51 protein-coding genes and 4 tRNA genes (1 of these 55 cut by a window edge) are annotated in these 56,032 nt (G+C 67.3%); 15 read left to right on the top strand and 40 right to left on the bottom strand.

Features of this window, described 5'->3' with window-relative positions; translation table 11 throughout:
* Positions 1–282: the 5' end (the start) of a uracil-DNA glycosylase family protein gene (locus HAV22_RS09680; protein ID WP_166858893.1), read on the bottom strand. It extends 480 nt beyond the left edge of the window; 282 of the gene's 762 nt are visible here — the first part of the coding sequence; it begins with the start codon at positions 280–282; the stop codon falls past the left edge of the window.
* Positions 283–435: 153 nt separating this feature from the next.
* On the opposite strand from HAV22_RS09680, the gene HAV22_RS09675 reads away from it, so the two are divergent.
* Positions 436–894, top strand: a complete 459-nt coding sequence (locus tag HAV22_RS09675; protein ID WP_166858892.1) for a CBS domain-containing protein — start codon at positions 436–438, stop codon at positions 892–894.
* A gap of 97 nt (positions 895–991) precedes the next feature.
* On the opposite strand, the gene maiA is transcribed toward HAV22_RS09675, so the two are convergent.
* Both maiA and HAV22_RS09665 read right to left on the bottom strand, forming a co-directional pair.
* Positions 992–1,636, bottom strand: a complete 645-nt coding sequence (gene maiA / locus HAV22_RS09670) for a maleylacetoacetate isomerase (RefSeq protein ID WP_166858891.1) — start codon at positions 1,634–1,636, stop codon at positions 992–994.
* A complete protein-coding gene (locus HAV22_RS09665) occupies positions 1,633–2,658 on the bottom strand; it encodes a fumarylacetoacetate hydrolase family protein (RefSeq protein WP_166858890.1) in 1,026 nt (341 codons plus the stop codon). The genes maiA and HAV22_RS09665 overlap by 4 nt, the downstream gene beginning before the upstream one ends.
* Before the next feature lie 94 nt (positions 2,659–2,752).
* Between HAV22_RS09665 and HAV22_RS31145 the strand changes: the two genes are divergently transcribed.
* The 3 genes from HAV22_RS31145 (at position 2,753) to HAV22_RS09645 (ending at position 5,138) form a co-directional block, all read left to right on the top strand.
* Positions 2,753–3,844, top strand: coding sequence for a LysR family transcriptional regulator (locus tag HAV22_RS31145; RefSeq protein ID WP_229421166.1), 1,092 nt, complete (start codon positions 2,753–2,755; stop codon positions 3,842–3,844).
* Between the two features lie 97 nt (positions 3,845–3,941).
* Complete coding sequence (locus tag HAV22_RS09650) at positions 3,942–4,514, top strand: gamma-glutamylcyclotransferase (RefSeq protein WP_166859123.1); 573 nt, start codon at positions 3,942–3,944, stop codon at positions 4,512–4,514.
* Positions 4,515–4,595: 81 nt separating this feature from the next.
* Entirely contained in the window at positions 4,596–5,138 is a 543-nt protein-coding gene (locus HAV22_RS09645) for an ankyrin repeat domain-containing protein (RefSeq protein WP_166858889.1), read from the top strand.
* 72 nt (positions 5,139–5,210) lie between these two features.
* On the opposite strand, the gene HAV22_RS09640 is transcribed toward HAV22_RS09645, so the two are convergent.
* Entirely contained in the window at positions 5,211–5,780 is a 570-nt protein-coding gene (locus HAV22_RS09640) for an RNA 2'-phosphotransferase (RefSeq protein ID WP_166858888.1), read from the bottom strand.
* 206 nt (positions 5,781–5,986) lie between these two features.
* On the opposite strand from HAV22_RS09640, the gene HAV22_RS09630 reads away from it, so the two are divergent.
* Positions 5,987–7,207, top strand: a complete 1,221-nt coding sequence (locus tag HAV22_RS09630; protein WP_166858887.1) for an acyltransferase family protein — start codon at positions 5,987–5,989, stop codon at positions 7,205–7,207.
* A 3-nt stretch (positions 7,208–7,210) separates the two neighbouring features.
* Here HAV22_RS09630 and HAV22_RS09625 read toward each other — a convergent pair whose 3' ends face one another.
* On the bottom strand, positions 7,211–7,921 hold the full coding sequence (locus tag HAV22_RS09625; protein WP_166858886.1) for a PadR family transcriptional regulator: 711 nt from the start codon (positions 7,919–7,921) through the stop codon (positions 7,211–7,213).
* 113 nt (positions 7,922–8,034) lie between these two features.
* On the opposite strand from HAV22_RS09625, the gene HAV22_RS09620 reads away from it, so the two are divergent.
* Positions 8,035–9,369 (top strand): deoxyguanosinetriphosphate triphosphohydrolase, encoded by a 1,335-nt coding sequence (locus tag HAV22_RS09620; RefSeq protein ID WP_166858885.1) that lies wholly within the window; start codon positions 8,035–8,037, stop codon positions 9,367–9,369.
* 25 nt (positions 9,370–9,394) lie between these two features.
* Here HAV22_RS09620 and HAV22_RS09615 read toward each other — a convergent pair whose 3' ends face one another.
* Positions 9,395–9,922 carry an AAA family ATPase gene (locus HAV22_RS09615; RefSeq protein ID WP_371869590.1) on the bottom strand — a complete coding sequence of 176 codons (528 nt, stop codon included), beginning with the start codon at positions 9,920–9,922 and terminating at the stop codon, positions 9,395–9,397.
* A 107-nt stretch (positions 9,923–10,029) separates the two neighbouring features.
* Between HAV22_RS09615 and HAV22_RS09610 the strand changes: the two genes are divergently transcribed.
* The gene (locus HAV22_RS09610) at positions 10,030–10,584 is read left to right on the top strand and encodes a GNAT family N-acetyltransferase (RefSeq protein ID WP_166858883.1); all 555 of its coding nucleotides are present in this window, start codon (positions 10,030–10,032) and stop codon (positions 10,582–10,584) included.
* Here HAV22_RS09610 and HAV22_RS09605 read toward each other — a convergent pair.
* The 7 genes from HAV22_RS09605 to HAV22_RS09575 form a co-directional block, all read right to left on the bottom strand.
* A complete protein-coding gene (locus HAV22_RS09605; RefSeq protein ID WP_166858882.1) occupies positions 10,581–11,735 on the bottom strand; it encodes a PA0069 family radical SAM protein in 1,155 nt (384 codons plus the stop codon). The two genes, HAV22_RS09610 and HAV22_RS09605, sit on opposite strands and share 4 nt — an antisense overlap.
* 93 nt (positions 11,736–11,828) lie before the next feature.
* Complete coding sequence (locus HAV22_RS09600) at positions 11,829–12,452, bottom strand: tRNA-uridine aminocarboxypropyltransferase (protein WP_166858881.1); 624 nt, start codon at positions 12,450–12,452, stop codon at positions 11,829–11,831.
* A 28-nt stretch (positions 12,453–12,480) separates the two neighbouring features.
* Positions 12,481–13,095 (bottom strand): NADPH-dependent FMN reductase, encoded by a 615-nt coding sequence (locus tag HAV22_RS09595; RefSeq protein WP_166858880.1) that lies wholly within the window; start codon positions 13,093–13,095, stop codon positions 12,481–12,483.
* Between the two features lie 28 nt (positions 13,096–13,123).
* Positions 13,124–14,512: an efflux transporter outer membrane subunit gene (locus HAV22_RS09590; protein ID WP_166858879.1), complete on the bottom strand. Its 1,389-nt coding sequence runs from the start codon at positions 14,510–14,512 to the stop codon at positions 13,124–13,126.
* Positions 14,509–15,837 carry an HlyD family secretion protein gene (locus tag HAV22_RS09585; RefSeq protein WP_166858878.1) on the bottom strand — a complete coding sequence of 443 codons (1,329 nt, stop codon included), beginning with the start codon at positions 15,835–15,837 and terminating at the stop codon, positions 14,509–14,511. Before HAV22_RS09585 ends, HAV22_RS09590 begins: the two co-directional genes overlap by 4 nt.
* A 15-nt stretch (positions 15,838–15,852) precedes the next feature.
* On the bottom strand, positions 15,853–17,586 hold the full coding sequence (locus HAV22_RS09580; RefSeq protein WP_166858877.1) for an MFS transporter: 1,734 nt from the start codon (positions 17,584–17,586) through the stop codon (positions 15,853–15,855).
* Positions 17,583–18,023, bottom strand: coding sequence for a MarR family winged helix-turn-helix transcriptional regulator (locus tag HAV22_RS09575; RefSeq protein ID WP_166858876.1), 441 nt, complete (start codon positions 18,021–18,023; stop codon positions 17,583–17,585). The genes HAV22_RS09580 and HAV22_RS09575 overlap by 4 nt, the downstream gene beginning before the upstream one ends.
* Before the next feature lie 204 nt (positions 18,024–18,227).
* Here HAV22_RS09575 and HAV22_RS09570 point away from each other — a divergent pair, with 204 nt between their 5' ends.
* Together HAV22_RS09570 and HAV22_RS09565 are read left to right on the top strand one after the other, a co-directional pair.
* On the top strand, positions 18,228–19,472 hold the full coding sequence (locus HAV22_RS09570; RefSeq protein ID WP_166858875.1) for a dienelactone hydrolase family protein: 1,245 nt from the start codon (positions 18,228–18,230) through the stop codon (positions 19,470–19,472).
* A gap of 246 nt (positions 19,473–19,718) precedes the next feature.
* Positions 19,719–20,918 carry a lipase family alpha/beta hydrolase gene (locus HAV22_RS09565; protein WP_166858874.1) on the top strand — a complete coding sequence of 400 codons (1,200 nt, stop codon included), beginning with the start codon at positions 19,719–19,721 and terminating at the stop codon, positions 20,916–20,918.
* A 9-nt stretch (positions 20,919–20,927) separates the two neighbouring features.
* On the opposite strand, the gene HAV22_RS09560 is transcribed toward HAV22_RS09565, so the two are convergent.
* The 4 genes from HAV22_RS09560 to HAV22_RS09545 all read right to left on the bottom strand — a co-directional run bounded on the left by HAV22_RS09560 (position 20,928) and on the right by HAV22_RS09545 (position 25,163).
* Positions 20,928–22,832, bottom strand: a complete 1,905-nt coding sequence (locus HAV22_RS09560) for a hybrid sensor histidine kinase/response regulator (protein WP_166858873.1) — start codon at positions 22,830–22,832, stop codon at positions 20,928–20,930.
* A gap of 194 nt (positions 22,833–23,026) precedes the next feature.
* On the bottom strand, positions 23,027–23,899 hold the full coding sequence (locus HAV22_RS09555) for a helix-turn-helix domain-containing protein (RefSeq protein WP_166858872.1): 873 nt from the start codon (positions 23,897–23,899) through the stop codon (positions 23,027–23,029).
* 28 nt (positions 23,900–23,927) lie between these two features.
* Positions 23,928–24,785, bottom strand: a complete 858-nt coding sequence (locus tag HAV22_RS09550) for an alpha/beta fold hydrolase (protein WP_166858871.1) — start codon at positions 24,783–24,785, stop codon at positions 23,928–23,930.
* 15 nt (positions 24,786–24,800) lie between these two features.
* Positions 24,801–25,163: a nuclear transport factor 2 family protein gene (locus HAV22_RS09545; protein WP_166858870.1), complete on the bottom strand. Its 363-nt coding sequence runs from the start codon at positions 25,161–25,163 to the stop codon at positions 24,801–24,803.
* 309 nt (positions 25,164–25,472) lie between these two features.
* On the opposite strand from HAV22_RS09545, the gene HAV22_RS09540 reads away from it, so the two are divergent.
* A complete protein-coding gene (locus HAV22_RS09540) occupies positions 25,473–27,713 on the top strand; it encodes an ATP-binding protein (protein WP_166858869.1) in 2,241 nt (746 codons plus the stop codon).
* 19 nt (positions 27,714–27,732) lie between these two features.
* Positions 27,733–28,191, top strand: a complete 459-nt coding sequence (locus HAV22_RS09535) for a response regulator (RefSeq protein WP_166858868.1) — start codon at positions 27,733–27,735, stop codon at positions 28,189–28,191.
* 611 nt (positions 28,192–28,802) lie between these two features.
* On the opposite strand, the gene HAV22_RS09530 is transcribed toward HAV22_RS09535, so the two are convergent.
* From HAV22_RS09530 to HAV22_RS09475, 12 genes are all read right to left on the bottom strand, one after another.
* Positions 28,803–30,428, bottom strand: a complete 1,626-nt coding sequence (locus HAV22_RS09530; RefSeq protein ID WP_166858867.1) for a response regulator — start codon at positions 30,426–30,428, stop codon at positions 28,803–28,805.
* A gap of 155 nt (positions 30,429–30,583) precedes the next feature.
* Positions 30,584–30,922, bottom strand: coding sequence for a hypothetical protein (locus tag HAV22_RS09525; RefSeq protein ID WP_166858866.1), 339 nt, complete (start codon positions 30,920–30,922; stop codon positions 30,584–30,586).
* A gap of 48 nt (positions 30,923–30,970) precedes the next feature.
* On the bottom strand, positions 30,971–32,929 hold the full coding sequence (locus HAV22_RS09520) for a beta-L-arabinofuranosidase domain-containing protein (protein WP_166858865.1): 1,959 nt from the start codon (positions 32,927–32,929) through the stop codon (positions 30,971–30,973).
* 106 nt (positions 32,930–33,035) lie between these two features.
* The gene (locus tag HAV22_RS09515) at positions 33,036–33,371 is read right to left on the bottom strand and encodes an HNH endonuclease signature motif containing protein (protein ID WP_166858864.1); all 336 of its coding nucleotides are present in this window, start codon (positions 33,369–33,371) and stop codon (positions 33,036–33,038) included.
* 42 nt (positions 33,372–33,413) lie between these two features.
* On the bottom strand, positions 33,414–34,508 hold the full coding sequence (locus HAV22_RS09510; RefSeq protein ID WP_166858863.1) for a tartrate dehydrogenase: 1,095 nt from the start codon (positions 34,506–34,508) through the stop codon (positions 33,414–33,416).
* 32 nt (positions 34,509–34,540) lie between these two features.
* Positions 34,541–35,926 carry an MFS transporter gene (locus HAV22_RS09505; RefSeq protein WP_166858862.1) on the bottom strand — a complete coding sequence of 462 codons (1,386 nt, stop codon included), beginning with the start codon at positions 35,924–35,926 and terminating at the stop codon, positions 34,541–34,543.
* 99 nt (positions 35,927–36,025) lie between these two features.
* Positions 36,026–37,243: a YeeE/YedE family protein gene (locus HAV22_RS09500; protein WP_166858861.1), complete on the bottom strand. Its 1,218-nt coding sequence runs from the start codon at positions 37,241–37,243 to the stop codon at positions 36,026–36,028.
* An 89-nt stretch (positions 37,244–37,332) separates the two neighbouring features.
* The gene (locus HAV22_RS09495) at positions 37,333–37,881 is read right to left on the bottom strand and encodes a hypothetical protein (protein ID WP_166858860.1); all 549 of its coding nucleotides are present in this window, start codon (positions 37,879–37,881) and stop codon (positions 37,333–37,335) included.
* Between the two features lie 73 nt (positions 37,882–37,954).
* A tRNA-Asn gene (locus HAV22_RS09490) sits at positions 37,955–38,030 on the bottom strand.
* Positions 38,031–38,052: 22 nt separating this feature from the next.
* Positions 38,053–39,153 carry an acyl-CoA dehydrogenase family protein gene (locus HAV22_RS09485; RefSeq protein ID WP_166858859.1) on the bottom strand — a complete coding sequence of 367 codons (1,101 nt, stop codon included), beginning with the start codon at positions 39,151–39,153 and terminating at the stop codon, positions 38,053–38,055.
* Entirely contained in the window at positions 39,146–40,315 is a 1,170-nt protein-coding gene (locus HAV22_RS09480; protein ID WP_166858858.1) for a serine hydrolase domain-containing protein, read from the bottom strand. Before HAV22_RS09480 ends, HAV22_RS09485 begins: the two co-directional genes overlap by 8 nt.
* Before the next feature lie 67 nt (positions 40,316–40,382).
* Positions 40,383–40,458, bottom strand: a tRNA-Asn gene (locus tag HAV22_RS09475).
* A 113-nt stretch (positions 40,459–40,571) separates the two neighbouring features.
* On the opposite strand from HAV22_RS09475, the gene purT reads away from it, so the two are divergent.
* Positions 40,572–41,783 carry a formate-dependent phosphoribosylglycinamide formyltransferase gene (gene purT, locus HAV22_RS09470; protein ID WP_166858857.1) on the top strand — a complete coding sequence of 404 codons (1,212 nt, stop codon included), beginning with the start codon at positions 40,572–40,574 and terminating at the stop codon, positions 41,781–41,783.
* A gap of 4 nt (positions 41,784–41,787) precedes the next feature.
* The gene (locus HAV22_RS09465) at positions 41,788–42,096 is read left to right on the top strand and encodes a hypothetical protein (RefSeq protein WP_166858856.1); all 309 of its coding nucleotides are present in this window, start codon (positions 41,788–41,790) and stop codon (positions 42,094–42,096) included.
* A 4-nt stretch (positions 42,097–42,100) separates the two neighbouring features.
* On the opposite strand, the gene HAV22_RS09460 is transcribed toward HAV22_RS09465, so the two are convergent.
* From HAV22_RS09460 to HAV22_RS09445, 4 genes are all read right to left on the bottom strand, one after another.
* The gene (locus HAV22_RS09460; RefSeq protein WP_166858855.1) at positions 42,101–44,293 is read right to left on the bottom strand and encodes a cellulase family glycosylhydrolase; all 2,193 of its coding nucleotides are present in this window, start codon (positions 44,291–44,293) and stop codon (positions 42,101–42,103) included.
* 185 nt (positions 44,294–44,478) lie between these two features.
* Positions 44,479–44,554, bottom strand: a tRNA-Asn gene (locus tag HAV22_RS09455).
* A gap of 84 nt (positions 44,555–44,638) precedes the next feature.
* Positions 44,639–44,714: transfer RNA gene (locus HAV22_RS09450), tRNA-Asn, on the bottom strand.
* Between the two features lie 46 nt (positions 44,715–44,760).
* Positions 44,761–45,972, bottom strand: coding sequence for an amino acid aminotransferase (locus tag HAV22_RS09445; protein WP_166858854.1), 1,212 nt, complete (start codon positions 45,970–45,972; stop codon positions 44,761–44,763).
* A gap of 107 nt (positions 45,973–46,079) precedes the next feature.
* On the opposite strand from HAV22_RS09445, the gene uvrB reads away from it, so the two are divergent.
* On the top strand, positions 46,080–48,176 hold the full coding sequence (gene uvrB, locus HAV22_RS09440) for an excinuclease ABC subunit UvrB (RefSeq protein ID WP_166858853.1): 2,097 nt from the start codon (positions 46,080–46,082) through the stop codon (positions 48,174–48,176).
* A 449-nt stretch (positions 48,177–48,625) separates the two neighbouring features.
* Complete coding sequence (locus HAV22_RS09435) at positions 48,626–48,997, top strand: aldo/keto reductase (RefSeq protein ID WP_371869587.1); 372 nt, start codon at positions 48,626–48,628, stop codon at positions 48,995–48,997.
* Here the strand turns inward: HAV22_RS09435 and HAV22_RS09430 are convergent, their stop codons facing one another.
* From HAV22_RS09430 to HAV22_RS09400, 7 genes are all read right to left on the bottom strand, one after another.
* Positions 48,998–49,546: a PEP-CTERM sorting domain-containing protein gene (locus HAV22_RS09430; protein ID WP_166858851.1), complete on the bottom strand. Its 549-nt coding sequence runs from the start codon at positions 49,544–49,546 to the stop codon at positions 48,998–49,000.
* 35 nt (positions 49,547–49,581) lie between these two features.
* Positions 49,582–51,471 carry a S53 family peptidase gene (locus HAV22_RS09425; protein WP_166858850.1) on the bottom strand — a complete coding sequence of 630 codons (1,890 nt, stop codon included), beginning with the start codon at positions 51,469–51,471 and terminating at the stop codon, positions 49,582–49,584.
* A 208-nt stretch (positions 51,472–51,679) separates the two neighbouring features.
* Positions 51,680–53,938, bottom strand: a complete 2,259-nt coding sequence (locus HAV22_RS09420) for an ATP-binding protein (RefSeq protein ID WP_166858848.1) — start codon at positions 53,936–53,938, stop codon at positions 51,680–51,682.
* Between the two features lie 88 nt (positions 53,939–54,026).
* Positions 54,027–54,527, bottom strand: coding sequence for a glycosyltransferase (locus tag HAV22_RS09415; protein WP_166858846.1), 501 nt, complete (start codon positions 54,525–54,527; stop codon positions 54,027–54,029).
* 18 nt (positions 54,528–54,545) lie between these two features.
* Positions 54,546–54,701, bottom strand: coding sequence for a hypothetical protein (locus tag HAV22_RS09410; RefSeq protein WP_166858844.1), 156 nt, complete (start codon positions 54,699–54,701; stop codon positions 54,546–54,548).
* Between the two features lie 16 nt (positions 54,702–54,717).
* Positions 54,718–55,170 carry an FKBP-type peptidyl-prolyl cis-trans isomerase gene (locus tag HAV22_RS09405; RefSeq protein WP_166858842.1) on the bottom strand — a complete coding sequence of 151 codons (453 nt, stop codon included), beginning with the start codon at positions 55,168–55,170 and terminating at the stop codon, positions 54,718–54,720.
* Between the two features lie 19 nt (positions 55,171–55,189).
* Positions 55,190–55,786: a MarC family protein gene (locus HAV22_RS09400; RefSeq protein WP_166858840.1), complete on the bottom strand. Its 597-nt coding sequence runs from the start codon at positions 55,784–55,786 to the stop codon at positions 55,190–55,192.
* Positions 55,787–56,032: the final 246 nt, after the last annotated feature.

The following is a 56,032-nucleotide window of genomic DNA, read 5'->3' as shown; positions in this document are numbered from 1 at the left end:
CGACCACAAGGGGCCGACCGCCCCATCCATGAAGCACACGCCCGTCGCGCTCCCCTCGCGCGGATACGGCCCCTCGCCCACGAGCACGTAACGCACTTGATCGAACGGCAGCGCGAACGCGGCGAACAGGCGGCCGCCCGTCGGCAGGTAGTGGTCGTCCGCCAGTTGCGGCAGGTAGTCCGGCGTCGCACGCATCATCGCGTCGAGACCGTTCATGAGATGGGGACGCCAGGAAGGATCGGCACGGTCCAGGGCAGCGGCGATGGGCGCGGGAATGGTCATGGTCTCGATGCGAGTCAAAAGGAGCAGATTGTAGCCGAGCCGGCTTCGCACAAGGCCTTTATGTACGGGCTGTTCCGCAAGTCAACGTAGCGTCCGGCCTGCGCGAATTCGTGCATCATGCAACGCCGTGTGAACGCAGCGAAGGAGGTTCAAATGCAGACCATTCAGGATATGATGACCCGCGACGTGCAAAGCATTTCGCCGCAGGAAACCGTGCAGCGCGCCGCGCAGATGATGGATGAGTTGAACGTGGGTTCGATCCCCGTGCTCGACGGCCACAGGCTCGTCGGCATGATCACCGACCGCGACATCACCGTGCGCTCGACGGCGGCCGGCGAGGCGCCGGGGCAGGCGCGCGTGGGCGACGTGATGAGCACCGACGTGCGCACGTGCGCGCCGAACCAGACGGTGGACGAGGTGCTGGGCCAGATGGGCGACGTGCAGATCCGCCGCGTGCCTGTCGTCGACGAGGCGTCGCATGAAGTGGTCGGCATCGTGTCGTTGGGCGATATGGCGGCCAAGCATTCGGCCGGCGTCGACCATACGCTGGAAGAGATCTCGACGCCGGCCGCGCCTGACCGCTCGACTACGGGGTCGCAGACGCGGCACTGACGCCTGACGCCGCCGCGTGGACGCATGCGTGGCGGCGTTCGTGCACTGTAGCGCCGGCCGCCGGCCGTCGACGTGGCTCACGTGGCGGCCGGGCTCTTTATTCCGCGTCCGGCTGGTTGGACGGATGCGCGGCCACGAAGGCCGGGATTTCCACGCAAGCCGCGTTGATGCGCGCGATGTTCGGATACGCGGCGATGTCGACGCCGTTGCGCTGCGCGTTGAACACCTGCGGCACGAGGAAGCAGTCGGCGATGGTCGGCAAATAGCCGTGACACAGCGGCCCCGCGCTGGGGTCGCGCGCGAGGTGCTTCTCCAGCACGTCGAGGCCGCCCACGATCCAGTGGCGGTACCACTGCGTCTTGACCTCTTCCGACAGCCCGAGGTCGTTGACGAGGTAACGCAGCACGCGCAGGTTGTTCACCGGATGGATGTCGCATGCGACGATCTGCGCGAGCTCGCGCACGCGCGCACGCCCGGCCGAGTCCTTCGGCATCAGCGGCACCTCCGGGTACTCGTCCTCCAGGTATTCGAGAATGGCCATCGACTGGGTCAGCGTGATGAAATCGTCCTGGAAGGTGGGGACGAGGCCGCTGGGGTTCATCTTGACGTAGTTTGCTTGCAACTGCTCGCCGCCACCACGCAAGAGGTGCACCGGGACCGCATCGTACTTCAGCCCTTTCAGGTTGAGCGCGATACGCACCCGGTATGCGGCCGAACTGCGGAAATAGGTATAGAGCTTCATTCCTTCCTCCCGTGATAATGTGCAACCTCCTGGTCGATGGCACCGAACAGGCTGGCGCCATCGGCATCGAGCATCTCGATACGGACAGTATCGCCGAAGCGCAGGAACGGTGTGGCGGGCGCGCCCTGCTCGATCGTTTCGTACATGCGCACCTCGGCCAGGCAGCAATAGCCCACGCCGCCGTTGGCGATGCTCGACCCGTGCAAACTGCCCTGCTTGTTCGACACCGTGCCGGAACCGATGATCGATCCGGCGCAGAGTTCGCGTGTCTTCGCGGCGTGCGCGATCAGTTGCGCGAAGCTGAACGTCATGTCGTCGCCCGCGTTCGGCCGGCCGAACGGCTGGTCGTTCAACGTGACGAGCAGCGGCAAGCGCAGCTTGCTGTCGCGCCATGCATCGCCGAGTTCGTCCGGTGTCACGGCCACCGGAGAGAACGCGCTTGCCGGCTTCGACTGGAAGAACCCGAAGCCCTTCTCCAGTTCCTTCGGAATCAGGTTGCGCAGCGACACGTCGTTGACGAGCATGACGAGGCGGATCGCCTGCGCCGCCTGCTCGACCGTCGCGCCCATCGGCACGTCGCCGGTGACGACCGCGACTTCCGCCTCCAGGTCGACGCCCCATTCCTCGGACAGCACGGCGATCGGGTCGCACGGGCCGACGAAGGAATCGGAACCGCCCTGGTACATCAGCGGATCGGTGTAGAACGACGGCGGCACCTGGGCGCCGCGCGCCTTGCGCACGAGTTCCACGTGGTTGATGTACGCGGAGCCGTCGGCCCACTGGTATGCACGCGGCAGCGGTGACGCGCACTCTTCCTCGATGAAGGATTCGGCCGCCGTGGCCTTGCCGGCATTCAGCTGGTCGTAGACCTGCGCGAGACGCGGCGCGACGTGGTCCCAGTCGTCCAGCGCGTGCTGCAGGGTGCGGGCGATCTTGGGGACGGCCTGGCAGGTGACCAGGTCGCGGCTGACGACAACGAGCGTACCGTCGCGGCCGCCCGTCTTCAGGGTAGCGAGTTTCATGGCGTTTCCTTCAAAGCTAAATGTTTCCGCCATTAAAGAGTAAAACGGACTATCATACAAACAATATTTTCCGCTCTATTTATCGGATTTTCTTATGAATCCTACCCTGCGCCAGATGCGCGCCTTCGTTGCCCTCGCGAAGACAGGTAACTTTACGCTCGCCGCGCAATACATGCACGTTACGCAATCGGCTTTGTCAGGCCTGATCAAGGAACTGGAACAAACGCTCGGCGTGCGCGTCGTCGACCGCAGCACGCGGCGCATCGCACTCACCGAGACGGGGAACGAACTCTACCCCCTATTCAGCCAGATGATCGACGACCTCGACCGTGCGCTTGCGAACATTGCGGACCAGGCGCAACTGAGAAAAGGCATCGTGCGCGTGGCCGTGCCACAGTTGATGGCCTGCACGTTGCTGCCGCAAGTGATCGCGGCATGGCGGGAGCGCTACCCGGACATCGGCGTGAGCCTGTCCGATTCGCCGGTCGAGGCCGTAACGACGCGCGTCCTGTCGGGCGAGACGGATTTCGGCATCGGCCCGGAACGCGACAGCGCGCCGCAACTTGAGGCTCGCGAATTGATGGAGATGCCGTTCGAGGCCGTCGTCCCGCCGGACCACCCGCTCGCCAGGCGCCGTCGCGTCGGCTGGAGCGACCTGGCCCCGTATCCACTGATCACGCTGCGTGGCCAGTTCACCGAACGGCTGCTGGCCGACATGGGCGGCGAAGGCGAGCAAGCGACGCGCCGCCGCGCAGCGGGGGCAGCGGGGGCAGCGGGCGCAGCGGCCACAGCGGGCGCAGCGGGCATATCAGGCGTAGTGGGCACATCGGGCGTATCGAGCGCAACGGGCGCGCAGGCCGGCCGCACGAACGGCCACAGGCCCGACAACGTGCGCGACCTCGCCCTGCGGCCGGCGCACGAGGTGACCTATATGACGACCGCGCTGGCAATGGTCGCGTCCGGTCTCGGCATCACCGTCTGCATGCCGTACGCGGCGCCGCTCGTGCGCCTGCACGGCCTGCGCATGCTGCCGCTCGACGCGCCCGTATTGACGCGCCGCTTCTTCGTCTACACGCGCGAACAGCGTTCGCTGTCGCCGGCGGCCGCGGCATTCAGCACGTTCCTGTTCGACTGGATCGGCGCCGCAGACAACCCCGCGGGCGCGCTGCGGACGCGCGCGCGCTGAGGCCACTACTGGCCACGTGCGGCTGATGCCGGCCGGGCCTGACGCCGCGGAACGGCCGCGCTAGAATGCGCTTTCCTACATGTCCCCCCCTTCATCGATGTCCCACAACACCATCGCGGTCAACCGGCGCATGGACAAGTTCGACAACCACGCCAGCGTCTGGCTGTTCGGCTACGGTTCCCTCATCTTCAAGGCCGACTTCCCCTATCTCGAGCGGCGCCCGGCCAGCATCACGGGCTGGACCCGGCGCTTCTGGCAAGGCTCGCACGACCACCGCGGCACGGAGACGGCACCGGGCCGCGTCGTGACCCTGGTGCCCGATGCCGGCGCGACCTGCCACGGCATGGCCTACCTCGTCACGCCCGAGGAATTCGCCCACCTCGACTACCGCGAAAAGAACGGCTACCTGCGCCTGGCGACCGACATCCGCTTCGAGGACGGCACGCGCACCGAAGGCCTCGTCTACATCGCCACGCACGAGAACGCGGCCTACCTCGGCCCGGCGCCCGAGCGCGACATTGCGCTACAGATCGCCACCGCGCGTGGCCCCAGCGGACCTAACAGCGAATACCTGCTGGAACTGGCCAAGGCCCTGCGCGCACTCGGCAAGCCCGACCCGCATGTGTTTGAGATCGAGCGCCACCTCCGCGAGTTCCAGGGCCACGTTTGATCCGGCGCGAATGCGCCGCAACCGTGCGCGGTGGCGCACTGTGTTCTAATCCTGTCGAGCGTTCTTGACCCGGAGGTCACCATGCAGCAGCAAGCACCGCCCCGTCCGCCATCGGCGAGCGAACTCGACGAAGACACGCTGGCCTTCGTACGCAAGGTCTTCCACTTTGCACGTGCCGGCGAGGCCGCCGAACTCGGCACCCTGCTGGACCAGGGCCTGCCGCCCAACCTCCGCAACGAACGGGGCGACAGCCTGCTGATGCTGGCCTGCTACCACGGACATGCGGACGCCGCGCGCGTGCTGCTGGAGCACGGCGCCGATCCGGAAATCATGAACGACGCCGGCCAGACCCCGCTCGCCGGCGCCGCGTTCAAGGGCGACACGGCCATCGCGACCCTGCTGCTGGACCACGGCGCGGCAGTCGACAACGCGGGCCCGAACGGCAAGACGGCACTGATGTTCGCAGCCATGTTCAACCGCGTCGACATCGCCCGACTGCTGCTGGCGCGCGGCGCCGATCCGTTCCGCACGGACGCGGATGGCAATACGGTGGTCGATGCGGCGCGCAGGATGGGTGCGGCGGACACGGCGCAGCTGCTGGCGGCGGCAACCAGCGAACGATGATCGGCCGTTGATCGATTGCTCGTGCCGAGGGACAGGCCGCGATTCGCAGCGACGCGAATGCGGGAATGCGGACTAGTCTCCGGCGCCGTCCAGCACGCGCAGGTAGCGCGGCGCGACGGGTCCGGTCAGCCACACGCCGTTGTCCGACCGGTAGAACACGGCGCCGTCCGCGCGCATGCGGGCCGTGTCCACGCGGAGAATGACGGGGACGCCGTGCCGGGTACCGACCCGACGGGCCGTGTCGACGTCGCCCGACAGGTGCACGTGCTGGCGGCTGCCGGCGCGCAGGCCCGTCGCGAGGACGGAGGTGACGAAGCGGCTCGCGGTGCCGTGGTACAGCACGTCCGGAGGCTGCACCGGTTCGAGGCCGAGTTCGACGTCGATCGAGTGGCCCTGGCTGGCGCGGATGCGGGCGCGCTGCGCATCGAACGCGAAGCGCTGCTTGTCGTTCTCCGCTACGACGCGGTCGAGCAGGTCGCGTGCGACGGGCTTGCCGTGTTCGGCCAGGCGTTGCAGGAGCTCGTCCACGTCGGCCCAGCCGTTGGCGTCGAGTTGCAGGCCGATGCTGTCCGGGCGGTGGCGCAGCACGTAGCTGAGCAATTTACTGGTAGTGACAACGGCATCGCGGGACATGATGGTCATGGGTCGGGGAGTCGGCGCAAGCATACGCCTGACGTAACCCGACCGCCAGCGCGTCAACGCGTCTGCGTCCGGGTTCGCGTCTGCGTCTGCGTCTGCGTCTGCGTCTGCGTCCGAGTCCGCGTCTGCGCCTGCGTCAACGCCTGCTCCGGAACCGCGGTGATGATCGGTGAGCTTTGACGCCCGGCGCGCGAGTACACTTGCGCGCCATGCATCCATCGCCCACGTCGAATCCATCGCCCACGTCTTCTTCGCCGCTGCCTTCGCGACTGTCCTCACCGCCTCGCTCGCCCGGCCTCGACCTGCTGCGTGCCGTCGCCATCGGCGTCGTCATGTTGTACCACCTGTCCAGTTACGGCATGAACGTTCCCGGTCCGGGACAGCATGGGTGGATGGGCGTCGACCTTTTTTTCGTGCTGAGCGGCTACCTGATCGCGTGGCCGGTGCTGCGGGATCTGGCGGTCGGCCGTACGCCCGACTGGGTGGGCTTCGTCGTGGGCCGGGCGTGGCGCATCCTGCCGGCCTACCTGGCGGTGCTTGGACTGTATGTCGTGCTGCCCGCGTGGCGCGAGGGGGATGCGATGCCGCCGGTCTGGCAATTTTTCACGTTCACGATGAACGTCCTGCCCGACCACGTCGCGCAGCGGGCGTATTCGCATGCGTGGTCGCTGTGCGTCGAAGAGCATTTCTACCTGCTCTTTCCGCTGGTTGCCGGACTGCTGGCGCGGCGCGGCCGGATGCCAGGCGTCGTCGCGATGGCCGCCGGTGCCGTGCTGCTGTTCGGGACGGGCATGCTGCTGCGCGACTGGCAATGGCGCCATGCCGTCGGCCCGCATCTCGCACCGGGCGGGGATGCGGCGCGCGCGGTCGCGGGTTACGTCCGCTCGATCTACAGCCCCACGTGGGCGCGGCTCGACGGCCTCCTTGCCGGCGTCCTGCTGGCCGCGTTGCGCGCGTTCCGTCCGGCCTGGTGGACGCGCGTGCTGTCCCGCGGATGGCTGTTGCTCGGCGCGGGTCTGGCTCTGCTCGTCGCGGCCACGCGGATCGATCCGATCGGCCACGGCGGGGCCGTGTTCCTGTACCCGCTCGTGGCACTCGGCTGTGCCTGCCTGCTCGTGGGCGCGCTGAGTCCCCGCACGCCGCTCGGGCGCCAGGCGCTACCGGGAGCGCGAACGCTGGCCCTGCTGTCGTTCAGCCTCTACCTGACACATCGCCAGGTCTATGCGTGGCTCGGCGACGTGGCGGCCGACCTCACGGCGCAGGCGCCGGCCGCCGCGTTCGTCCTGTTCAACGGCGCGTCGCTGGCCGTGGCCACGCTGCTGTACGTGGCGGTCGAGCGACCCGGACTGCGGCTGCGCGCGCGGTTGCGTTCCGCCGTGGCGCAGCCTCTGCCCGAGACGCACGAGGACGAGGCACCGCTCGCCCGCTGAGCGTCAACGTCCGGGGCCACCCTGCTCGATCTCGGCCGCCGCACGCGCCAGGATCGCGGCGACACGCGCCTGCTCGTCGGCGGACGCACCCGCGCGCGCGGCCAGGGCGCGCTTGAGCGCGTGGCGCGCCTCCGCGAGTTCCGGGCTCCCGGGGCCGTGGCCGCCCTCCTCGCCTTCTGCGAGCGCGCTGCGCATCAATTCCATCTTGCGCGCGGCTTCCTCCAACCGGGCGAGCAGCATGTCGACGTGTTCGCGGTTCGCGTCCAGGTGGGCACGGCCATCGTCGGACAGTGCGTAGCGCTTACGGGTGCCTTCGAGCTGGATGGTCACCCAGCCCAGGTCTTCCATGGCAGCGAGCGCGGGATACATCATGCCGGGACTCGGCACGTAGAAACCACCCGACCTTGTTTCCAGTGCCCGGATCAGCTCATAGCCATGGCTGGGCTGTTCGCCGATCAGGGCCAGCAGCAGCAATTGCAGGTCGTCCGACGACAGCTTGCGTCCGCGCGGCAGGCGGCCGTCGTCGGAAAAACCGAAGCCACCCGGACGGCCGCCGCGGCCATGGTGGCCGCCAGGGCCTCCGGGACCATGCCGGTGATGCGGCGCGAACCCCGCATCTTCGTGCTCGTGCTCATGGTCGTGCGCGTGTTCGTGGTCGTGATGATGGCGATGATGATGGTGGTGGGGAGGATGGGGATGATGATGGTGCGGCATGATCGCTTCCTTATATCGTAAGATACATCGTAAGATATACTTCGACGTCAATCATGTCAACCATGATGCGCATGCTGACGCTACACTGAGCCACCGGACACTCAGGAGAAAACATGTCGATGGAATGGGAACGGCTGGTATCGACGGTGCGCCTCGGACGCGAGGATGACCGGGGCGACGGCGGCAGCCGCACGGAATACATGCGCGACTGGGACCGGCTCGTGTATTCGAGCGCGTTCCGGCGCCTGCAGGACAAGACCCAGGTATTCCCGCTGTCGGACAGCGATTACGTGCGCACGCGCCTCACGCACAGCATCGAGGTGTCGTCGGTGGGACGCTCGCTGGGCATGCTGTGCGGCGAATTCATCAAGGAGCGTGAACCCACGCTGTCGATGGCGCCGCAGGACTTCGGCAGTATCGTGGCTGCCGCCTGCCTCGCCCACGACATCGGCAACCCGCCGTTCGGCCATTCCGGCGAAGCCGCGATCCAGTCGTGGTTCGCCGAGCACGCGGACCGCTGGCTCGAGGGCCTGACGGAACGCGAGCGGCAGGATTTCCTGCGCTTCGAAGGCAATGCGCAAGGCTTCCGGCTCGTCACGCGGCTGCAGAACGCCGTCGACCATGGCGGCTTCCAGCTGACCTGTGCCGTACTGGCCGCCTTCATGAAATACCCGCGCCCATCCGACCTGCCGGCGACGAAGGACAGGATCAGCGAACGGAAATTCGGCTATTTCGCGGACGACGCGGCGGCGGCCGAGCGCGTGGCGACCCAGGTGGGCCTCGTGCGCAAAGGGCCCGGCGCCTGGACGCGCCATCCGCTCGCATTCGTGATGGAAGCGGCGGACGACATCTGCTACGGCATCGTCGACCTGGAAGACGGCCATCGGCTGGGACGGGTCTCGTTCGACGAAGCGCGCACCCTGCTGTGGCCCATCGCCTTCCCCGGCGGCGCGGCCGAGAGCCAATCGTACCGGCAACTGCCCGACGACACGGGCCGCGTGGAGTATCTGCGTGCCCGCGCCATCGGCCACCTCATCGGTGGCGCACTCGACGTGTTCCGCGACCACTACGACGCCATCATGGACGGCCGCTTCGAGCGAGACCTCGCCGGCGCGTCGCGCTTCGCGCCGGAGTTGAAGGCCATCGCGAGGCTGTCGCGGGAACGCATCTACGCCACGCCGTCCGTGCTGCAGATCGAGGCGGCCGGCTTCGAGATCCTCGGCGGCCTGCTCGGCAAGATCGTCCCCGCCCTCGTGAAAGGGGAAGCGGAGCGCTCGGCAGCCGACCGGAAGATCGCGCAGATCATCCCGCAGCAATTCAGCCGCGGGGCGACGCCGTACGCGCGCCTGCTCGGCACGACCGACTACATTGCCGGGATGACGGACAGCTTCGCGCTGAAACTGTTCCGGCGTCTGCACGGGATGGAGTTGCCGGGCACGATCGTCTAGGACCGGAAGCGGATGTCTGCGGCGGTCAAGCGGCCGCTGCGTCGAGCACGCGCCGCACCTGGCGCGCCCGTTCTTCCACGCTGCCCTGCACGACCGTGTACGGGATGCGGCGCGCGTCGAGGTCCTTCAGCACCAGTTGCTGGATGCGGCCGCGCCACACCTCGTTTTCGCGCACGTCCTGTTCCTCGTACGGGATGTCGTCGGCGCAGACGAACGTATGCGCGTAGCGGGCCCGGCACTCGTCCGCGCAGCGCAGCAGGTCGGCCGGGGGCGATTCGCCGACCTGGCGGAACTCGATGCCCAGCAGCAGCGTCGTCAGCGCATTCGTGTCGACGAACAGCCAGCGGCGCGCCTGCGCCATCGCTTCGTCCTCGGCGGCGCGGTGCCTGATGGCGATCTCGACGTAATCGTCCGGCCCCAGCCGGCCCTCTTTTTCTTCCCAGATGAAGCGGCCGATCTCGGGCACCGCCACCGTGTCGTAGGCGCGCGCCAGATACTCGGACAACGTCGACTTGCCCGTCGATTCCGCGCCCACGAAGACGACGCGTTCCACTGAACTGCCCTGCTCCACCATACCCGCCTGCCGATCCGCCGTTGCAAAGAGAGCGCCATCGTAGCCGAGAGCCCGCCTCCCCACAATGGACGGGTTATCATGCCGACATGACACAGCCCATCCACACCGACGGCTTCCTGCTGCGGCCCCTCGTCCCGGACGACGCGCCCGCGATGGCGGCCGCCGTCCGCGAATCGATGGCAAGCCTCGGCCCGTGGATGCCGTGGGCCCACGCCGGCTACGACGACGCCGATGCGCTCGCCTGGATCGCGTTCTGCGATGCCGCGCGTGCCGGCGGCTCGGCGCACGAGTTCGGCATTTTCCGGGCGGACGGCCGGCACTACGTCGGCGCGGCCGGCCTGAACCAGTTCAACCTCCTGCACGGCTTTTGCAACCTCGGCTACTGGGTACGCACGTCGGCCCAGGGCCAGGGCGCGGCACTGGCGGCCATCCGGGCGCTGTCGCGTTTTGCGTTCGAGCGCCTCGGCCAGTCACGGGTCGAGATCGTCGTCGCGGACGGCAACCTGCCCAGTCTCGGCGTCGCCCGCACGGCAGGGGCCGTCCACGAATGCCTCGCGCGCAACCGTCTCAACCTGCACGGACGCCCCATTGCCGCACACGTGCTGTCGCTGGTGCCGCCGGATACGACGGCGGACGTTTAAAACAGATCCATCTGCGCCGCCTTGCTGCTCTCCGGCTTGACGATGGATTTCGGCACCACGAGCGGGCGGCGGAATTGCGACGGGTCGCACGTGTTGAAGCGGCTCATGCGGCCGCCCAGGCCCAGGCGTTTGACAGCCTTCGTGAAGCGCTGGCGGATCAGGTCGGCCCAGATGCCCTCGCCCGTCATGCGCTTGCTGAACTCGCTGTCGTAGTCCTTGCCGCCGCGCATGTCACGGATGCGGTTCATCACGCGCTGGGCGCGGTCGGGGAAGTGTGCGTGCAACCATTGCTGGAACAGGGGGTTCACTTCCCATGGCATGCGCAGCACCGTGTAGTGGGCGCCGACGGCGCCGGCGTCCTTCGCCGCTTCCAGGATGCGTTCGATTTCCGGCTCCGTGACGAACGGGATGATGGGCGCCACGCTCACGCTGACGGGGATGCCGGCCTCCGTCAGCGTGCGGATCGCGCGCAGGCGGCGCGCGGGCGCTGCCGCGCGAGGCTCGAGCGTGCGCGAGATTTCGCCGTCCAGCGTGGTCAACGTGATGGCGGCGCACGCGAGGCCCTTCTCGGCCATCGGCGCGATCAGGTCGATGTCGCGCTCGATCAGCGCCGACTTCGTGATGAGGCCGTACGGGTGGTTGCACTCGCCCAGCACTTCCAGCACGTCGCGCGTGAGGCGGCGCTCGCGTTCGCACGGTTGATAGGCGTCCGTGTTGACGCCGATCGCGACGTTTTCCGGGACGTAACCGGGCCGCGCCAGCTCGCGCCGCAGCAGGTCGGCCGCGTTCACCTTGGCGAACAAACGGCTTTCGAAGTCCAGCCCCGGCGACAAGCCCAAGTAGGCGTGCGTGGGCCGCGCGAAGCAGTAGATGCAGCCGTGTTCGCAGCCGCGGTACGGGTTCAGCGAGACGCTGAACGGGATGTCCGGCGACGTATTGCGGCTGAGGATGGTTTTCGCGATCTCGTCCGTGACGATCGTCTTCAGGGGCGCCGCTGCCTCGTCCTTCGCTCCCGGCACGGTCCAGCCGTCGTCGAACCGTTCGCGGCCGTTGACTTCGTAGCGGCCTTGCATATTGGTGACGGCACCACGACCTTTGATCGGACCGTTGATCGGCACGACCTCGGCGGACTTTTGCGGGAACGGCAACATAACCTGGCTGACCGCCCGACTTGCGTTTGCTTTTACCCGGTTCACACGGCGCTCCTTAAGTACTGTATGTTTATACAGTATAGTACGCCGATGTCACGATGGGTTCAAGCGCGAAAAAAGAGCAGCTTGTTGTTGCACAAAACCGTCAAACGCCTGCAGCAGAGGCCGGTATGCGTCGGGATCGCCTTCCAGCTGGGCCAGCGCGAGCGCGGCCGCTTCCAGGCTCGACAGCTGGTGCGGTGCATGCGCCTTGCGAATCCGATAAGCCGACGCGGGCATGTCGTGCAGCGCGAGGCGCGGCAGTCGTTGCAGGCCGGCATTCAGGTGCAGCATCTTGCGGCTCTTGCGCCAGGTGGCGTCCAGCACGACGAGCCGCAGCCCCTCCGGCTGCGCCAGCAACGATGGATCGGGGACGGGGGCCGGTGCATCGCCCGGCGTCTCGGGATACAGCAGCAGCGGCACGCGTCCGCCGGCGTACAACAAGTGATGCAGCGCGGCAGGCTCGAACGCCTCGCCGACCTCGAGCCGGCTGCCGGTGACGCACAGGTGCAGCAGGCGCGCGCTGTTCTTGGCGTTGCGCACCTCGAGCGGATGTTGCAGGATCACCAAGTCGACGCGGCTCGACAGCGGCCGCACCCAGTGGCAGATGCAGGCGCTCTGCGCGCGCAGGCAGGCGGCGCAGGTGGCGCGCCGGGTGGTGGTGGATGGAACGGTCATGGGCGGCGATTGTAGCGCCGCCGCGCGTTCACTGGCTGCCCATGCGCTGGCCGGCCTGCGGCGCATCGGCCGACGTGACGGGCGCGTCCGGGCGCAAGGTCTTCAGTGCGCGGCTCCACGCCACCACCTGGTCGAGCATCGTGTCGACGGCCTGCTCGTGGTGCTCGGCCGGGTTGAACGTCTGGTAATTCTCGAAGTCCGTGCGCAGCGACAGCATCACGTGGGCGCGCACGTCCGCCACCATCAGCTCGCCCATCACGAGGCGCAGGCTCTCGATGGCGCGCGCGCCGCCGGCGCTGCCATAGCCGACGAAGCCCGCGGCCTTGTTGTTCCACTCCTTGTACAGGTAGTCGATGGCGTTCTTCAGCGCGCCGGACGTGCCGTGGTTGTACTCGGGCGTCACGAACACGAAACCGTCGAAGCCGGCGATGGCGGCGGCCCACGCCTTCGTGTGCGGCTGCGTGTACTGGCCCGCCGCCGGCGGTACCGGCTCGTCGAGCAGCGGCAGGTTGAAGTCCTGGATGTCGAGCAGCTCGAACACGGCATCCGCGCGCATGCCCGCGATGTCCAGCACCCAGCGCGCCACGTCCGGCGCCTTGCGGCCGGGCCGGGTGCTCCCGACGATGATCCCGATCTTGATCATGGTTCCTCCTCCATGGTTGTTGTCGATTCTAGCCGCGTGCGGCCGGCGCCGGCGCCCATCCGCCGCCCAGCGCGCGGTACAGGTCGACGTGGGCCTGCAGCCACGCGGCGCGCAGTTGCAGCGCCGCCGTCTCGGCGCTGAAGGCGTTGCGCTGGGCGTCCAGCTCTTCCAGGTACGACGAATAGCCGTTGCGGTAGCGGTTGTGCGCGATGCGCAGCACTTCCGCCGCGGCCACACGGCGCGCCTCCACCTCGTCCAGCTGTTCGCGCAGGCGCTGCACGGCCGTCAACGCGTTCTCGGTGTCGGCGAACGCGTTGCGCACGGCAGCCTCGTACGCGAACACGGCGCGGTCGCGCAGCGAGGCGCTGATCTCGGCCTGGGCGCGCAGCCGGCCGCCGTCGAACAGCGGCGCGAGGATGCTGCCGCCCACGCTCCACAATGCCGTCGGCGAGTGCAGCAGTGTCGGCAGGTCGTGCGCGTACGCACCCAGTGATGCCGTCAACCGCAGCGACGGCAGCATCTGGTCGCGCGCGACGGCGAGGCTCGCGTCCGCGGCGGCGACGGCCCGCTCCGCCGCGGCGACGTCCGGCCGCCTGCGCAAGAGTTCCGACGGCAGGCCGGGCTGGATTGCCGGCGCGTCCAGCCGCGCGAGTTCGGTGCCCCGTTCGACGGGGCCGGGGTTCGCGCCCGCGAGGATGGCGAGGGCATTTTCCTGCTGCGTGATCGCGCGCTCCAGCTGCGGCACGACGGCGGCCGTCGCGCGGTATTCGGCCTCGGCCTGCGACAATTCCAGGCGCGAGCTGTACCCGACTTCGAACTGGCGCCGCGCCAGTTCCAGCGAGCGCTGGCGCGACGCCAGGGTCGCGCGCGCGAGGGCGAGTTGGGCATCGAGTCCGCGCAGGTTCAGGTAGCCGGACGCCATGTTCGCCGCCACCGCCAGCGCCGTCGCATCGAACGCCGCCTGCTGCGCCGCGTAATCGAAGCGCGCCGCGTCCGTGACGCCGGCCAGGCGGCCGAACGGATCCAGTTCGTACGCGGCCTGGAAGCTGCCCTGCATGACGGTGGAATCGATCGGCGTTCCGAACGGGCCGATCGCGCGCGCGCGCGCGGGCGACAAGCCCACCGACAGGCTCGGCTCCTGCGCGGACCGCGCGACCTGGATGCGGGCCCGGTATTCCGCGAGCCGCGCCTGCGCCGTGCGCACGTCGTTGTTGCGCGCGAGCGCCTGCGCGACGAGCCGGTCCAGCGCCGGGTCGGCGAACGCATGCCACCAGTCGCGTTCCACGGGTGCGCCGGGGCCGACCTGCGCGCGCCACGCGGGCGGCACGACGAGCGTCGGTTGCGGCGGCGGCTGCACCGGGAGGCGGCAGCCGGCGAGCAGCGCGGCGCAGGCGGTGAGCAGGAGGCGGCGCTTCATTGGGCTTGTACCGGCGCAGGTTGGGGCTGCGGCTGATCCGGCGTCCGCGTGGGCACGGGGGTGCCCACCCTACGCGCTCCAGCCGGCACCCGAGGTTCCGCAAGTGGTGCCACATCAGCCGGCGCTGCGGTGGGCACGGGGGTGCCCACCCTACGAGCATCAGCTGGCGCCGTGGCCGGCGCGTTCGCATGCGAGGCCCCCGGCGCCAAAGGCTGGGCCCGACCTGGCTCGGCCGCCGCCTTCGTGTCGATGCTGGCCACCACCGACATCCCCGGCCGCAGCCGCGCCGCCAGCGCCTGGTCCGGGTCGATGCTGACGCGCACGGGGATGCGTTGCGCGATCTTGACGAAGTTGCCCGTCGCGTTGTCCGGCACGATCACGGAGAATTCCGAGCCCGTGGCCGGCGCGATCTGCTCGACGTGGCCGCGCAGCTTCGCGTGGTTCAGCGCGTCGACGGTGAACGTGACGGGCTGGCCCAGGCGGACGTCCGCCATCTGCGTCTCCTTCATGTTGGCGACGACCCACATCGTCGGCGGCACGAGGGCCGTCAGCTGCGCGCCCGCGTTGACGAACGCGCCGAGGCGTACGCTCACCTGCCCCAGCTGGCCGTCGCGCGGCGCGACGATCCGCGTGTTGGCGAGGTCGATCTCGGCCAGCCGGACGGCCGCCTCCGCGTTCGCGACGGCCGCTTCCAGCGATGCGTGGTTGACGTCCACCGTGCGCAAGTTCTGGCGCGCGATCTCCAGCGCGGCGCGCGCCTGCTCGGCTGCGGCCACGGTCTGCGCACGCGTGGCGCGGGCGGCGTCGCGTTCGCGCGCGGACAGCGAGCCGTCGGCCGCCAGCTCCTCCACGCGGCGCAGGTCGGCGTTCGCGCGCTGCGCCTGCGCGGCCGCGTTGGCGACGGCGGCCTGGTTCTGCGCGATGGTGGCGCTGGCCGTGTTCCTCGTCTGCGTGAAGTTGGCGAGCGCCGCCCGCTGCGCCGCCAGCTGGGCCTGCGCCTGCTCCAGCCGCTGCCGGTAGATGCGGTCGTCGATGCGCATCAGGAGCTGGCCCTGGCGCACCTGCTGGTAATCCTGCACGTCGACCTCGACGACGTAGCCGGACAGCTGCGGGCTGATGATCGTCACCTGGCCCCGCACGAGCGCGTTCTCCGTCGTCTGCAGCGCGCTGTGGAACGGCGGCAGGTTCCACGCGTACAGCACGATCAGCACGCCGATCAGCGCGACGAGCGCGAACAGCAGACCGCTGGCGATGACGTTGCGGTTCGACTTCTGCTGCGTCGTCGCCGTGGTCGTCGTGGTAGTCGTCGTTGTCGTTTCGGGCATGGTGGAAAGCTCGCATCAGGTTGGGACGGCCGGTGTCGGCTCGGGCGGACGCGGCGCCAGACGGCGGTCGCCGGACGGCACGGCGAGCGGCGAATCGGTCGGATCGGGCGGCGCCGGCGGCGCGGGAGGTTGCGGTGGCGGGGGCGCGACGTAGGTCAGCCACAGCGCGCGGCCAAAGATCCACGCGGCCAGCAACGTGGCCAGGATCGCGATCAGCAGGAACACGTCGTTGTACGCGAGGATGTTGGCTTCGCGCGCCGCCGTCTGTGTCAGCACGGAGATGCCCTGGCGCGTGCGCAGCGACGGGTCGGCGAGCAGCCGCGCATACGCCGCCCCGCCCTGCTGGATGCGCGCGGCGACGAGCGGGTCGAGCGAACTCAGTTGCTCGGCCAGCACGGACGAATGATATTTTTCGCGCATCACCTGGAACGTGCCCAGCAGCGACGAGCCGATCAGGCCGCCGAGGTTTTGCGTGAGGCCGAACAGCACGGAAAAGCTGATCAGGTTCGCGGGGTTCGAGATCACGGACCCCATCATCGTGAGCAGCAACGGGCCGAGGAACATCACGCCGCCGAACGCCAGCATGCCCTGGCTCACGTACAGCTGCGCGGGACGCGTGACGTTGGACGCGTGCGAATCGACCCACGCGCCCAGCGCCATGATCAACAGCGCCACCACCTGCGGCGCCATCAGGTGCGGCGGGCGGATGACCAGCACGGACACGGCGATGCCGAGCACGGTCGCGAGCAGGATCACGACGAACAAGGTCTGCATCTCGTCGTTGTTCAGGCCCACGAGGCGCAGGAAGCCGACGGCGCCCACGCTCTGCTCCGACAGCACGACGCGCACGAGCATCAGCGCGAGCGCGAGCCGGACGATCATCCCGTTCGTCAGCCAGCGGATGTTCAGCAGCGGGTTGTCGCGGTTGTGCTCGACGCAGATCGCGGCCAGCAACAGCACGAGGGACACCGCGAGCGCGATGCCGACCCACGGGTTTTCCGTCCACCACAGCACGCGGCCGAACGTCAGCGCCGCGCACAGCAGCGCCATGCCGGGCGCGAACAGGGAAAACGTGAGGAAGTCCGCAGGGCGGAACGCGCGGAAGCGGTCGCCCGGCGGCAGCTTCAGCCACAGCACGGCGGCGAGCGTGACGAGCGTCAGCCCCAGCTCGAACAAGTACAGTCCGCGCCATTCCGCGACCTGCAGGAGGCTGCGTGAAAAGATGTAGGCGATCGGCTGCGCCAGCTGCGCGATGCCCGTCGAGATCACGATCCCGCGCGGCCGCCATACTTTCGTGAACGCCTGCAGCGTGTAGTACAGGCCCAAAGTGGAGAGCGCCGCGCCGACCATGCCATGGGCCGCGCGCACGGCGATCGCGGAGCCGAGGTCGTTGACGAACAGGTGGCCGAACGTGACGAGCGCGTACAACACGAGGAAGAACTCGGTGAACGCCCGCAGGCCGAACTGCTGGCGGAACTTCACGAGCAGCAGGTTCATCGACACGTTCGTCATCACGTACGCCGTCGGCAGCCAGTTCACTTCGGCCGCGAACACGCCCAGCGTGCCTTGCAGGTTGACGAGGTTGACGGTGACGAGCGCGTTGCCCAGGCCGCCCGTCAACGTGACGAGCACGCCGACGAGGAAGTAGGCGATGCGGCGCGGCGTCGAATGCTTCGGGAACGACGGGCTGCCCGGCAAGGTGGGCCGCTCGTCCGGATGCCACTGGCGGGGCGCGTAGTCGTCGCTCATGCGCCCTCCAGCAGCCGTTGCAGATCTTCCAGCAGGCCGGCGGCGGCGGCCGTCGCAGCGCCATCCAGCCGCGCGACGGTGCGCGAGCGCAGCGCGGCCGCTTCCGCGCGCACCTGCGCCGTGGCCGACGTGCCCGCCGGCGTCAGGCCGATGCGCTTGACGCGGCGGTCGCCCGGTGCCGCATCGCGCCGCACGAGGCCGGCGGCGACGAGACGGTCGAGCGTCGTGACGAGCGTCGCGCCGTCGACGCCCAGCCGGCGCGCGAGTTCACGCTGCGATGGCGGCTCGGCGCTGTCCGCCACGGCCGCCAGCGCGTTCCAGGCGGCCGTCGTCAACCCGTGCGCCTTCAGGTGACGTTCGAGCGCGAGGCGCCATGCACGCGCGGCGCCTTGCAACGCGTGCAGAAAACGGTCGTCGGGGTCGTCGGCGTTGTTCATGTCAAGGAAACATGGGCGTCCCAATCGTTGGTCATGCAGATTATCTGCCCGTTATGGCAAATGTCGCCACACGCAAAGATTTAGTTCGAGTTCTGGTTATTCAGGCATTGCTCTGAGAAATCACCGTGCTTAGAATCAATTCATTCCGCAAGGCAATCAGTGCTGGCGGATAACAAGCAAACCCGGTGTCGTTCAGAGTGTCCCATGCTTAAAGTCCGCCCTTCCGTTCGCCAACTGACGTCCGCCGTTCTCGCCGCCCTCGCCTTGCTGCCGGGCCTCGCGATCGAACAGGAGTTGCAGCTCGACTACCGGATCAACGAACACATCATCCTGATCCCGGCCGGCCAGGACCACCAGGCGCGCCTGGAGACGACCGTGTTCCAGCCGAACGGCCCCGGGCCGTTCCCGCTGATCATCATCAACCACGGCAAGGACCCCGGCCATCCGAACCTGCAGCCGCGCGACCGCTTCTACCACATGGCCCACGCGTTCGTGGAGCGCGGCTATGCCGTGATGGTGCCGATGCGCCAGGGCTTCGCGAGTTCGACGGGCTATTACCGCGACCACGGCTGCGACATGACGGCCAACGGCTACACGCAGGCCGAGGACATCGCCGCCACCCTCGCCTATGCCCGCGGGCAGCGCTGGATCGACGCCGACCACGTCGTCGTCGCCGGCCAGTCGTACGGCGGCCTCGCGACGATGGCGCTGGGCACGCAGGACCTGCCCGGCGTGCGCGGCCTGATCAACTTCGCCGGCGGCCTGCGCGACGACAGCAACGGCTGCGGCTGGCGTTCGGCCCTCGTCTCCGCGTTCGCCGAATACGGTGCGCAGAACAAGATCCCGAGCCTGTGGATGTACGGCCAGAACGATTCGCTGTTCTCGCCGGAACTGGTCGCGCGCATGCACGACGCGTTCGAGCAGGCCGGCGGTCACGCCCAGCTCGTCGAGTACGCGCCGTTCAAGCGCGATTCGCACGGCATGCTGGCGAGCCGCGACGGCGAGAAAATCTACCTCGCGGACACGATGAACTTCCTGCAGCAAGTCGGCATGCCCACGAAAATCGTGTACAAGGTGCCGGAACCGCCGCAGCCGCAGGCGACCAATTTCGCCGGCGTGGACGACATCGACGCCGTGCCCTTCCTCAGCGAGAACGGCCGGCGCGCCTACCGCGAATATCTGACCAAGATGACGCCGCGCGCGTTCGCCGTGTCGCCCAGCGGCGCCTGGTGCTGGGCCGAGGAAGGCGAAGACCCGGACGCACGCGCCCTCGCCACGTGCTCGGCCAAGAGCGACCAGCCGTGCCGCCTGTATTCCGTCGACGAGCACGTCGTGTGGAATCCGGACCTGGCCGAGAAGGCGGCCGTCACGGCGTCCAACACGCCCGCCCCGGCGGCGCCCGGCAACGGCGCGGTGGGGAATGCGGCCGGGATGACGGCGGCGAACTGAGCTCGCGCCTCGATTCGCCGTAGGGTGGGCGGCCCTCCGCCCACGCGGACGCCGGCATGACGCGAACGTCCGCGTGGGCACGGGGTGCCCACCGTACGCCCTCCGTTTGACGGTTGGGTGCACGCCCGCGACGCCGGCGCTGATTTTGCTGCGTTGCAACACATTTCACGGCTCGGGTCGAGCCAGCGCAAACGTAGCGCGGCATACCAAACCGACAATGGGCTCGCCACGTCCAATGGAGGTCATATGTTGCGACTGACGAATACCTGCGCCTGTGCGCTGCTGGCGCTCGCCGCGTTGCTGGGCGCCCCTGCCCGCGCGGCCAACAACGATCCCGTCGTGCTCGTGCACGGCGTCCTCGGCTTCGGCCCGCAGTCGCATCCGCTCGGCAGCTTCCTGTACTGGGGCGGCTACGGCGACATCGCGGCGCACCTGGCCGTCTACCACGGGCCGCACACCGTGTTCACGGCGCAGGTCGGCGCGATCGCGTCCAACTGGGACCGCGCCGCCGAACTGTTTGCCCAGATCAAGGGCGGCTGCGTCGACTACGGTGCCCACCACGTGGCGCGCTACGGCTATCCGGGCCAGCAGCAGAAGCCGGCCGGCAAGTGCTGGGCCGCCGACCCGGCGCACAATCCGCGCGGCTACCCGCTCGCGTTCTACCCGCAATGGGACGGGGCCCACCCCATCCACATGATCGGCCACAGCCAGGGCGGCACGACGATCCGCGCGCTGATCCAATTGCTGGAGCACGGCTCGCCGGACGGCGACGAAGGCGGCGGTGCGCTCTATCAGGGCGGCAAGGTCGGCTGGGTGAAGAGCGTCGTCACGATCTCCGCCCCGCACGACGGCACCACGTTGCGCGACGCCGTGCTCGACGTCCTGCCGAATCTGCGCAGCCCCCTGCGCGACATCCTCGACAACGAACTGGCCCACTGGGAACTGGCACCGGACGGCGCACGCGAATTCAACCGGTGGGCGCTCACGTCGCCGTCGACCTATTATTTTTCGGTGGGCACGCTGGCGACGGAGGCCGGCGCCTGGTGCTGCAACGGCACGGACCGCATCATCGCGCCCGTGCAAAGCACCGAGTTCCAATACCCGCGTACCGACATGATCCCGTATTTCAAGCTGTTCGCCGGCGAATGGATCGTCGGCGCGCTGGCCCAGCCGGGCATGGGAGCGTACACGCAGAACGCACCGGGCCGCGTGCGCATCGACAGCAGGTGGTTTCCCAACGACGGCGTCGTCAACACCGTGAGCATGCGCGCACCCGCCGGCCACCCCGTGCGCGACTACGACGGCACGGCCGTGCGGGGGACGTGGAATTTCCTCGGCAATTACCGGGGCTACGACCACTTCGACGTGCTGAACTGGCCGAACCCGGGGCCGTCGGCCGACCCGATCTACGAGCGGATCAGCGACATCATCTTCGGCCTGGAGTGAGCGCGGCGGTCAGATCGTCGACCTGAGCGTGCGCGCCAGGTCGGACAGGCGGTACGGCTTGTTCACGAACGCGAATTCGTTGAGGTCGACGCCATGCCGCTGCTTCAGCGCCGGCAGCGGATAGCCCGACGCCAGCATGATCTTGGTGCCCGGATAGTGCTCGCGCGTGTAGCTGGCCAACTCGATGCCGTTCATCCCGTTCGGCATGACGACGTCCGTGAACAGGATGTCGATGTCGCTCTGCTCCATCAGATCGATCGCTTCCTGGCCGCTGGACGCCGTCACGACCTCGTAGCCCATGCTCGTGAACAGCGACGCCGCCACGTCCATCAGGTCGGGCTCGTCCTCGACGATCAGTACGCGCTCCGTGTGCTCGGCGCGCATCTCTTCGACGGGGTTGATCGCGGCGGGCAGGTAGATCGCGACGGTGGTGCCCGCGTCCTGGCGGCTGTCGATGGCGACTTCGCCGCCCGACTGCTTGATGAAGCCGTAGACCTGCGACAGGCCGAGGCCCGTGCCCTTGCCCACATCCTTCGTCGTGAAGAACGGCTCGAACGCGCGCGCGACGACGTCGGGCGGCATGCCGGTGCCCGTGTCGCTCACCGTCACGCGCACGTATTCGCCCGGCGCCAGACCGGCCGGCTGCTGGCCGTCCGCCACGACGTTGCTGGTCGCGATCGTCAGGCGCCCGCCGTCGGGCATTGCGTCGCGCGCGTTGACGACGAGGTTCAGCAGGGCCGACTCGAAACGGGCGCTGTCGATCATGGCGCTGCGGGCCCTGCGGTCGAGGTCGATCACGAAGTCGATCGATGGATTGCCGGCGCGCCGCAGCACGGTCTCGAAGCCGCGGATGATGCTGTTGAGGTTGCGCGTCTCCGCCTGCAGCGGCTGCTGGCGCGCGAACGCGAGCAGTTGCTGCGTGAGGCGCGCGCCGCGGTCGATCGCGCGGCGCATCGATTCCAGCGTGCGCGCATCCACGTCGCCGCGCTGCAGCCCCAGCACTTCCAGGCCGCTGGACAGCACGGACAGCAGGTTGTTGAAGTCGTGCGCGACGCCGCCCGTGAGCTGGCCGATCGATTCCATCTTCTGCGCCTGGAACAGCGCGATGTTGGCCTTTTCCAGCGCCTCGTCGGCCTTCTTCTTTTCCGTCAGGTCGCGCGTGATCTTGGCGAAGCCGAGCAAGACGCCCTCGTCGTCGCGGATGGCGTCGAGGACGGCGTGCGCCCAGAAGCGCGAGCCGTCCTTGCGCACGCGCCAGCCTTCGGACTCGAAGCGGCCCGTCGACGCGGCCGTCTCCAGCGCGCGCTTCGGCAGGCCGGCGGCCTGGTCTTCCGCCGTGTAGAAGCGCGAGAAATGGCTGCCGATGATCTCGGCCTGGCTGTACCCCTTGATGCGCTCGGCGCCCGGGTTCCAGTTCGTGACGGTGCCTTCCGGCGACAGCATGAACAGCGCGTAGTCCGTCACGCCGTTCACGAGCAGGCGGAAGCGCTGCTCGCTTTCGCGCAGCGCATCCTCGGCGCGCTTGCGCTCGGTGACGTCGCGCGTGACCTTCGCGAAGCCCAGCAGCACGCCTTCCTCGTTGTAGATGGGGTCGATGACGACGTGGGCCCAGAAGCGCGAGCCATCCTTGCGCACGCGCCAGCCTTCCGCCTCGTACTTGCCCTCCGCCAGCGCGATCGACAGCGCCCGCGCCGGCTTGCCGGCCTCCCGGTCCTCGGGCGTGTAGAAGCGCGAGAAGTGCTCGCCCAGGATCTCCTGCGCGACATAGCCCTTGAAACGGTTGGCGCCCGCGTTCCAGCTGCTGACGTGGCCTTCCGGATCGAGCATGTAGATGGCGTAGTCGCTGATCCCGGAGATCAGGTACTGGTAGCGCCGCTCATCGGGCCAGGGTTGCGTAAGGGTCAGGTCATTCATGTACTGCGGTTTTCATGGGCCGGAGGAGGATCGAAACCAGCCCATCATACACCGCAGGAAAAATGGCCGCGCGCGCCGCCATTTAACGAATTTCACATTGCCATTTTTCGCAAACAGGACCGCAGTAAAACACGCATCCACCATGCAAGTTCACGAAAAATCGTCGGAATTGATGAGCAAGAACGCAACTGCGATTATGTTGCAACACCGAAACGTGCGCGGAACCAATCCGCCGTCGCGCCGTCCGCGGGAAAGAACGACTCCAGCCGCAATTCGTGCACCGTGACGTCGTGCGGCGTGCCCAAGGTCGTGATCGTCGTGAACAGGTTCAGTTCGACGCCCTCGTGCGCCAGGGTCAGCGGCAGGAACGGCAGCGCGCGCCGCTCGAGGTTCGGCACGTGGTGGTCCGTGGCCAGGGCGCCCGCGATCCCGGGCAGCGCGGACAGCTCGGACAGCAGCGCCGTCGCCTCGCTGCCGGGGCCGTCGGCCATCGCTTCGCGCTGGATCCACAGCAGGCTGTCGGCGCACACGGCCTGCCAGTTGACGAGGCGCGGCCGCAAGCCGGCCGGGTCGAGCATCAGGCGCAGCACGTTGATCGAACCGTCGCGCGGGATGACGGCGTCGGCGGGCATCCCCAGCAGCCACTTCATGAAGCCGGCGGCCGGCTCGTTGAAGCGCACGAGGTTCCACAGGCGGTCGACGACCAGCGCGGGGAACGGCGCCTGCTGGCGCAGCATGAAGTCGAGCGCCTCCATCACGCTCGACAGCTCCGGGTCGGACAGGTTGCGCTCCTGGTAGGCGGGCGCGAAACCGGCCGCCAGCAGCATCGCGTTGCGCTGCCGCAGCGGCACGTCCAGCGCGATGCCCAGCTTGAGCACGAGGTCGCGGCTTGGCTGGGCGCGCCCGCTTTCGAGGAAGCTCAGGTGGCGCTGCGAGACGCTGGAGTCCACCGCCAGCCGCAACTGGCTGTAGCCGCGCCGCGTGCGCCAGTAGCGCAGCGCCGAGCCGAAGTCGCTGAAGTAGCCGTCGTTGCGGGTCTCGGCCGCTTCCACGTGTCCGTCCTGCATCGCGCCTCCTTGATGGAAAAACATGAATCTACCCCGCGGCCCGGACGAACTCAAGCAGCTCGGCATTTACCGACTCCACGTGCGTGAGGAACATGCCGTGCGCGGCATCCTCCAGCACGACGAGGCGGCAGTCCGGCACGAGGTCGGCCGTGCGGCGCGCCGTCAGCGCGATCGGCGCGGAGACGTCGTGGGTACCCGCGATCACGAGCACCGGCACGTCGAGCGCTTCCAGCTCCGCGCCCATGGCGGACGCCTGCACGGCGACGTTGCAGTCGTGCAGCGCCTGCAGCGAGCATTGCAGGGCCATCTGCGCGAGCCAGTCGCGCATGCGCGGGCCGGCGCCCGGGACGAATGGCTCGACGTTCTCCTCGATCCAGCGAGGGAAGTCGTGCAGTAGCTGCGTGGCGCGGAACTGTTCCAGCAGCGCCGGGTCGATCCCTTCCGGGTTCGTCGCCGACAGCGTGATGCCCGGCGTCATCGGCCCGAGCAGCGCCACCTGCCCCACCCGCGCGCTGCCGTGGCGCGTGAGGTAGCGGACGATCTCGTTGCAGCCCATCGAGTGCCCGACGAGCACGACGTCGCGCAGGTCCAGCGCTTCGATGACGGCGGCGATGTCGTCGGCCAGCGTGTCGAGATCGTAGCCGCGGCCCGGGTCGGACGAGCGGCCGTGGCCGCGCCGGTCGAAGGCGATGCAGCGCAGGTCCTGGCGCTGCAGGGCCATCATCTGGTAGCCCCAGGAATCCGAGCACATCGACCAGCCGGACACGAACAGCACGGGCCGGCCGCGGCCCCAGTCGCGGTAGTACAGGTTGACGTCGCCGGCGATGATCGTGTTCGGGGCGCTGGTGTAGGCGCGGGCCGGGCGGGTGGTGTGGGCGTCGTGCATGATCGTCTCCTTTCCTTAGGCGGCGTCGAGGAAACCGGTGACACGGACCAGGCGGCCTTCCGCGTCGACGGTGGCGAAGTCGGTGCCGACGGCGAGCACGGCATCCGGCGCGGCCTCGGCGGCCAGCGACCAGGAAAAGCGCACGACGTCGTTGTGGCCCGACGGTGTGCCGTGCAGCGCGAAGCGGCAGCCGGGGAATTGCTGCTGGGCGGCGCCGATCATCGCGTCGATGCCGTCCACGCCGCTGCCGCGCATGATCGGGTCGAGGTAGCTGGCGTCCGGGGCGAACACTTCCGCAACGTGGACGCGGCGGACGGCCGGTTCACGTTCGTTCCAGGCGGCGAGGTAGCGTTCGGCGATGTGGGTGGCTTGGTTCATGATGCGCTCCTTGGTGGGTTGACGATGGAGCCAGTGTGCCCGCCGCCGCGCCGCGCGGCGATTACCTCCCTGGTAATGAGGTCGGCGCGCAGGGATCAACACCGATTTCAGGAACGTCAACGTTCGCGATCTTCGGTCCAATTCGCCGGATTCGCGCACGAATCGATGAGGTATCGTTGCAACATTGACGTATGCATACTGCATAGAGGAGCCCTGCCCTGAATTGACGTTTGGCTTTTCAATGTAAAATGCCGGACTTGCCACCGACGTTCCGACTGCCGTTATCCCGCCGTTATCCCGCCGTTACCCATGACCCAGGCCGCACCAGCTCCCGCCCTCGACCTGTCGACCTGCGACCAGGAACCGATCCGCACGCCCGGCAGCATCCAGCCGCACGGGTTCATGCTGACCTTGGCGCCCGACCTTGCCGTGCTGCAGGCCAGCGCCAACCTGGCCGCGTGGTCCGGCATGGCGGCGGAGGGCGCGATCGGCCGTCCGCTGGCCGACGTGATCGGCGCGGCGGCGGCGCAGCGCCTGGCGCCGGAACTGGCGGCCGACCGCGGCCCGCATCCCTACTATCTCGGCACCGTCGCCACGGCCAACGGCCGCCATTTCGACGTGCTCGCGCACCGCTGGGACGGCGTCACCATCGCGGAATTCGAAGCCGTCGACCGCGCGGAGCCGGCCGATTTCCGCAACCTGTATCCGCTGATCGGCGACTTTTTGCTGAAGGTGAACGAGGCAGGCAGCATCGAATCGCTGGCGCAGCTCGCGTGCCAGCACGTGCGCTCGGTGACGGGCTTCGGGCGCGTGCTCGTGTACCGGTTCGATGCCGACGGCCACGGCCACGTGATGGCGGAAGCGCGCGACGAGGGGTATCACTCGTACCTCGGGCAGCACTTCCCGGCATCCGACATCCCCGTGCAGGCACGCGAGCTGTACAAGCTGTCGCGTATCCGCCTGATCCAGGACGCGACGTACACGCCGGCTGCGCTGGTGCCGGCGCTGAATCCCGTCACGGGCAAGCCGAACGACTTGTCGTTCGCGGCGCTGCGCAGCGTGTCGCCCGTGCATTTGCAGTACATGCGCAACATGAACACGCTGGCGTCGATGTCCGTGTCGCTGGTGGTCAAGGGCCGGCTGTGGGGCCTGATCTCGTGCCACAACGAGGACGCGGCCCCGGTCGCGTTCGAGAAGCGCACGGCGTGCGAGCAGCTCGGGCAGATCCTCGCGCTGTGCATCGAGTCGCGCGAGGACGCGGCCGAGCTGCAGTTCCGCCTCGAGGTGCGGCGCACGATGGTGTCGATGCTCGCCGGCCTCACGCAGGGCAGCGACTTCATCGAGAACCTGGCCAACGTGTTCCCCGACCTGCTGCGCTTCGCGCGCGCGGCCGGCGCGGCGATCGTCGTCGACGACCGCGTGCTCACGTACGGCGACACGCCGGAACAGGACGACATCGTCGCCCTCGTCGACTGGCTCACCTTGCACGACCATGGCGACGTGTTCCACACCGATAAGCTGTCCGCGCTGTATCCGGCCGGCGAACGGCTCGTGCGCAATGCGAGCGGCCTGCTGGCGATGCCGATCTCGCGCATCCACAAGCACTACCTGCTGTGGTTCCGCCCGGAGTGGGTGCACACGATCGAATGGGCCGGCAACCCGCACGCGAAGGAGCCGGCGCCGGGCGCGCCCACGCAGCTGTCGCCGCGCACGAGCTTTGCCGCGTGGCGCGAGACGATCCACGGCACGAGCCTGCCGTGGCACGGCGGCGAGATCGAGCTGGCGCTGGAATTCCGCACCGCCCTGCTGGGCATCGCGCTCGAACGTGCCGAGCAGATGGCCGAACTGGCCGAGGAACTGGGCCGCGCGAACAAGGAACTGGAGGCGTTCTCGTATTCCGTCTCGCACGACCTGCGCGCGCCGCTGCGCCACATCGTCGGCTTCGCCGACCTGCTGCTCGAATCGGCCGGCGGCGAGGACGCCCAGCAGCGCCAGCGCTTCCTCAGGAACATCAAGGAAGCGGCGCGCCTGGCCGGCAAGCTCGTCGACGACCTGCTGTCGTTCTCGCAGATGGGCCGCGCATCGCTGCGCCCCACGACCGTGGACATGAACGACCTCGTGGCCGCCTGCCTCGACAAACTGGCGCTGGAAACGCGCGGCCGCAATATCGACTGGGACATCGGCCCGCTGCCCACGATCTGGGCCGACCCCGCGTTCCTGCACCTGGCCGTGTTCAACCTGCTGTCGAACGCCGTCAAGTTCACGGGCCAGCGCGATCCGGCCGCGATCCGCGTCCATGCGGAAGACCATCCGCACGAAACCGTGTTCCACGTGGCCGACAACGGCGCAGGCTTCAACATGGAATACGTGCACAAGCTGTTCGGCGTGTTCCAGCGCCTGCACCGGATGGAAGACTTCGCGGGCACCGGCATCGGCCTCGCGAACGTGCGCCGCATCGTCGAGCGCCACAACGGGCGGGTGTGGGCCCAGTCCGTTCAAGGCGAGGGGGCGACGTTCTCGTTCGCGCTCCCGAAACAGAACCAACATTGACCGTTATTCGTAGATACTCATGCTCAAGCCCATCCTGCTGGTCGAAGACAACCCCAACGATCTCGAGCTGACGCTGATCGCTTTGTCGAAGAGCCAGCTCGCCAACCAGGTCATCATCGTGCGCGATGGCGCCGAGGCGCTGGACTACCTGCACCGCCGCGGCGACTACGCGGCGCGCCCTGCCGGCAACCCGGCCGTCGTGCTGCTCGACCTGAAACTGCCGAAAGTGGATGGCCTCGAAGTGCTGCGCGAGATCCGCACCACCGACGGCTTGAAGCCCCTGCCCGTCGTGATGCTCACCTCGTCGCGGGAAGAACAGGACCTGGTACGCAGCTACGAAATGGGCGTGAACGCGTACGTCGTCAAGCCCGTCGATTTCACGGAATTCGTGCGCGCGATCGCGGACCTGGGCATCTTCTGGGCCGTGCTGAACGAACCGCCGCCGGGGTCGCAGCGCTACATCAAGCCCAATAAATAACGGACCGACAGCGCGTGCGCTGTCACGACGCACGCGTCCGGTGGGCTCAGGGAGCCCACCCTACGATTGCTTGACATAGTCGTAGGGTGGGCACCCCGTGCCCACCATGCGCAGACGCGGCACGTGCGCGATCGGCGGATTCAGCCACGTACGGTGGGCACCCCGTGCCCACCGTGCGCAGACGCGGCGCGTGCGCGATCGGCGGATTCAGCCACGTAGGGTGGGCACCCCGTGCCCACCGTGCGCAGACGCGGCGCGTGCGCGATCGGCGGATTCAGCCACGTAGGGTGGGCACCCCGTGCCCACCATGCGCAGACGCGGCGCGTGCGCGATCGGCGGATTCAGCCACGTAGGGTGGGCACCCCGTGCCCACCATGCGCAGACGCGGCGCGTGCGCGATCGGCGGATTCAGCCACGTACGGTGGGCACCCCGTGCCCACCATGCGCAGACGCGGCGCGTGCGCGATCGGCGGATTCAGCCACGTAGGGTGGGCACCCCGTGCCCACCATGCGCAGACGCGGCGCGTGCGCGATCGGCGGATTCAGCCACGTAGGGTGGGCACCCCGTGCCCACCGTGCGCAGACGTGACGCACGCGTTCATCCGATGGATTCAATGCGTAACGCTGGCGGCCGCCTCGGAACGCCGCCGCCGCAACAAGTGCCGGATGCGCGCGCTGAGCGCATCCGGGTGATACGGCTTCTGCAACAGGTTCACGGACGCCTCCAGCTTCCCCTCGTGCGCGAGCACGCCTTCCGCATAGCCCGACGTGTACAGGATCTGCGCCTGCGGCAGCCACTCCCGCACGACGTCGCCCAGCTGCAGGCTGCTCACGGCCCCCGGCATGATCACGTCCGTGAACACGAGGTCGATGTGCTGGCCGCCCTCGACGATCTCGACGGCGCGCGCGGCGTCCGGCGCTTCCAGCACCCGGTAGCCCAGCGCCGACAGGATGCCGCACGTCGTGCTGCGCACGTCTTCCTCGTCCTCGACGACGAGGATGGTCTCGATGCCGCCCAGCAGAGGCCCCGGCGCGACGTGTTCCGCGCGCACGGCCTCTGCCTCGGTGCGCGGCAGGTAGATGCGCACGCTGGTGCCCTTGCCCGGCTCGCTCTTGAGGACGATCTCGCCGCCGGACTGCTTGACGAAGCCATAGGCCATCGACAGCCCGAGCCCGGTCCCCTGCCCCGTCGGCTTGGTCGTGAAGAACGGTTCGAACGCGCGCTCCAGCACTTCCTGCGCCATGCCCTTGCCCGTGTCCGCCACTTCGATCAGCACGTAATGGCCGATGGGCACCTCGGTGGGCAACGGGCCGTCGGGCCCGACGTTGGCGGCGCGGATCGTCAAGGTGCCGCCGCCGGACATCGCGTCGCGCGCATTGATGGCGAGGTTCAGCAGCACGTTGTTGAGCTGGCTCGGATCGACGAGCGTGCTGCCGAGGCCGGCCGCGATCTCGGTCACGACGCGCGCGCGCGGGCCGAGCACGCGGCGCACCATGTCGTCCATCTCGCGCAGCAGGTGGCCGGGATCGATCACGACGGCCTGCAGCGGCTGGCGGCGCGCGAACGCGAGCAGGTGCGACGACAGCTTGGCGCCCCTCTCGACGCCGGCCAGCGCCATGTCGACGCGCGCCCTGCCCGCATCGTTCAGGTTCCCGACCAGTTTCAGCAATTGCAGGTTGCCGCCGATGATCTGCAGCACGTTGTTGAAATCGTGGGCGACGCCGCCCGTCAGCTGGCCGATGGCTTCCATCTTCTGCGCCTGGTGCAGCGCCGACTGGCTGGCCGCGAGCTGTTCCTGGCTGTGGCGCAACGACACGAATGCGGCATCGCGCTGGCGCCGGGCGATGCACGCATCGCTGTGGTAGCGCACGCGTGCGACGAGCTCGCGCGGATCGGGCCATTTGACGAGGTAATCGTTGGCGCCGACGGCGAACGCCTTCGCCTTGATCTCGGGATCTTCCTCCGACGACAGCAGGATGACGGGGATGTGCTCCGTGTCCTTGTCGGCGCGCAAGCGGCGCGTGACCTCGAAGCCGTCGATCTCGGGCATGCGCAGGTCGACGAGCACGACCGTCGCACCGATCTCCTTCGCCAGCGCGACCGCCATGCCGGGATCGCGGGCATACCGCAGCGCATACGACGCGCACCCTTTCATGCCGTGGGAAATGATGTCCTCGGCAAAGGGTTCGTCATCGATCAGGAGAATCGAGCAGGCGCTGGGGTCTTCCTGGTTCATTGCAAAGCAGCAGGGATCGGCATTGAAGAGAGAACCAAAATTGCAAAATAGTAAGGGTTGATTTTACACCAACCATGCCGGTGAGGTTGCCCGATTGAAGCGTGCGACGGGATGGCAATCTCATATCGCGGGCGTTGGTGACACGATCCGTACCGCTAGCGCGGGTGCCGCCCTCCCCTGTTGGACAATGCGGGTTTCCGGACTTCCTTGATGGCAGGCTCGAACGCGTCGAGGCGCTGCATCACCGAGGAATTTTTCGCGTACTTCTTCTTGAGCTGCGCCAGTTTCTGATCAGTTCCATTGCACAGCGTCTGTGTTTCGCGCTGCAGCCGGCGCGCGCGATGTTTATCGACCGGATCGGGTAGTTCGCCGCGCATGTGATCGCAACCCTCGCGTTGGTCGATGAAGTTCCGCACATCGCCTGGAAGCCGTTCATTTGCCAGGACTGGATGGAATGGGACCCATAAGGACAGACAAAGCACGATTGTTTTCATGGCTCATGCTCCGTTATCCGACCAGTGCGGATCATCGCGGCTGCACGGTCACGTGTCCTTGCGCACGCGCCAATACACGGAATAGCGCTGGTGGTGCAGGTCAAATAACGGCCGGACGACGATGCCGGTTGCCGGACCGGCACCCTTGATCGTGAACGCGGACGGATCACCGGGAAGTGGAACGAGCCAATCGGCGGGATTGCCGGACGGGCTGACGATATCGGGAACCGGCACCGCCGCGATCTTCAGGTAGGCATCCTTGTCGCCCACGTCGCTGGCGGGCATCTTGTCCTTGCCAAGTTCCCCGGCCAGCAAGACGGGACCATGGAATATCGAGACCATCGAGGCGTCGTCCCGCGCTTGCTCGAGGCGCAGCCCCGCGGGAAGCGTCAGGTCGATCACGTCCCCCGCTTTCCATTGCCGCCTCAACGAGACATAGCTGCCGGCTTTCGCGTCCACGCGTTGTGGCTTGTCGTTGATCCTGACCGTCACCGGTTTGGCGACCCACGCGGGGATGCGCAATTGGAGCGTGACGGCGTGGGGGCCAGGTCTGACGACCGTGAAGCGCACCGGCTCGCCGCGCATGATCTCCCCTTGCTGCCGCAACACCATCCCGGCTTCACGCCAGCTGAGCTCGGACGGGATGTACAGGTTCACCCAGAGCGCATCCGCCTTGTGGAAGTAGACGCCTTCGTTGTAGCGTGCCGTGTTTTCGATACCCGTGCCCATGCAGCAAAAGCTGCCATTCAGGTAGGTGCGGAAATCGCCATGGAACGGCGTGAAGTAAGTCATCGCGCCGGTATCGGGTGCCACCGACGCCAGCACGTGGTTGTACAACGCACGCTCGTAGTAGTCGGCGAGTTCCGCACGGCGGTTGCGCTCGAACAGCCTGGCCGTCAGCTTGAGCATGTTGTGGGTGTTGCAGGTTTCGGCGGTGGTCGGAGGCAGCATCTTCTGATCATGGATCGACGGGCCGGCCTCCACGCCGGGTTTGTCGAACCATTCGTTGAATGCGTTGCCGCCGTTGGCGAACGAATGCCGGTGCACGACCAGCCGCCAGAAGTTCTCGGACGCCCGCAATTCCACCGGATTGCCATCGACGTTCGCGCTGTTCGCCAAGCCCACCGCTGGCGCGATGTGCGTATTGGCGTGCAAACCGCCCAGCTTGTCCTCACCGTCGGCAAGCGGACCGACAAACCAGGCGCGATGGAATATGCGGGCGGTATCGAGGTGCCGGGGATTGTGGTCGATCTTGTAGAGTTCCGTCAGCGCGTCACTCATCGCGCCAAACTCGTTTTGCGGATTGCGGCTGCCGTCCGTGCGGAACATCCTGTCGATCTGCGCGGCATCCAGCGCCGCGAGTCGTTTCCCAAAGTAGTCGGCCATCCTCGTGACGACGTCGAGTGCCTGCTTGTTGCCGACATACGTATAGGCGTCGATGAGGCCCGACATGATCTTCTGGATCGTGTAATAAGGCACGCCGATGCCCCCGGCATCGGCCCCGGGCTTGCCCTCGATCTGGTCAAAGGCGGCCGTGGAAAAGGCGGCCAGGTAGCCATCCAGATTCAGAGTCCGTTGGCATGTGGCGAGCTCCCCCACGAGGTAGTTCACCCGGTCGCGAAACAGGAGGCTCCCCGTCGCCGCCGCCATGCGCGACGCGGCGGACAAATAATGCCCTGCCATGTGCCCACGGATAAATTCGCTATCCCAGCCGTCGTAGCCCTTCTCGATGCCTTCTTTTTGCGGAAGCCTGGCCAAGGCGCGGTAGTGGTACAGCAATTTTTCGGGATCGTAAGCCGCGAGCACCCCGTTGCGATGCAGTTCCTGCCGTGCGTAAAACGGACTGCCCGGCAGCAAGCGCACCTGATTTGCCAGGAAAGCGCGGGCGCCATCTAGCGGAACCGTACCCGACACTGGAGGTGCAAGTTGGCCGAGGTCGCGGGCGGCACAGTGCGCCGGCAGCGCCGCGAGGGTCGCTTTGAGCAGCGAACGCCGGGTGAAGGACATGGAACAGCCTTTCGTCGAATAGGATAGCGGAAGCCGAATATCGGCCGCCTACCGACGGGTTGTCAAGAATGAAAATGAAGAACTCGGAGACGAAAATTGCCGGCCGTCAGCGGCTCTTCTTTTTATTCGACGTAAAAGTTCGCGCATAAAAACCCGGCGGCTTCTTCGCGACCCAGTCGATGAACGCGCGGATATCGGCATCGTCCCGCAGCGCGTCCCACGTGTGATACGCACGCAGCAATTCACGTTCGGAAAAGGTCGCGTGGATCTTGCGGTGACAGATTTTGTGGATGGGGAATTGCTCCCTGCCCTTCATCGACTTCGGGACGAGGTGATGGCGGTCGATGTTGACCGTCCCGAGCGGCCGGCCGCACAGCGGGCACGGGCCGTCGGCCGCGGGCGGCGGCTCGGGAGGATTGGGAGGAACGGGACGGCGCGCCATGCTCCGCATATCGAGGCGGACGCCGCCGTTTAAAGGGCTGTCTCAGCCGCGCACGCGCGCCGCGATGGCATCGCCGACCTCGACCGTCGTCGCCGTGCCGCCCAGGTCCGCCGTGCGTGGCCCCGTGCGCAGCACGGCCTCGATCGCGGCCACGATGGCATCGTGCGCCTCGCCGCAGCGCGGGTCCGGGTTCGGGCCGGCCGCAAGGAACGCGAGCATCATCGCGCCCGACCAGATCATCGCGATGGGGTTGGCGATGCCCTGGCCGGCGATGTCCGGCGCGGAGCCGTGCACGGGCTCGAACAGCGACGGGAACGTGCGGTCCGGGTTCAGGTTGCCCGACGGCGCCAGGCCGATCGTGCCCGTGCACGCGGGGCCGAGGTCGGACAGGATGTCGCCGAACAGGTTCGACGCGACGACGACGTCGAAGCGGTCGGGCTGCAGCACGAAGCGCGCGGTCAGGATGTCGATGTGCTGCTTGTCGACGATGACCTGCGGATAGTCGGCGTGGATCGCGTCCGCGCGGCCGTCCCACCACGGCATGCTGATGGCGATGCCGTTCGACTTCGTCGCGACGGTGAGATGACGGCGGCGGCGCGCGTGCGCGAGTTCGAACGCATAGCGCAGCACACGGTCGGTACCGTGGCGCGTGAACACGGATTCCTGGATCACCATTTCGCGCTCGGTGCCGGGGAACATCACGCCGCCCAGGTTCGTGTACTCGCCTTCCGTGTTTTCGCGCACGACGAAGAAGTCGATGTCGCCCGGCTTGCGGCCGGCCAGCGGGCACGGCACGCCTTCGAACAGGCGCACGGGACGCAGGTTGATGTACTGGTCGAATTCGCGCCGGAACTTCAGCAGCGAGCCCCACAGCGACACGTGGTCCGGCACGAGCGCGGGCCAGCCGACGGCGCCGAAATAGATCGCGTCCATGTCGGCCAACTGCTCCTTCCAGTCGGGCGGCATCATCTCCCCGTGCTGCATGTACCAGTCGCAACTGGCCCATGGAAAATGCGCGAAGTCGAGGTGCAGGTTGAAGCGCTCGGCCGCGGCGGCCAATACCTTCAAGCCCTCCGGCAGGACTTCCTTGCCGATGCCGTCGCCGGCGATGGCGGCGATCTTGAAACGTCGTGTCATGTCGGTCTTTCTTGAAGTGTGATGCATCCGGCTCACACGGCCGGCGCCGCGACGACGAGGCGCGAAAAGCTCGCCACGCTGGCCGCGAACGAGAACGCGGCCGCGATGCCGAGCGCGAGCCACGGTCCGCGCACATGGGAAATGGTAAGGCAGAACGCCACCAGGGCGGCGCCCGTCGCCTGTCCCGTCAGGCGCGCGGTGGCGACCATGCCGCTCGCGCTGCCCGCACGCGTGGCCGGCGCGCTGCCCATGATCGCCTTGACGTTGGGCGCCTGGAAGAAGCCGAAGCCGATGCCGCACACGGCCATGCGCCAGCCGATGGCGAGGGCCGACGGGTCCGCCGGCAAGGTCATCATCGCGACGAGGCCGGCCGCGAGGATCACGAGGCCGATGCCGCCCAGCAGGCCCGGAGAGTACCGGTCGGACAGGCGGCCCGCGATGGGCGCCATCACGCCGACGAGCACGGGCCACGGCGTCATCAGGAAGCCCGTCTCGACGGGAGAGCGGCCCAGCGTCGTCTCGAAGTAGAACGGCAGCGCGACGAACGCCAGTGCCTGCGCGGCGAACGTGCAGATGGCGGTGATGGTCGACAGCGCGAACAATGGCCGGCGGAACAAATCCACCGGCAACAGCGGCGCCGGATGGCCCCGTTCGCGGCGCAGCAGCAGGCCGAAGAACACGAGCGCGACGAGCGCCTCGGGCAGCAAGGTGGCCAAGGGCACGCGGTGCGCCGCGTCGCCCAGCGCCAGCACGGCCATCGAGAACGCGACCACGTTGTAGAGGCCGGCGACGACGTCGACCTTGTGGCTGGCACGGCGCGTGTCCGGCAAGACCTTGCGCGCCATGAAGAAAGCGACGATGCCCGGCACCACGTTAATGCCGAACAGCCATTGCCAGGATGACGCCGCGAGGATGATCGACGCGAGGCTCGGCCCCAGCGCGAAGCCGACCGCGACGACGAGCGCGTTGGTGCCGAAGCCGCGTCCCTGCAGCGCGGCCGGATACGTGGCGCGCAGCAGCGCCGTGTTGACGCCCATGATGGCGGCGGCGCCGAGCCCCTGGAACAGTCGTCCGACGATGAGCAGCGGCAGCGACCACGCGAGCGCGCACGCGAGCGAGGCGAGCGTGAACAACGCCATGCCGGCCACGTAGACGCGGCGGTAGCCGAGGGTCTCGCCCAGCGCCGCGATCGGCAGCAACGTGGCGACCATCGCCAGCTGGTAGGCATTCACGATCCACACGGAGTCGGCCGGCGAGGCGTGCAATTGCTGCGCCATCGCGGGCAGCGCCGTGTTGGCGATGGCCGTGTCGAGGGCCGACATGCCCACGCCCAGCGCGAGGGCGAGGATGGCCCAGGTGCGGGGTCCGGCCGGGAGGCCGTCCTGTTCGAGAGGTGTTGTATTGACTGTTGCCTGCATGCTCGATCCTGACGGCAAAGGATCGATTGTAGGCCTGTCGGGCGAAGCTTGCAGCGGACCGCTGTTTTTCATACGGCCCGTACTGACAGGTAAAACGGCTCAGCAGCCGCTCGGCTTCACCCGCTCGACCTCGAGCCCGAACAGCGGCCGCAGCCGCGTACCGATGACGTTGCCGGCGAACGCGGCGACGAGCCACAGCCAGCCGTGCAGGCTGCCCGACACGATGCCGCTGAAGTAGGCGCCGATATTGCAGCCGTACGCGAGGCGCGCGCCATAGCCGAGCAGCAGGCCGCCCACGACGGCCGCGACGAGCGAACGCAGCGGCACCCGCCACTGCGGCGCGTAACGGCCCGCGAGCGCGGCCGCCAGCATCGCGCCGAGCACGATGCCGATGTCCATCACGGACGTCACGTCGTGCGACACGGGCGCGGCCAGCGCGGCGGCGTTCGCCTTCGTCGACCAGTACGTCCAGCTCGCCGTGTCGATGCCGACGAGCTGCGCGGCCTTCGCGCCCCACAGCGCGAACGCGGACGTCACGCCCCACGGCCGGCCCGACAGCGCGAGCGTCGCGAAGTTCAGCACGACGAGCGCAATGGCGCCCGCCACCAGCGGCCACGGGCCGTGCAGCCACGGCGACGCCTGCGCGGGCCGCAGCTCGGGCGCGACGAGCCGTCCATGGCGGCGTTTCTCGACGAGGACCGTGACCACCGCGATCAGCGCGAACACGGCCCAGTTCAGAAGCAGCGCGGGCAGCAAGCCCAGCGTTTTCACGAGCGAGACGGGCTGCAGGTGCGGCAGCGCCGTCCAGAATGGCATGTGCGCCGTGGCGACGACGGAGCCGATGATGAACGCGGCCAGCGTGACGATCATGCGCGTGCTGCCGCCGCCCACGGTGTACAACGTGCCGGACGCGCAACCGCCGCCCAGCTGCATGCCGATGCCGAACAGGAACGCGCCGACAACGACGGACATGCCCGCGGGCGACACGAGGCCCGAGACGGGATTGCCGAACAAGGTGCCTGCGGACAGTGCCGGAAAGAACAACGCGACGCCGACGGCGAGCATGATCATCTGCGCGCGCAGGCCGGCGCCGCGCCCGTCGGCGATGAACACCCTCCATGCGGACGTGAAGCCGAACGCGGCGTGATACAGCGCGAGACCCGGCAGCGCGCCGACGACGAACAGCGCGGCGTGTTTCGTATCGACGGTCTGCGCCAGGTACCAGGCGCCGAGGAGGATGAGCAGCAGGGAGACGCCGAGCGGTTTCGGATTGAGGCCGACACCGCGCGGGAGGGTTGATGAAGCAGCATTAGACATTTGAAAACGATCTCTGAATAACGTAACTCGTTATTTTCGCTCGTTTTTTTGTTTGCTGCTGACGACGCCGGCGGATTGCCCGCGGCGGCTCAAGGCGCGCAGAGGAACGGCTTCGGTGCCGCGACGACGACCGTGTCCGCGACCGTCAGGTCGTCCGGCACGGCCGGCAGCGCCTGCCGGATCGCGGATTTTTCCCCGTCGAGATTGCCGCCCCGCGTGACACGCCCATCCTTGCCGTAGACGAAATCGCCGAGGTAGACGGCGCGGCCCGCCGGCGCCCGGAAGGCGACGGGCTCGCCGTTCGGCTGCGCGCCGTTCATGGGGCTGTACACGTAGCTGCCGGGCGCCACGTCGAACGCGAAATAACGGATGCCGATGGCCGTGGCCGGCACGATCGCGTCGACCCGGTTGAAGCGGAAGCAATTGCCCGTGATGGCCTGCTGCTCGACGCTGTATTCGGTCAGTTGTACGCTGAAGTTGGGGTAAGCCCACGGGCCGTCGACACCGATGCCGTAGACGATCACGGCACGGCCCGCACGAGGGGCGCCGCCGGTCGCCAGCGGCACCGTCGAGTTCAGGGTGCAGCCGCTCGTCAGGAGGGCCGCCAGCGCCAGCGCGCTCGATCGCTTTCCGGACATCGTCATCTCCTCGTCGCGAACTGGACGGCAAAAAGGCCGTGTACTGCAGAACAATACACGGCCTTTTCAATTCTGGCTCCCCGACCTGGACTCGAACCAGGGACCTGCGGATTAACAGTCCGTCGCTCTACCGACTGAGCTATCAGGGAAAGGAGGCCGCATTATAGCGGCTCAACCCTGCGGCATCAAGAGCGCGTGCTGCGAGGCCGTATGGAAATCGCGCCACACGCGGTTGATGTCGCTGTCCCGGCTTGCCGCGACGAGACCGCAGTACGGGTACAAGGTGTCGACCGCGTGCCGCGCCGCCGCGACCCATTCCTGCGCGAGTGCCTGCATCTGCGCGGCCTGCGCGTCCGCGACGCTGCCGCCAGCCGCCACGTCGGCCCAGCATGCATCGAGCAGCGCATAGAATCTGCCGCGCACGTCGTCCAGGCGGTCGCGCGCGCCGTCCAGCGCGGCGCGTACGGCCGGTACCTCGATCAGCGGTTCGTTCTGCCCGAAGCGGTTGCGCCGGCGCGCGATGCATGCGGCCGCGAGGTCGACGAAATGGGCCGCCATGCCCGCGACGTTCGCCGCCAACGTGACGAACGCGAACGGCAGGAACGGGAAGCGGTACAGCGGGCCTTGCGCGCGCGCGGCGGCCGGGTCGATGACGAAGCCGTGGTCCGCATGGACCCACGCGCCACGGACGCGGTAGGCGTGCGACGCCGTGGCGACGAGGCCCACGCAGCGCCAGCGCGGCACGATCTCGACGATGGCCTTCGGCACCACGAACGCCAGCATGCGCGGCTGTCCGTCCGCGTCGAACAGCGGTTGGCCGTTCTCGCGCAAGTAAGCGTTGAACGTGAAGTGCGTCGCCATCGGCGCGCCGCTCGCGTAATCCCACTCGCCGTCGATGCGCCAGCCGTCGCCCTCGCGATCCGCGTGGCCTGTCGGGGCGCCGCTGCCCGCGAGGCAGGCGCGCGGCGTCGCCAGGATCGCGCGCGCGAGGTGCGGCGGCAGGAAGCCAGCGAACCAGCCGGCGCCGGCGCACAAGGTCACCGTCCAGCCGGTGCTGCCGTCGACGCGGGCGATCGCCTCTTCGAGCCGCACGACGTCCGGCAGCGGACGCTCTTCCCCGCCGACGGCGCGCGGGGCCAGCATGCGCAACCAGCCGCGCCGGTGGATCAACGCCTGCTGGACGGGATGGAGCCAGCCGTCGCGGTCGGCCGCCGCCGCGTGGCAGGCGATACGGGTGGCGTCGCGCGGCGCGAGCGGAGACAGGTTAGTCATGGGACGCGCTCAAGTGGCGGACAATCGCGTCGCGCAACGCGAACAGGTGCCGGTTGCCGTCGAACTCCGCGTGCGGACCGTTCCCCGTATGCACGATCACGACCCGGGCCACGGGATCGATAAAGATGTTCTGGCCGTTGACGCCCCAGAACATCGAGCGCCCTCCGGCCGCCTGCGGTATCCAGATCTGCAGTCCGTAGTACGGCGGGTGCGACGGCTGCGGTTTATCGCGCCGCAGCTCGGTCATCTTCGCAATCCAGTCGGCGGGGACGATCTGCTTGCCGTCCACGCGGCCCTGGTTCATGACGAGATAGCCCAGCCGCGCGTAGTCGCGCAGCGTTGCGGCGAACTGTCCTTGCACGCCCTCATCACCGTCATGGTTCTTGATCCAATATCCGTTCGCCTCGGCGCCCATGGGCATCCAGAGCTTGTCGTCGAGATACGCGGTCAGGTTGTTCGTGTTCAGGCGCCGGGCCAGGATCAGGCCCAGCAAGGCGGTTTGCGCGCCGTTGTATTTGAATTCCGTACCGGGCGCCGCGGCGCGCTCCTTTTTTGCCTTCAAGTAGTCGTGCACGTTCTGGCGCGGCGCGATGATCGGATTGAGCGCCTGGTTATCGGAGTGCACGCCGGGCTCGAACGAGTTCACCAGCGCGACGCCCGACGACATGCGCAGCAGGTCTTCGACCGTGGCGTCCGCAAACGCACTGTCCTTGAAATCCGGCAGCACCGTCGCGACTCTGTCGTCGAGCGCCAGCTTGCCGTCCCCGACGGCGATTCCCATCAACAACGCGAGTATCGATTTCGATATCGAGGCGGACAGCAGGCTGTCGCTCGGCTTGCGGCCCTGGAAATAGCGCTCGAATACGATCCGGTCGTCTTTCAGGACCAGAAATCCGGTGGTGCAAAATTTCGTCAGGTATTGCTCGAGCGTGTACGTGGCCGGATCGTCGCGCAGCTTGTAGGTCACGTCGCCCAGCGCCGGGCCCGGCTTGAGCGGGAACGGCGCCGCGGCGGCGCCGGCCGTGTTGTGCGGATAGCGATCCTGCGGATTGAGGAAATAGTCGGCACAGTCGCTGCGCGCCGACGCGGGCGCATGCCAGAACAGGCTGGCTGCAAGGGCCGCGATACCCAGCAGGGCCACGACGCTGCGCTTTGGTGCCATCAGGATTTCAATCATCTGCATCCCCAAACGAAAAAGGCCTTGCGATCGCTCGCAAGGCCTTGCATTCTGGCTCCCCGACCTGGACTCGAACCAGGGACCTGCGGATTAACAGTCCGTCGCTCTACCGACTGAGCTATCAGGGAATTGAGGCAATATTATAGCAGGAAATCGGCGATTGCCAAATGCCGGCCTGGCGTGCGCCCGGCGGCGTGGTTTGCTATAGTCGCCACTCTTTGTGACCCACCCTTATTTCCCAATGACGACTGCACGCACCCTCGGCACCCCGCTCTCCCCTTCCGCAACGAAAGTCATGCTGCTCGGCTCCGGCGAGCTCGGCAAGGAAGTCATCATGTCGCTGCAACGCCTCGGTATCGAGGTGATCGCCGTCGACCGCTATCCGAACGCGCCCGGCCACCAGGTCGCGCACCGCGCGCACGTGATCGACATGACGGACGGCGACGCGCTGGCCGCGCTGATCGAGCGCGAGCGGCCGGACCTCGTCGTGCCCGAGATCGAGGCGATCGCGACGGCCAAGCTGGCCGAGCTGGAAGCGGCCGGCATCATCACCTGCATCCCGACCGCGCGCGCCGCGCAGCTGACGATGAATCGCGAAGGCATCCGCCGCCTCGCTGCCGAGGAACTCGGCCTGGCGACGTCGCCCTACCGCTTCGCGTCGAGCCTCGACGAGCTGAAGGCCGCGTGTGCCGAGATCGGTTTTCCGAACGTCGTGAAGCCCGTGATGTCGTCGTCGGGCAAGGGCCAATCGAAGCTGGACAGCGCGGCCGACGTCGAGAACGCGTGGAACTACGCCGCGTCCGGCGGGCGCGTGGATGCGGGCCGCGTCATCGTCGAGGGCTTCATCGATTTCGACTACGAGATCACGTTGCTGACCGTGCGCGCCGTCGGCGCCGACGGCAACGTCGAGACGCGCTTCTGCGAGCCGATCGGCCACAAGCAGGTGCATGGCGACTACGTCGAGTCGTGGCAGCCGCAGCCGATGGCGCCGCTCGCGCTGCAGCGCGCGCAGGAGATCGCGGAAAAGGTCACGGCGAACCTGGGCGGCCAGGGGGTGTTCGGCGTCGAGCTGTTCGTCAAGGGCGACATGGTGTGGTTCTCGGAAGTGAGCCCGCGCCCGCACGACACGGGCATGGTCACGATGGCCACGCAGGTGCAGAGCGAGTTCGAACTGCACGCGAAGGCGATTCTCGGCCTGCCCGTGAACACGGCGCTGCGCGCGCCCGGCGCCTCCGCCGTGATCTACGGCCAGTTGGAGGAAGCGGGCATCGCGTTCGAAGGCGTCGCGGACGCGCTGCGCGTGCCGGGCAGCGACATCCGCCTGTTCGGCAAACCGGAATCGTTCGCGCGCCGCCGCATGGCCGTGGCGCTGGCGACCGCCGACGACGTCGACACGGCGCGCGCGCGGGCGCTGGAAGCGGCCGCGAAAGTGAAACCGGTCTCGGGCCGCTGATGTGATGGCGGGCACGGGGTGCCCACCCTACGGCAATGCGAACATTTACGGCAATGCGAACATTTACGGCAATGCGAACATTCACGGCAATGCGAACATTCACGGCAATGCGAACATTCACGGCAATGCGAACATTCACGGCAACGCGAACATTCACGGCAATGCGAACATTTACGGCAATGCGAACATTTACGGCAATGCGAACATTTACGGCAATGCGAACATTTACGGCAATGCGAACATTTACGGCAATGCGAACATTGTAGGGTGGGCACCCCGTGCCCACCAAACGCTTCCGGTTCGCGAACGATAGGTTCCTACGGCGCCGTCCAGTCGATCGAATCGACGTAGACGGAACCGGTCCACGCGCCACTGGTCGTGAATCGCAGGCCGAGCCGGTTGAGGGGCGTGATGGCGGTCGGCGGCACGGTGAGCGTCACCGTGTTCCACGCACCGGTCGTGAAGCTGCCGGTCGGATTCGAGGTCCAGCCCCAGTTGTAGTCCGTCGCGTACGGCTCGATCGTCGTGATCGCACTGCCGGCCGGGACCCACACGTGGAACGTCACCGCCGCGCCAGGAGCAACGACAATATAGCTCGCATCCACCGACGACGTCCCGCCCGACGTGCCGCCGAAATTCACCGCCATCGACTGCCTGCCCGCATAGTGCTGGGCGGTGGACGTGGCGACGCCGCTGATCTGCGCGCCGCTCGGCGTCCATGCCCGGGCGTCGGTTTCGAACGAGAACTGCGCCGGATCGGGGTTGGTGCCGGACGTGGCCGCATGCGCTTCCGTCGAGAAGCCGGATGCGCCCGAACCGTTGACGGCGACGACCCGGTAGTAATACGTGGTGCCGTCGTTCAGGCCGGTATCCGTGTACGACGTGCCCGTGATGCCGGTGACGGACGCCGTGGCCGGCTCGGAGCCCGACTTCGACGTGCGGTAGAGGCTGTAGCTGGCGGCGCCGGCGACGGCATTCCATGCCAGCGACACCTTTCCCGTGCCGCCCGTCGCGGCGAGCCCCGTCACCGCATACGGTGCGCCGTTCGGCGGCGGCGGTGCGGCGCCGCCGGTCAGGACGCTGACGACGTCCGGGCTCGTGATGGTGCCGGCGCTGTCGTACGTGAACGGCGCGTTCGGCGTGCTCCAGTAGAACGGGCTGAGGCCGTGCGCGCGCGCGGAATCGCCCACGAACTTGTTCCAGTAGAGCGCGGACGCACTGTTCCACGTCTTCGCATCGCCCGTCAGGCCCGGCGTCGACGCCGCCTGGAATTCGCCGATCAGCACGGGGATGCCCTTGTCGACGAACTGTTCCTTCAACTGCTGGAAGCCCCAGTCGATGTCGCCCTCCTCGCCGAACGTCGCGTTCCGGGTCGGGTCGGCCGGGTTGTGATACGCAGTACCCCAGTAATAGATGGCCTTGCCCCACGATTGATCCTCGTGAATGATCGTGAACAGCGACGGCGTGTAGTTGTGGAATTCGAGCATCAGGCGATGCGGCGTCGAGTCGGCCGGCATGCCGGCGATCCACGACGCGTCGCCCTGGATCGGCAGGATGAGCCACCGGCTGGGGTTCTTGCCGCCGGCGGCGCGCACCGTGTCGACGAAGGTCTGGTAGTACGACATCAGCGTCTTCATCTTCGTGGGCGTCTTGATGTCCGGCTCGTTTGCGGCCGCGAACAACAGGTGGTTGTCGTAGCCGGCGAACGTCGTCGCGATCTGCGACCAGACCTTGCGCACTTTCGCGTCCAGCGCGGGGTCGACCGTGTCGCCGATATTGCTGTCGAACCAGCCGCCGTCCCAGTGGACGTTGATCATCACGTAGATCCCCTCCCCGATGCTCCAGTCCACCGCCTGCTTGACCTTTGCCATGTACGCGGGATCGATGTTGCCCGCGGCGTCGGCGTTCTTCATCCAGGCGCACGGGATGCGCACGGCGTTGAATCCGGACTTCGCGGCGGACTTGAACACGGCCTGGGTCGGCACCGAATAGCCCCAGATGGCCTCAAGCGAATTGCCGAGGTTGAAGCCATAGGTCGGCATCGGCAGCGGCACGTCGTCGCCGGCCGGCGTCGCGGCCTGCACGGCGACCGAACTGGTGGACAGCGTCGTGCCGCCCGGCTTGTCCATCACCGTGACGGCCCGGGTGCCGGCCACGCCCACCGGCGTGCACTTGAAGCGCACCTCGGTGGCGCTGGTGGAGACCGTGTTCATGTCGGCGCAGCCGTCCATGGAGAGTGTCACGCCGGCGGGCAGGTTGCTGCCCGTAACCTGGAAATAGGCTTGCTGGTTCAGGTGCGGCGTGGCTGCGGTCGCGAAATCGGCACCGGTCGCGTTCACGGCGCCGACGCTGGTTGTCGCCGGCTGGCTCGGTGTTCCCGTCCCCGTGGTGCCGCCCGTGCCGGTGGTGCCACCCGAGCCGCTCGTAGCCGCCGAGGCCCCGCCACCGCCACCACATCCCGCCAGCGCCGTGGCGACGGCCACCACGAGGCACATCACTGTCTTGTTCATTCCTCACTCCACATAGTCGTACAACGGACCAAAGAACACATCATTGGCAATCGCATGCATGAGTTCAATTCCGTTTTTCGACAGGTGGCTTCGAAAATCCCGTGACGTGAAGCGTGGCGGGCCTGGCCGGCAAGGACGCCAAAACGAAAAAAGGGCATCGATTTCTCGATGCCCTTTTTGAATTCTGGCTCCCCGACCTGGACTCGAACCAGGGACCTGCGGATTAACAGTCCGTCGCTCTACCGACTGAGCTATCAGGGAATAGGTGTTGCTATTATAGCCTCTGGTACTGCGCTTGCACAGGCAAGTTGCCTATCGTGCACGCCCTACCGAGGCTTTGAATCTTGGCTCCCCGACCTGGACTCGAACCAGGGACCTGCGGATTAACAGTCCGTCGCTCTACCGACTGAGCTATCAGGGAAAAGATCTTTCGCTACGACAGATGCCGCAGCGAAAGAAGCAAGAGTTTAGAGAACTTTTGCGATCGCGTCAACGACGGTATCGATGTTCTTCGAGTTCAGCGCGGCCACGCAGATGCGGCCCGTGTCCACGGCGTAGATCGATTCGGCGCGCAGCTTCTCGACCTGGTCCTTCGTCAGGCCCGAGTACGAGAACATGCCGACCTGCTTGCGCACGAAGCCGAAGTCCTTGCCCGGTGCCTTTTCGGCCAGTTTCTTGACCAGCTCGTCGCGCATCTGCTTGATGCGGACGCGCATGCCGGCCAGCTCGTCTTCCCACAGCTGGCGCAGTTCCGGCGTGGACAGGACGGTCGCGACGACCTTGCCGCCGTGCGTCGGCGGGTTCGAGTAATTGGTGCGGACGATACGCTTCAGCTGCGACAGCAGGCGAGCGGCCTCTTCCGCCGTCGAGGCGACGACGGACAGCGCGCCCACGCGCTCGCCGTACAGCGAGAACGACTTCGAGAACGAGTTCGACACGAGCAGCGGGCCCGCGGTCTGGGTGAAGCGGCGCACGACGGCGCCGTCTTCCGCGATGCCGTCGCCGAAGCCCTGGTAGGCCATGTCGAGGAACGGAATCAGGTTGTTGGCGCGGACGATGTCGATCACCTGGCCCCACTGGTCGGCGTTCAGTTCGGCGCCGGTCGGGTTGTGGCAGCAGGCGTGCAGGACGACGACGGAACCTTCAGGCATCGCTTTCAACGAGGCCAGCATGCCTTCGAAGTTGACGCCGTGCGTGGCGTCGTCGTAGTACGCGTAGTTGTTGACGGTGAAGCCGGCGCTTTCGAACAGCGCGCGGTGGTTTTCCCAGCTCGGGTCGCTGATGTAGACTTGCGAGTCCGGCGAAAAGCGCTTCAGGAAGTCGGCGCCGATCTTCAGCGCGCCGGTGCCGCCGATGGCTTGCACGGTGACCGCACGTTTCTCTTGAATTACGGCGCTGTCGGCACCAAATACCAGTTCTTGCACAGCCTTGTCGTACGCGCCCAGGCCCTCGATCGGCAGGTAGGTACGCGGCGTCGGCTGCGCAATCAACTTCGCTTCCGCTTGCTGAACGCATTGCAGCAGCGGCACTTTCCCGTTGTCATCGTAGTAGACGCCCACGCCCAGATTGATCTTGGCGGGGTTCGTATCTGCGTTGAAGGCCTCGGTGATGCCGAGGATCGGATCGCGGGGAGCCATGGCGATGGCGCTGAAGATGCTGGCAGAAGCTGGGGAATTCATCGTGATAAACTTGGTTTGTCGGCTGGGTTCGCAGCGGTTGTATAGATAGGCGGTCTGGACCGTGCCAGATCGCAGGCGGATTCTCATTCTAGCAAAGGTCTGATCCAATGGCAGATTTATCGGTTGCAAATTCACCAGCACCCACCGTCATCACGTACCCGAATTCACCGTTCAAGCTGCACCAGCCCTTCCCTCCGGCCGGCGACCAGCCGACGGCGATCGAGGGCCTGATCGAGGGCATCGAGGACGGCCTGATGTACCAGACGCTGCTCGGCGTGACCGGTTCCGGCAAGACGTACACGATGGCCAACGTCATCGCGCGCGCGGGCCGGCCCGCCATCGTGTTCGCCCCGAACAAGACGCTCGCGGCCCAGCTGTACGCGGAGTTCCGCGAGTTCTTCCCGCAGAATGCCGTCGAGTACTTCGTCTCCTACTACGACTACTACCAGCCGGAAGCGTACGTGCCGCAGCGCGACCTGTTCATCGAGAAGGACTCGTCGATCAACGAGCACATCGAGCAGATGCGCCTGTCGTGCACGAAGTCGCTGATGGAGCGGCGCGACGTCGTCATCGTCGCCACCGTGTCGGCGATCTACGGTATCGGTAATCCGAACGAGTACCACAAGATGATTCTCACGCTGCGCACGGGCGACAAGGTCGCGCAGCGCGACGTGATCGCGCGCCTGATCCAGATGCAGTACACGCGCAACGAAATGGACTTCGCGCGCGGCACGTTCCGCGTCCGTGGCGACACGATCGACATCTTCCCCGCCGAGCATGCCGAGCTCGCGATCCGCGTCGAGATGTTCGACGACGAGATCGAATCGCTGCAATTGTTCGACCCGCTGACGGGCAAGGTGCGCCAGAAGATCCCGCGCTTCACCGTGTACCCGGGCTCGCACTACGTCACCGGACGCGCGACGGTGCTGAAGGCCGTCGACTCCATCAAGGCCGAGCTGCGCGACCGCCTGGAAGAATTCCGCCAGCAAGGCAAGCTGCTGGAAGAACAGCGCCTCGAACAGCGCACTCGCTTCGACCTCGAGATGCTGGCCGAAGTCGGGTTTACCAAGGGCATCGAGAACTATTCGCGCCACCTGTCCGGCTCGATGCCGGGCGAGCCGCCGCCCACCCTGATCGACTACCTGCCCAAGGACGCGCTGATGTTCATGGACGAGTCGCACGTGATGATCGGCCAGCTGAACGCCATGTACAACGGCGACCGGTCGCGCAAGGTGAACCTCGTCGACTACGGCTTCCGCCTGCCGTCCGCGCTCGACAACCGGCCGCTGAAATTCTCGGAATTCGAGAACAAGATGCGCCAGTGTATCTTCGTCTCGGCGACGCCGGCCGACTACGAAAAGGAAAAAGCCGACAACGTCGTCGAGCAGGTCGTGCGCCCGACGGGCCTCGTCGACCCGCAGGTCATCGTGAAGCCCGCGCGTTCGCAGGTGGACGACCTGATGGGCGAGATCACGGACCGCATCAAGAAGGACGAGCGCGTGCTCGTCACCACGCTGACGAAGCGCATGGCCGAGCAGTTGACGGAATACCTGTCCGACCACGGCATCAAGGTGCGCTACCTGCACAGCGACATCGACACGGTGGAGCGCGTGGAAATCCTGCGCGACCTGCGCCTGGGCACGTTCGACGTCGTCGTCGGCATCAACCTGCTGCGCGAGGGCCTCGACCTGCCGGAGGTGTCGCTCGTGGCCGTGCTGGACGCCGACAAGGAAGGCTTCCTGCGCTCGGAGCGTTCGCTGATCCAGACCATCGGCCGCGCGGCCCGTAACCTGAACGGCGTGGCGATCCTGTATGCGGACCAGATCACGGATTCGATGAAGCGCGCGATCGACGAGACGGAACGCCGCCGCGCCAAGCAGATCGCGTTCAACGAGGCGAACGGCATCATTCCGAAGGGCGTGCAGAAGAAGATCAAGGAAATGATCGACGGCGTCTACAGCGCGGCCGCGCAGAAGGCCATGCTGAACGACGTCGGCTTGTCGGAGGATGCCGCCAAGGTCGAGGGCATGAGCGAGAAGCAGATTTCGAAAGAGATCAAGCGCCTCGAGAAGCTCATGGTCGACCACGCCAAGAACCTCGAGTTCGAGAAGGCCGCGCAGGTGCGCGACCAACTGCACGTCCTCAAGCAGCAGGCGTTCGGCGCGCCGGGGGCGGACAACGTGGTGTCCATCCTCGGCAAGTAAAAAACGGCTGGAGCCGTATTTTACGTAGGGTGGGCTCCCTGAGCCCACCAAGCGCATCCGGTCCCCGAACGTTTGGTGGGCACAGTAATCGATAAGTGCCCGCAACTTCGCGGGCATTTGTCTTCGTGTCGGGTAATACAGGTGAAACCCCGTGAACGTGGGCCAGCAGGCCGGGAGCACGGGCACGCGCCGGCCGGCGGCCACATCGGCTTCCACCTGCCGCGCGAACACGTACGCGATGCCGAGACCGTCGAGCGCGGCGCTGGCCGTCGCGACGCTGCTCGTCACGATCAAGGTTATGGCAGTTTTTCTTTCTTATCGCGCTCATTGCCATGTCGTTCATCCATCGACGAAGAGAACGACATGATCCAACCCATCTGCTACATCCTCGGCCGCACGGGCCTGCGCGTGAGCCGCCTGTTGCTGGGCGCGATGACCTTCGGTGCGGAATGGGGCAGCACCTCACCGAGCGCAATTTCCAGATCGTCGACGAGCGGAAACAGGTCGCGGATGCCGTCGGCCGGCCGCTGGCGCAAGTGGCCCTCAACTGGGTCGCGGACCGTCCGGGCGTGGCCAGCGTGATCGTCGGGGCGTCGCGGCCGGAGCAAATGACGACGAACCTCGGCGCGCTCGACTTCGGACTGCCCGCCGAACTCGTGCAGCGCCTGGACGACGCCAGCCGGCCCGCGACGCCGTTCCCGTACTACTTCTTCACGAATGCGATGCAGGGCATGATGTACGGTGGCGCCCGCGTCGGCGACAAGCCGGCCGGCTATCGCGCGCCCGTGCTCGTGGAGGGCACGGGCAGCGGGGTCGACTGATCAGGACGCGTGCGCGGCCTCCTCCTTCGCCGTCCGGCGCCGGCGCGCAGCCCCCATGCCTGCCAGGCCGGCGGCCATCAGCGCGAGGCTGACCGGCTCCGGCACGTCGGAGAACGCGTGGCCCGTGAAGCCGGCGCCGGCCGCGAGGAACGTCCCGGCCAGCCGCACGTCGTACGTGCCGCTCGTGATCGTGCCGCTGCCGGCGACAAAGCCACTCGTCAACGACAAGGTGAGCGCGTCGATCGGCGTCACGAAGTCGCCGGCGAAGAAGCCGAGGTCCGAGAACGCCAGCGAACCGGCCACGTCGGGGAACACGGCGAACGTGAACCACGCGGGCTCGGGCGGCGTGTTGAACAGGAAGTCGTACAGGAACGTGTCGCCAGCCTGCGCGCCGGGCTCCGTGATGCCGAAGTCCCAGGTCTGCGTCGTCGTCGGACCGAAGACGGGCACGACGAAGAACGCGTCGCTGAACGTCGGGGTGGCGGAGGCGTTGACGACGGCGCAGGTCGCGAGCACGAGGCCCACCAGAGCGTGTTTGATCGATTTCATCGCAAGTCTTTCGTAAAGGTTGTCGGGCTGCCGGTTCACAGGTTCACGCCGAAGGCGCGCGCGAGGTTCGTCACGTCGAGCGAGCCGAGGCCCGTCGCGGGATTGAACGTGCTCGTGCTCTTGTAGTACAGGTTCGTGCCCGCCGTGATGGCGCGGAACGGCGACTTGGCGCCGTAGCCATAGGTCTTGAACGCGCCGTACAGCTTCGGATGCAACGGCCCCAGCCGGCTGTTCGTACCGGCCGCGATCAAGGTGAAGATGCCGTTCAGCTGCGGCGCCACGAAGCTCGTGCCGCCGTTGCCCGCGCCCCACTGCCCTTCGAAGTAGACGAGGTAGCCGGTGTACGGGTCGGCGTTCAGCGACACGTCCGGCAGGTTGCGTCCGGGGGCGCCGGGCGGCAGGTCGATCAGGTCTTCGTAACCCGAGCCCGGGTCGCCGACCACCGACGCCTTGCAGTACAGGCTTTGCGCCGCGGCGCTCGTCATCACGCCCGCGAGCGCGTTCTGGTACGCGGGACGCGGGAAGTCGACGCTCACGCCGCCGCCCCCGCCCACCGGGAAATAGGTCGTGTAGTACGTGGTCTGGCCGTAGTACTGCGTGATGTAGTTGCGCAGGTAGTCCCAGCCCCAGGCGCGCTCGGTGGGGATCGTGATGGAGCCGTATTTGTGGACCTGCGTGTGCGGCAACGTCGTGCCGCCGGCGGCGAGGACCGCCGTGTCGGACGCCGGGTGGTCCGCCGACAGCAATGTGGTGCAGTCGGGATACGGGAAGTTGCGGTTGATGTCGAACGCACCGGCATCGCCGGACGCGGCGATCACGGGGATGCCTTGCAGCGCGGCCTGCAGGAAGACCTTGTGGAACGCTTCCAGGTCCGCGGCGCTGTTGTAGATCTCGGCCGCGCCCCAGCTCACGGACAGGGTGTCGACGAGGTTCTCGTCGATGGCCGCGGCGAACATGTCGAGGAAGCCATTGCCCTGGTTAGGCGCCAGGTACACACGGATGTTGGCGCCCGGCGCGACGCCGCCCGACTGCTCGACGTCGAGCGTCGTCTCGCCGGCACCGCCGCTGCCGGGGCCGTCGTCCGGCAGCGGCCCGCCGTCGACGAGCACGTCGGTGATGCGGTTCGACGCCACCGGCAGCCCCAGCGCATTCCAGTAGCCGTACGCATCGGACTGGCGGTAGCCAGCAAGGGTGGCGATGCCGATCGTCTTGCCCGCGCCCGTCACGCCGGCTTGGTACAGCGGCGTGACGTTGTACTTGGCGGCGAGGTCCAGCACCGTGTATTCGCCCGGCAGCGATGCCGGCGTGGCGTTCGGCGTCGGGATGCGGGTCGGCACCAGCTTCGCTTCGGCCGCGGACGGGCCCGTCGCGGGCTGGCGGACGACGTTGCTGCGGAACAGCGGGCGACCGTCCAGGCCGTGCACGGACTTCACGATGCCGGCCAGGTTGGCGGGCACGGCGGTCGCGCTCGCGGGCGCCTCGTACGTGCGGCCCTGCGCCTGGTAGGCGTGGATGGGGCTGCCGAACACGGCCGCGAGCTGCGCATTCGTGCCCTGCGCGGAAATCAAGAGATTGTTCGCGTGGACCTTCGTCACCGTCAGGCCCTGCGCCTTCAGGAAGTTGACGACCTGGGCCACGGTGGCGGCGTCCTGGCCGTACAGGCTGCCGACCTGGGCCGGCGTGAGGAATTTGCGGTAGTTCGGGCTTGCCGGGTCGGCGAGCGACGCGACATGGGCTTCCATGGCGGCGAGGTTCTTGACGGCCAGCGACAATGTGATCTGCCGCGTTTCGGACTGCGGCGCGAGCCCGAGATCGACGATGCGCGCGTCTTTGTCGACGTGGAACTGGGTGGAGGTCGTGGCGCCGTAAGCCAGCGAACTGGTCAACACACCGATGGCAACGGTAATTGCAGTGAGCGTTTTCAATGCGGACTCCCTGATGGTTGTTGGACGTCTGCCCGCATGGGGCAGGACATCGACCAGTCAAGCAAGCCGTATGCCATTTTCTGTAACCAAGAGTCATTTCCTCAATTAATCAAAAGCTTGTCATCCTCCTGTCACGTTATTTGTGTCAAAAAATTTGCATTTGTGTAAATTTTTTCGACACACAAATGTTTGATCGCAATCAAATCGGTCACGCCGGCGGTACCGCGCTCTCCGTGCGGTAGCGCTCCACGAACGCGGCCAGGTCTTTCGAATGGTAGCCCTGCGCCAGCGTGTGCAGGCGGTTCGCGAACGGCGCGTACGCGGGGTCGAGGGCCTGCAGGTAGCTGGCGCGCTCGCGGATCTTGCGCATATTGCCGAGCCGCGCCAGCTGCCACAGCACCTCGATCTCCTGGGCCGGCGGAACGACGAGCGCCGTGTCGTCCTCGTCGTCCGCGGCGTGCGGTTCCGGCGCCGGCAGCCCGGCGATCCACGTCAGCGACAACTGCGTGCCGATGGTACGCAGCAGGACGTCGTGCTCGACGGGCTTGGCGAGGAACGCATCGACACCGGCGTCGAGACTGCGCGCCTCGTCGTCGCGGCCGGCGCTGGCGGCGACGGCGATGATCGGGATCGTCTTCCACGCCGGCAGCTGGCGGATGCGCCGCGTCGTCTCGTTGCCGTCGAGGACAGGCATCATGACGTCCATCACGATCAGGTCCGGCTTGAAGCTGTCGAGCACGACGAGGCACTCCATGCCGTTCTCGGCGGCGGCGACGACGAACCCCAGCTCTTGCAGCAGGCTCATCAGCATCGCGCGGTTCTGCGGGACGTCGTCGACGACCAGCACACGCTTGCGTTCGCCTTCATAGCCGACGATGGCGTGCATCGACGGCTGCATGGCGGGGCTGCCGGTGGCGATCGGCACGGCGAGTTCGAACGCGAACGTGCTGCCCCTGCCCGCCTGGCTCACGACCGTGATCGTGCCGCCCATCAGGCGCACCAGCTGCTGGCTGATGGCGAGACCGAGGCCCGTGCCGCCCTCGCGCCGGCGGGCGTCCGCCACCTGCTCGAACGGGTGGAACAGGCGGCCGACCTGCTGCGCGCTCATGCCGATGCCACTGTCGGTCACTTCGAAACGCAGCCGCGCCAGCGCGTCGTCGCCCGGCGGCGCCGGCAGCACGCGCAGCGACACCGTACCGTGGTCGGTGAATTTCACCGCATTGCCCAAGAGGTTCAGCAGCACCTGGCGCAGGCGCGTTTCGTCGACCGTCACGGCGGACGGCAGGTCGGGCGCCGGTTCGTAATGGAACGCGAGACCTTTTTCCTCGGCCTTGACGCGCATGATGTCGACGACGACCTGCAAAAAGGTGCCGAGGTGGATGGCCGTCGGATGCAGCACCATCTTGCCCGCCTCGACCCGCGCCAGGTCGAGGATGTCGTTGATCAGCGTGAGCAGGTGCTGGCCGCTCTCGTGGATGGTGGCGAGGCCGACGGCCTGCCGTTCGTTCAACTGGTGCCGGTCGCGCCGCAGCAACTGCGCATAGCCGATGATGGCGTTCAGGGGGGTGCGCAATTCATGGCTCATCTGCGCGAGGAAATTGCTGCGCTGGCGTGCCAGCCCGACGGCCTCGGCCAGCGCCTCCTCGCGCGCCGCCTCGGCCGCCTTGCGGTCCCGGTCGACGGCGGCCAGGTGTTCCAGCCGCGAGTTACTGGCGGACAGGCCCGACCGGTAGTGCAGCAGCCCCTGCGCCAGAGCGAACAGCCCGCAGCCGATCCACGCGACCACGAGGCCGGCCAGGAGCGTCGTCGTCGACATCCACTTGCCGCGGAACCGGAGGGAGCGCAGCTCGATCGTGATCGACTGTCCGGCCGGGACGGCGCCCGTCGAGATCTCCACGGCCGTCACGCGGTCGAGCCGGGTATAGGTCTTGGACAGCGGCACCTTGTACAACGTGCGCCACCAATCCGCCGTGCGCAGCACGTTGACGGGGATGGTGAACGTGGGCTCGGCGGGCGGCTCGATCTCGGCCTCGTTGAACCGCTGCGAGTTCCAGTCGCCCGGCCGGGAAAACTCCGGTTCGAAATTCAGGACGTGCAGCTTGATGATGCCGGGTGTCCGGCCCGCGTAGCGCAGGTCGAACTCGATCGTGTCGAACCGGGACAGGTCCACGCCCTGGCGCGGTTCGCCCAGCGCGAATTGCAGCTTGCAGAACGGGTATTGAGCTGCCGCGCCGAGCTGGCAGTGCATGACGATGGCATCCGGCGTCACGATGAGCGAGGCAACGGAATTGCCGTTCAGTTCGCGCCGGTCGTCGGCGACCGTGACCCCGTGCGGGTGCAGGGGCGAAATCTCGATGGTGCGGATCATCCCGAAGTGCTGCCAGAGCAGCAACGCTGGCGTCGCCAGCAGCAAGGCGATCACCAGATAATAGCTGAGCGCCGTCGAGCGGGAGAGCGACAGATTCATGTGCAGGCCAATCGTTTCTGGGGCGGGGAATCCGGCTGGGAATTCCAGTATATACCGAAGAAGTGTCCGATCAGCCAACATTGCGCCGTCAGCCGTCGAGCCGGCGCGCGGCGCTGCCCAGCAGGCGGTCGACGGCCGTGCGCGCGACCGCGTGGCTGGTGCCGGCACCGCCGCGGTGGACGACGAGCGCCGTGCGCGGGAGCAGCCAGTCGTGCGGCGTGTCGCCCAGTACGAACACGCCCTCCGGCAACCGGGCCGGATCGATACCGCTCCAGCCAGGATGGAACAGCACGCGCCGCCCGGCAGCCACGGCCGAGACGGCATCGACGAGCGTCGCTTGATCGATCCCCGCCATGCTGCCGAAGCCGATGTACACGGGTGGCGGCCCCGCCTCCAGAAAGTCCAGCAGGGCCTGCGGCGCACGCCAGTCTGCGCGCGCAGGCACGTGCCACGCGCCCGTGAGTTCCGCATGCGCGGACCAGTCGGCATAACCCAGTTCGGCCGCGAGGTCCGCGAGCGTGCGCGCGGGAGCAATCGGGTCGCGCAGACACAGACCAGTCGGCCATGGCGCGCAGTTCGCCCGTCTCATCAGGCAGCGCGACCGCTCCTAGCGCGAAAACGTGAGGCTGCAGTACACCATCGCCGGGAACCGGTTCAGGTGCGGCTGCGCGGGCGGCCCCGGCTCGTCGACGGTCGAATAGAAGCCGATGCCGTGCACGGCCTCCGCCAGCTCGCCCTGCGGCGTGTGCATCCACGCGTGCATGGTCGCCGCGGCGGATCTACTGCACGTCGAGCAGTTCGACGTCGAAGATCAGGTTCGCGTTCGGCGGGATCGGGCCGCCGCCTTCCGCGCCGTAGCCCAGCGCGGCGGGAATGACGAGCGTGCGCTTGCCGCCCACCTTCATGCCGGCGACGCCCTGGTCCCAGCCGGGGATGACCATGCCGCTGCCGAGCTGGAAGGTGAACGGCTTGCGGCCGACGGAGCTGTCGAACTGTTCGCCGTGGTGCTGGGGCGCGTCCGGCAGGTACAGCCAGCCCGTGTAGTTGACGGTGACGCGCTTGCCGGGCGTCGCTTCGGCGGCCGTGCCGACGGTCGTGTCGATCTTCTGGAAGCTGACGGCGGACGAGTCGGCCTTGGCGGGCGCGGACGGCGCTGCTTCGCGGCGTTTGCAAGCGCCGAGCGACAGGGTGAGTGCGAGGCCGAGGACACCGGCGCGGAGCATCGTGTTCATGGTTGAATCCTTGTGAAAGTCAGAGGGTCTTGACGAAGGCGCGCACGCCGCCCAGCAGCATCTCGATCGACATCGCCGTCAGGATCAGGCCCATCAGGCGCTCGAACGCCGTCATGACATGCGTGCCGAGCACGTTCTGCAGGCGCTCGGCGCCGAGGAAGACGATCAGCCAGATGGCGGCGACGGCGGCCAGCGCGGCCACGTGGATCATCACCTCCTCGATCGATCCGGACGTGAACAGCAGCACGGTCGCGAGCGCCGACGGCCCGGCCAGCGCCGGAATCGCGAGCGGCACGATGAACGGTTCGCCGCCTTCGCTGCGACCGAGCACGCCGTCCGGGTGCGGGAAGATCATGCGGATGGCGATGATCAGGAGGATGACGCTGCCGCCGATGCGCAGCGAGATGTCGGTCAGTTGCAGCGCCGCGAGGAAGTGGCGGCCGAAGAACATGAAGAGCAACAGCAGGAGAAAGGCGATGGCGCATTCGCGCACGACGATGCGCGGGCGGCGGGCCGGGGCCACGTCCTTCAGCGCGGTCACGAACAGGGGGACGTTGCCGAAGGGGTCCGTGACGAGCAGCAGCAGGATGAAGGTCTGGAAGAAGCTTTGGGTCATGGGCGTTGTTATTGTTCTTGCGACCCGTCGATATTAACCGATCTATACAGGTCGTGGTCCGCACGCGTTTGGTGGGCGGAGGCCGCTCGCGTAGTAAGCAGACGCGTGGTGAGCAGACGCGTAACGTGAAAGAACGTATCCAAAAGACGTGCGGATGCCTGGCCGGGGTAGGCCATCAAAAATTGTGCAGCTCGCGACTCAGGCAGGTTGGTCGATCAGACCGAATTTCTTGAGAGCCTTGATCCA

This window comes from Telluria antibiotica, assembly GCF_011682055.1.
GTDB classification, from domain to species: Bacteria; Pseudomonadota; Gammaproteobacteria; order Burkholderiales; family Burkholderiaceae_D; genus Telluria; species Telluria antibiotica.
This window is presented reverse-complemented; position numbering and strand designations above follow the sequence as displayed.

Excerpts from the sequence above, each read along its gene's own strand:
- HAV22_RS09620 (WP_166858885.1), top strand. The coding sequence starts at position 8,035 with ATGTCGATGGAATGGGAACGGCTGGTATCGACGGTGCGCCTCGGACGC.
- HAV22_RS09595 (WP_166858880.1), bottom strand. The coding sequence starts at position 13,095 with ATGATCAAGATCGGGATCATCGTCGGGAGCACCCGGCCCGGCCGCAAG.
- HAV22_RS09465 (WP_166858856.1), top strand. The coding sequence starts at position 41,788 with ATGGCGGGCACGGGGTGCCCACCCTACGGCAATGCGAACATTTACGGC.
- HAV22_RS09565 (WP_166858874.1), top strand. The coding sequence starts at position 19,719 with ATGTTGCGACTGACGAATACCTGCGCCTGTGCGCTGCTGGCGCTCGCC.
- HAV22_RS09555 (WP_166858872.1), bottom strand. The coding sequence starts at position 23,899 with ATGCAGGACGGACACGTGGAAGCGGCCGAGACCCGCAACGACGGCTAC.
- HAV22_RS09530 (WP_166858867.1), bottom strand. The coding sequence starts at position 30,428 with ATGAACCAGGAAGACCCCAGCGCCTGCTCGATTCTCCTGATCGATGAC.
- maiA (WP_166858891.1), bottom strand. The coding sequence starts at position 1,636 with ATGAAGCTCTATACCTATTTCCGCAGTTCGGCCGCATACCGGGTGCGT.
- HAV22_RS09485 (WP_166858859.1), bottom strand. The coding sequence starts at position 39,153 with ATGACTAACCTGTCTCCGCTCGCGCCGCGCGACGCCACCCGTATCGCC.
- HAV22_RS09410 (WP_166858844.1), bottom strand. The coding sequence starts at position 54,701 with ATGCACGCGTGGATGCACACGCCGCAGGGCGAGCTGGCGGAGGCCGTG.
- HAV22_RS09460 (WP_166858855.1), bottom strand. The coding sequence starts at position 44,293 with ATGAACAAGACAGTGATGTGCCTCGTGGTGGCCGTCGCCACGGCGCTG.
- HAV22_RS09445 (WP_166858854.1), bottom strand. The coding sequence starts at position 45,972 with ATGAATTCCCCAGCTTCTGCCAGCATCTTCAGCGCCATCGCCATGGCT.
- HAV22_RS09585 (WP_166858878.1), bottom strand. The coding sequence starts at position 15,837 with ATGCCCGAAACGACAACGACGACTACCACGACGACCACGGCGACGACG.
- HAV22_RS09675 (WP_166858892.1), top strand. The coding sequence starts at position 436 with ATGCAGACCATTCAGGATATGATGACCCGCGACGTGCAAAGCATTTCG.
- HAV22_RS09560 (WP_166858873.1), bottom strand. The coding sequence starts at position 22,832 with ATGAATGACCTGACCCTTACGCAACCCTGGCCCGATGAGCGGCGCTAC.
- uvrB (WP_166858853.1), top strand. The coding sequence starts at position 46,080 with ATGGCAGATTTATCGGTTGCAAATTCACCAGCACCCACCGTCATCACG.
- HAV22_RS09435 (WP_371869587.1), top strand. The coding sequence starts at position 48,626 with ATGGGGCAGCACCTCACCGAGCGCAATTTCCAGATCGTCGACGAGCGG.
- HAV22_RS09545 (WP_166858870.1), bottom strand. The coding sequence starts at position 25,163 with ATGAACCAAGCCACCCACATCGCCGAACGCTACCTCGCCGCCTGGAAC.
- HAV22_RS09630 (WP_166858887.1), top strand. The coding sequence starts at position 5,987 with ATGCATCCATCGCCCACGTCGAATCCATCGCCCACGTCTTCTTCGCCG.
- HAV22_RS09540 (WP_166858869.1), top strand. The coding sequence starts at position 25,473 with ATGACCCAGGCCGCACCAGCTCCCGCCCTCGACCTGTCGACCTGCGAC.
- HAV22_RS09550 (WP_166858871.1), bottom strand. The coding sequence starts at position 24,785 with ATGCACGACGCCCACACCACCCGCCCGGCCCGCGCCTACACCAGCGCC.
- HAV22_RS09420 (WP_166858848.1), bottom strand. The coding sequence starts at position 53,938 with ATGAATCTGTCGCTCTCCCGCTCGACGGCGCTCAGCTATTATCTGGTG.
- HAV22_RS09605 (WP_166858882.1), bottom strand. The coding sequence starts at position 11,735 with ATGTTGCCGTTCCCGCAAAAGTCCGCCGAGGTCGTGCCGATCAACGGT.
- HAV22_RS09590 (WP_166858879.1), bottom strand. The coding sequence starts at position 14,512 with ATGAAGCGCCGCCTCCTGCTCACCGCCTGCGCCGCGCTGCTCGCCGGC.
- HAV22_RS09415 (WP_166858846.1), bottom strand. The coding sequence starts at position 54,527 with ATGAGACGGGCGAACTGCGCGCCATGGCCGACTGGTCTGTGTCTGCGC.
- HAV22_RS09495 (WP_166858860.1), bottom strand. The coding sequence starts at position 37,881 with ATGTCCGGAAAGCGATCGAGCGCGCTGGCGCTGGCGGCCCTCCTGACG.
- purT (WP_166858857.1), top strand. The coding sequence starts at position 40,572 with ATGACGACTGCACGCACCCTCGGCACCCCGCTCTCCCCTTCCGCAACG.
- HAV22_RS09600 (WP_166858881.1), bottom strand. The coding sequence starts at position 12,452 with ATGACCGTTCCATCCACCACCACCCGGCGCGCCACCTGCGCCGCCTGC.
- HAV22_RS09535 (WP_166858868.1), top strand. The coding sequence starts at position 27,733 with ATGCTCAAGCCCATCCTGCTGGTCGAAGACAACCCCAACGATCTCGAG.
- HAV22_RS09525 (WP_166858866.1), bottom strand. The coding sequence starts at position 30,922 with ATGAAAACAATCGTGCTTTGTCTGTCCTTATGGGTCCCATTCCATCCA.
- HAV22_RS09665 (WP_166858890.1), bottom strand. The coding sequence starts at position 2,658 with ATGAAACTCGCTACCCTGAAGACGGGCGGCCGCGACGGTACGCTCGTT.
- HAV22_RS31145 (WP_229421166.1), top strand. The coding sequence starts at position 2,753 with ATGAATCCTACCCTGCGCCAGATGCGCGCCTTCGTTGCCCTCGCGAAG.
- HAV22_RS09580 (WP_166858877.1), bottom strand. The coding sequence starts at position 17,586 with ATGAGCGACGACTACGCGCCCCGCCAGTGGCATCCGGACGAGCGGCCC.
- HAV22_RS09510 (WP_166858863.1), bottom strand. The coding sequence starts at position 34,508 with ATGACACGACGTTTCAAGATCGCCGCCATCGCCGGCGACGGCATCGGC.
- HAV22_RS09625 (WP_166858886.1), bottom strand. The coding sequence starts at position 7,921 with ATGCCGCACCATCATCATCCCCATCCTCCCCACCACCATCATCATCGC.
- HAV22_RS09575 (WP_166858876.1), bottom strand. The coding sequence starts at position 18,023 with ATGAACAACGCCGACGACCCCGACGACCGTTTTCTGCACGCGTTGCAA.
- HAV22_RS09405 (WP_166858842.1), bottom strand. The coding sequence starts at position 55,170 with ATGAACACGATGCTCCGCGCCGGTGTCCTCGGCCTCGCACTCACCCTG.
- HAV22_RS09515 (WP_166858864.1), bottom strand. The coding sequence starts at position 33,371 with ATGGCGCGCCGTCCCGTTCCTCCCAATCCTCCCGAGCCGCCGCCCGCG.
- HAV22_RS09640 (WP_166858888.1), bottom strand. The coding sequence starts at position 5,780 with ATGACCATCATGTCCCGCGATGCCGTTGTCACTACCAGTAAATTGCTC.
- HAV22_RS09610 (WP_166858883.1), top strand. The coding sequence starts at position 10,030 with ATGACACAGCCCATCCACACCGACGGCTTCCTGCTGCGGCCCCTCGTC.
- HAV22_RS09500 (WP_166858861.1), bottom strand. The coding sequence starts at position 37,243 with ATGTCTAATGCTGCTTCATCAACCCTCCCGCGCGGTGTCGGCCTCAAT.
- HAV22_RS09650 (WP_166859123.1), top strand. The coding sequence starts at position 3,942 with ATGTCCCACAACACCATCGCGGTCAACCGGCGCATGGACAAGTTCGAC.
- HAV22_RS09430 (WP_166858851.1), bottom strand. The coding sequence starts at position 49,546 with ATGAAATCGATCAAACACGCTCTGGTGGGCCTCGTGCTCGCGACCTGC.
- HAV22_RS09480 (WP_166858858.1), bottom strand. The coding sequence starts at position 40,315 with ATGGCACCAAAGCGCAGCGTCGTGGCCCTGCTGGGTATCGCGGCCCTT.
- HAV22_RS09505 (WP_166858862.1), bottom strand. The coding sequence starts at position 35,926 with ATGCAGGCAACAGTCAATACAACACCTCTCGAACAGGACGGCCTCCCG.
- HAV22_RS09645 (WP_166858889.1), top strand. The coding sequence starts at position 4,596 with ATGCAGCAGCAAGCACCGCCCCGTCCGCCATCGGCGAGCGAACTCGAC.
- HAV22_RS09400 (WP_166858840.1), bottom strand. The coding sequence starts at position 55,786 with ATGACCCAAAGCTTCTTCCAGACCTTCATCCTGCTGCTGCTCGTCACG.
- HAV22_RS09570 (WP_166858875.1), top strand. The coding sequence starts at position 18,228 with ATGCTTAAAGTCCGCCCTTCCGTTCGCCAACTGACGTCCGCCGTTCTC.
- HAV22_RS09520 (WP_166858865.1), bottom strand. The coding sequence starts at position 32,929 with ATGTCCTTCACCCGGCGTTCGCTGCTCAAAGCGACCCTCGCGGCGCTG.